The sequence below is a fragment of the Aestuariivirga sp. genome (assembly GCF_037139295.1).
Lineage (GTDB): Bacteria > Pseudomonadota > Alphaproteobacteria > Rhizobiales > Aestuariivirgaceae > Aestuariivirga.
Map to the genome: position 1 here is coordinate 1 of NZ_JBAXGR010000027.1, position 44,275 is coordinate 44,275.

At 63.9% G+C, this 44,275-nt stretch carries 45 protein-coding genes and 1 pseudogene; 22 read left to right on the top strand and 24 right to left on the bottom strand.

From position 1 onward, the window contains the following. Positions 1-460: 460 nt before the first annotated feature. The 3 genes from WCJ41_RS09235 (at position 461) to WCJ41_RS09245 (ending at position 2,122) form a co-directional block, all read left to right on the top strand. Entirely contained in the window at positions 461-958 is a 498-nt protein-coding gene (locus WCJ41_RS09235) for a CPBP family intramembrane glutamic endopeptidase (RefSeq protein ID WP_336905605.1), read from the top strand. A gap of 185 nt (positions 959-1,143) precedes the next feature. Then, complete coding sequence (locus WCJ41_RS09240; RefSeq protein ID WP_336905563.1) at positions 1,144-1,323, top strand: hypothetical protein; 180 nt, start codon at positions 1,144-1,146, stop codon at positions 1,321-1,323. Positions 1,324-1,366: 43 nt separating this feature from the next. Beyond that, positions 1,367-2,122 (top strand): hypothetical protein, encoded by a 756-nt coding sequence (locus WCJ41_RS09245; protein ID WP_336905564.1) that lies wholly within the window; start codon positions 1,367-1,369, stop codon positions 2,120-2,122. Positions 2,123-2,576: 454 nt separating this feature from the next. Here WCJ41_RS09245 and WCJ41_RS09250 read toward each other — a convergent pair whose 3' ends face one another. Both WCJ41_RS09250 and uvrB read right to left on the bottom strand, forming a co-directional pair. Further along, a complete protein-coding gene (locus tag WCJ41_RS09250) occupies positions 2,577-2,777 on the bottom strand; it encodes a hypothetical protein (protein WP_336905565.1) in 201 nt (66 codons plus the stop codon). A 110-nt stretch (positions 2,778-2,887) separates the two neighbouring features. Then, positions 2,888-5,182, bottom strand: a complete 2,295-nt coding sequence (uvrB, locus tag WCJ41_RS09255; RefSeq protein ID WP_336905566.1) for an excinuclease ABC subunit UvrB — start codon at positions 5,180-5,182, stop codon at positions 2,888-2,890. A 124-nt stretch (positions 5,183-5,306) separates the two neighbouring features. Between uvrB and WCJ41_RS09260 the strand changes: the two genes are divergently transcribed. The 5 genes from WCJ41_RS09260 to WCJ41_RS09280 all read left to right on the top strand — a co-directional run bounded on the left by WCJ41_RS09260 (position 5,307) and on the right by WCJ41_RS09280 (position 10,621). Further along, positions 5,307-6,635, top strand: a complete 1,329-nt coding sequence (locus WCJ41_RS09260) for an acetyl-CoA hydrolase/transferase C-terminal domain-containing protein (RefSeq protein WP_336905567.1) — start codon at positions 5,307-5,309, stop codon at positions 6,633-6,635. A gap of 65 nt (positions 6,636-6,700) precedes the next feature. Continuing rightward, the gene (locus WCJ41_RS09265; protein WP_336905568.1) at positions 6,701-7,588 is read left to right on the top strand and encodes a hypothetical protein; all 888 of its coding nucleotides are present in this window, start codon (positions 6,701-6,703) and stop codon (positions 7,586-7,588) included. Positions 7,589-7,603: 15 nt separating this feature from the next. Beyond that, positions 7,604-7,954 (top strand): DMT family protein, encoded by a 351-nt coding sequence (locus tag WCJ41_RS09270; RefSeq protein WP_336905569.1) that lies wholly within the window; start codon positions 7,604-7,606, stop codon positions 7,952-7,954. Further along, positions 7,951-8,799 carry a 23S rRNA (adenine(2030)-N(6))-methyltransferase RlmJ gene (gene rlmJ, locus WCJ41_RS09275; RefSeq protein WP_336905570.1) on the top strand — a complete coding sequence of 283 codons (849 nt, stop codon included), beginning with the start codon at positions 7,951-7,953 and terminating at the stop codon, positions 8,797-8,799. Before WCJ41_RS09270 ends, rlmJ begins: the two co-directional genes overlap by 4 nt. A 127-nt stretch (positions 8,800-8,926) precedes the next feature. Next, positions 8,927-10,621 (top strand): solute carrier family 23 protein, encoded by a 1,695-nt coding sequence (locus WCJ41_RS09280; protein ID WP_336905571.1) that lies wholly within the window; start codon positions 8,927-8,929, stop codon positions 10,619-10,621. A gap of 22 nt (positions 10,622-10,643) precedes the next feature. Here the strand turns inward: WCJ41_RS09280 and WCJ41_RS09285 are convergent, their stop codons facing one another. Both WCJ41_RS09285 and WCJ41_RS09290 read right to left on the bottom strand, forming a co-directional pair. Then, the gene (locus tag WCJ41_RS09285) at positions 10,644-11,216 is read right to left on the bottom strand and encodes a hypothetical protein (RefSeq protein ID WP_336905572.1); all 573 of its coding nucleotides are present in this window, start codon (positions 11,214-11,216) and stop codon (positions 10,644-10,646) included. Between the two features lie 72 nt (positions 11,217-11,288). Beyond that, complete coding sequence (locus tag WCJ41_RS09290) at positions 11,289-12,470, bottom strand: FAD-dependent monooxygenase (protein WP_336905573.1); 1,182 nt, start codon at positions 12,468-12,470, stop codon at positions 11,289-11,291. 108 nt (positions 12,471-12,578) lie between these two features. On the opposite strand from WCJ41_RS09290, the gene WCJ41_RS09295 reads away from it, so the two are divergent. The 6 genes from WCJ41_RS09295 (at position 12,579) to msrP (ending at position 18,783) form a co-directional block, all read left to right on the top strand. Then, positions 12,579-13,781, top strand: a complete 1,203-nt coding sequence (locus WCJ41_RS09295; protein ID WP_336905574.1) for a pyridoxal phosphate-dependent aminotransferase — start codon at positions 12,579-12,581, stop codon at positions 13,779-13,781. A gap of 13 nt (positions 13,782-13,794) precedes the next feature. Next, a complete protein-coding gene (locus WCJ41_RS09300; protein ID WP_336905575.1) occupies positions 13,795-14,298 on the top strand; it encodes a DUF1993 domain-containing protein in 504 nt (167 codons plus the stop codon). Between the two features lie 38 nt (positions 14,299-14,336). Continuing rightward, positions 14,337-14,795 (top strand): DUF992 domain-containing protein, encoded by a 459-nt coding sequence (locus tag WCJ41_RS09305; RefSeq protein ID WP_336905576.1) that lies wholly within the window; start codon positions 14,337-14,339, stop codon positions 14,793-14,795. A 123-nt stretch (positions 14,796-14,918) separates the two neighbouring features. Beyond that, positions 14,919-15,389 carry a DUF992 domain-containing protein gene (locus tag WCJ41_RS09310; RefSeq protein ID WP_336905577.1) on the top strand — a complete coding sequence of 157 codons (471 nt, stop codon included), beginning with the start codon at positions 14,919-14,921 and terminating at the stop codon, positions 15,387-15,389. A gap of 191 nt (positions 15,390-15,580) precedes the next feature. Beyond that, positions 15,581-17,632 carry an elongation factor G gene (locus WCJ41_RS09315; RefSeq protein ID WP_336905578.1) on the top strand — a complete coding sequence of 684 codons (2,052 nt, stop codon included), beginning with the start codon at positions 15,581-15,583 and terminating at the stop codon, positions 17,630-17,632. Between the two features lie 188 nt (positions 17,633-17,820). Continuing rightward, entirely contained in the window at positions 17,821-18,783 is a 963-nt protein-coding gene (gene msrP, locus WCJ41_RS09320; RefSeq protein ID WP_336905579.1) for a protein-methionine-sulfoxide reductase catalytic subunit MsrP, read from the top strand. A 363-nt stretch (positions 18,784-19,146) separates the two neighbouring features. Here the strand turns inward: msrP and WCJ41_RS09325 are convergent, their stop codons facing one another. Both WCJ41_RS09325 and trxB read right to left on the bottom strand, forming a co-directional pair. After that, positions 19,147-20,055, bottom strand: a complete 909-nt coding sequence (locus WCJ41_RS09325) for a LysR family transcriptional regulator (RefSeq protein WP_336905580.1) — start codon at positions 20,053-20,055, stop codon at positions 19,147-19,149. Further along, positions 20,042-21,004, bottom strand: coding sequence for a thioredoxin-disulfide reductase (trxB, locus tag WCJ41_RS09330; protein ID WP_336905581.1), 963 nt, complete (start codon positions 21,002-21,004; stop codon positions 20,042-20,044). The genes WCJ41_RS09325 and trxB overlap by 14 nt, the downstream gene beginning before the upstream one ends. 311 nt (positions 21,005-21,315) lie before the next feature. Here trxB and WCJ41_RS09335 point away from each other — a divergent pair, with 311 nt between their 5' ends. The 3 genes from WCJ41_RS09335 to WCJ41_RS09345 are packed head-to-tail and all read left to right on the top strand — an operon-like array spanning position 21,316 to position 23,549. Continuing rightward, the gene (locus tag WCJ41_RS09335) at positions 21,316-21,777 is read left to right on the top strand and encodes an Lrp/AsnC family transcriptional regulator (RefSeq protein ID WP_336905582.1); all 462 of its coding nucleotides are present in this window, start codon (positions 21,316-21,318) and stop codon (positions 21,775-21,777) included. Next, complete coding sequence (locus WCJ41_RS09340; RefSeq protein WP_336905583.1) at positions 21,774-22,964, top strand: benzoate/H(+) symporter BenE family transporter; 1,191 nt, start codon at positions 21,774-21,776, stop codon at positions 22,962-22,964. Before WCJ41_RS09335 ends, WCJ41_RS09340 begins: the two co-directional genes overlap by 4 nt. 39 nt (positions 22,965-23,003) lie before the next feature. Then, positions 23,004-23,549, top strand: coding sequence for a glutathione peroxidase (locus WCJ41_RS09345; protein WP_336905584.1), 546 nt, complete (start codon positions 23,004-23,006; stop codon positions 23,547-23,549). 125 nt (positions 23,550-23,674) lie between these two features. Here the strand turns inward: WCJ41_RS09345 and greA are convergent, their stop codons facing one another. After that, entirely contained in the window at positions 23,675-24,148 is a 474-nt protein-coding gene (gene greA / locus WCJ41_RS09350; protein ID WP_336905585.1) for a transcription elongation factor GreA, read from the bottom strand. Positions 24,149-24,396: 248 nt separating this feature from the next. Between greA and WCJ41_RS09355 the strand changes: the two genes are divergently transcribed. Continuing rightward, entirely contained in the window at positions 24,397-24,921 is a 525-nt protein-coding gene (locus WCJ41_RS09355) for a DUF1499 domain-containing protein (RefSeq protein ID WP_336905586.1), read from the top strand. Positions 24,922-24,937: 16 nt separating this feature from the next. On the opposite strand, the gene carB is transcribed toward WCJ41_RS09355, so the two are convergent. From carB to WCJ41_RS09400, 9 genes and pseudogenes are all read right to left on the bottom strand, one after another. Beyond that, positions 24,938-28,303, bottom strand: a complete 3,366-nt coding sequence (carB, locus tag WCJ41_RS09360) for a carbamoyl-phosphate synthase large subunit (protein WP_336905587.1) — start codon at positions 28,301-28,303, stop codon at positions 24,938-24,940. Between the two features lie 174 nt (positions 28,304-28,477). Then, positions 28,478-28,801, bottom strand: coding sequence for a hypothetical protein (locus WCJ41_RS09365; RefSeq protein WP_336905588.1), 324 nt, complete (start codon positions 28,799-28,801; stop codon positions 28,478-28,480). Between the two features lie 16 nt (positions 28,802-28,817). Then, positions 28,818-29,024, bottom strand: coding sequence for a hypothetical protein (locus WCJ41_RS09370; RefSeq protein WP_336905589.1), 207 nt, complete (start codon positions 29,022-29,024; stop codon positions 28,818-28,820). A gap of 147 nt (positions 29,025-29,171) precedes the next feature. Next, entirely contained in the window at positions 29,172-29,375 is a 204-nt protein-coding gene (locus WCJ41_RS09375; protein ID WP_336905590.1) for a hypothetical protein, read from the bottom strand. A 254-nt stretch (positions 29,376-29,629) separates the two neighbouring features. Then, positions 29,630-29,842 (bottom strand): hypothetical protein, encoded by a 213-nt coding sequence (locus WCJ41_RS09380; protein WP_336905591.1) that lies wholly within the window; start codon positions 29,840-29,842, stop codon positions 29,630-29,632. Positions 29,843-30,071: 229 nt separating this feature from the next. Further along, a pseudogene (gene rpsU, locus WCJ41_RS09385) lies at positions 30,072-30,287 on the bottom strand (30S ribosomal protein S21); the annotation flags it as partial. 81 nt (positions 30,288-30,368) lie between these two features. Next, a complete protein-coding gene (locus tag WCJ41_RS09390) occupies positions 30,369-31,454 on the bottom strand; it encodes a 5-(carboxyamino)imidazole ribonucleotide synthase (protein WP_336905592.1) in 1,086 nt (361 codons plus the stop codon). Beyond that, the gene (gene purE / locus WCJ41_RS09395) at positions 31,451-31,915 is read right to left on the bottom strand and encodes a 5-(carboxyamino)imidazole ribonucleotide mutase (RefSeq protein ID WP_336905606.1); all 465 of its coding nucleotides are present in this window, start codon (positions 31,913-31,915) and stop codon (positions 31,451-31,453) included. Before purE ends, WCJ41_RS09390 begins: the two co-directional genes overlap by 4 nt. Positions 31,916-31,955: 40 nt before the next feature. Then, complete coding sequence (locus WCJ41_RS09400) at positions 31,956-32,171, bottom strand: DUF465 domain-containing protein (protein ID WP_336905593.1); 216 nt, start codon at positions 32,169-32,171, stop codon at positions 31,956-31,958. A 126-nt stretch (positions 32,172-32,297) separates the two neighbouring features. On the opposite strand from WCJ41_RS09400, the gene WCJ41_RS09405 reads away from it, so the two are divergent. Beyond that, positions 32,298-32,474 (top strand): DUF465 domain-containing protein, encoded by a 177-nt coding sequence (locus WCJ41_RS09405; protein ID WP_336905594.1) that lies wholly within the window; start codon positions 32,298-32,300, stop codon positions 32,472-32,474. A 12-nt stretch (positions 32,475-32,486) separates the two neighbouring features. On the opposite strand, the gene WCJ41_RS09410 is transcribed toward WCJ41_RS09405, so the two are convergent. The 4 genes from WCJ41_RS09410 to WCJ41_RS09425 form a co-directional block, all read right to left on the bottom strand. After that, a complete protein-coding gene (locus WCJ41_RS09410) occupies positions 32,487-33,890 on the bottom strand; it encodes an amidase (RefSeq protein WP_336905595.1) in 1,404 nt (467 codons plus the stop codon). A gap of 21 nt (positions 33,891-33,911) precedes the next feature. Continuing rightward, complete coding sequence (locus WCJ41_RS09415) at positions 33,912-34,706, bottom strand: inositol monophosphatase family protein (protein WP_336905596.1); 795 nt, start codon at positions 34,704-34,706, stop codon at positions 33,912-33,914. A gap of 76 nt (positions 34,707-34,782) precedes the next feature. Continuing rightward, positions 34,783-35,436 carry an exopolysaccharide biosynthesis protein gene (locus WCJ41_RS09420; protein ID WP_336905597.1) on the bottom strand — a complete coding sequence of 218 codons (654 nt, stop codon included), beginning with the start codon at positions 35,434-35,436 and terminating at the stop codon, positions 34,783-34,785. Positions 35,437-35,583: 147 nt separating this feature from the next. Continuing rightward, on the bottom strand, positions 35,584-35,778 hold the full coding sequence (locus WCJ41_RS09425) for a heavy-metal-associated domain-containing protein (protein ID WP_336905598.1): 195 nt from the start codon (positions 35,776-35,778) through the stop codon (positions 35,584-35,586). A gap of 142 nt (positions 35,779-35,920) precedes the next feature. On the opposite strand from WCJ41_RS09425, the gene WCJ41_RS09430 reads away from it, so the two are divergent. Beyond that, positions 35,921-36,112 (top strand): DUF2934 domain-containing protein, encoded by a 192-nt coding sequence (locus WCJ41_RS09430; RefSeq protein WP_336905599.1) that lies wholly within the window; start codon positions 35,921-35,923, stop codon positions 36,110-36,112. Here the strand turns inward: WCJ41_RS09430 and WCJ41_RS09435 are convergent. The 4 genes from WCJ41_RS09435 to WCJ41_RS09450 form a co-directional block, all read right to left on the bottom strand. Next, positions 36,109-37,731, bottom strand: a complete 1,623-nt coding sequence (locus WCJ41_RS09435; RefSeq protein ID WP_336905600.1) for an FMN-binding glutamate synthase family protein — start codon at positions 37,729-37,731, stop codon at positions 36,109-36,111. The genes WCJ41_RS09430 and WCJ41_RS09435 overlap by 4 nt on opposite strands. Before the next feature lie 305 nt (positions 37,732-38,036). Beyond that, positions 38,037-39,200, bottom strand: a complete 1,164-nt coding sequence (locus WCJ41_RS09440; protein WP_336905601.1) for a linear amide C-N hydrolase — start codon at positions 39,198-39,200, stop codon at positions 38,037-38,039. Positions 39,201-39,297: 97 nt separating this feature from the next. Further along, positions 39,298-39,507: a hypothetical protein gene (locus tag WCJ41_RS09445; protein WP_336905602.1), complete on the bottom strand. Its 210-nt coding sequence runs from the start codon at positions 39,505-39,507 to the stop codon at positions 39,298-39,300. Then, complete coding sequence (locus tag WCJ41_RS09450) at positions 39,486-41,123, bottom strand: cytochrome c peroxidase (RefSeq protein ID WP_336905603.1); 1,638 nt, start codon at positions 41,121-41,123, stop codon at positions 39,486-39,488. Before WCJ41_RS09450 ends, WCJ41_RS09445 begins: the two co-directional genes overlap by 22 nt. A gap of 559 nt (positions 41,124-41,682) precedes the next feature. Here WCJ41_RS09450 and WCJ41_RS09455 point away from each other — a divergent pair. Together WCJ41_RS09455 and WCJ41_RS09460 are read left to right on the top strand one after the other, a co-directional pair. Next, on the top strand, positions 41,683-44,142 hold the full coding sequence (locus WCJ41_RS09455) for a heavy metal translocating P-type ATPase (RefSeq protein ID WP_336905604.1): 2,460 nt from the start codon (positions 41,683-41,685) through the stop codon (positions 44,140-44,142). Then, on the top strand, positions 44,139-44,275 hold a 137-nt coding region (locus WCJ41_RS09460), incomplete at its 3' end, for a MerR family DNA-binding transcriptional regulator (protein ID WP_336905607.1). The genes WCJ41_RS09455 and WCJ41_RS09460, both read left to right, overlap by 4 nt.

Consider the following 44,275-nt stretch of genomic DNA (forward strand, 5'->3'; position numbering starts at 1 on the left):
GGGCTTGTCCCGGCCATCTTTTTTGGGTGGCACAGAAAAGGATGCCCGGGTCGAGTGTTTGGACCTGGGACATGGTTGACGCCTGTTCGGAGACATGGCTGACACGTTACTGTTCCGTCAAGTCGATTGAAGCGATGAGGTGGGAGGCGAAGAAGACGCCGTAGTGGCCGTCTTTGCCGAGAGGCCGGATGGCGAGGCGCTCGCCCACTCCACAGGGGGACACATGCCGGAACACCGCACACGCCTGAAGCCCGCCGTGCTGGCGGCGCTGGGCTATATCGCCATCATGGGCGTCGCCATGTTCACCTCGGGCCCTGTCTTCGGCATTGAATATGGCACGCCGGAGATGACGCTGGTGCTGCTGCCCTTCGAGGTGGTGATGAGCCTTTATGCGCTGGTCATGGCGCGCCGCATCTTCGGGGACTGGCAGTGCGGCTTCGGGCCTGTGGACTGGCGCGGCATGTGGTGGCTGGTGCCGAGCTTCCGCGTCATCGCGGCGCTGTTCTTAGGCCTGTTCCTCACCGGCGCCATCTCGCTCTCCGCCCTGGTGCTGGCCGTCATCGTGACGACGATCCTCGTCGGCTTCTCGGAGGAGCTGGTGTTCCGCGGCATCGTGCTGAAGGGCGCACTGCCCGCGCTTGGCACGGGCCGGGCCATCCTGCTCTCCGCCGCGCTCTTCGCGAGCCTGCATTCGGTGAACGTGCTGGCCTTCCTGCCGCTGCCTAACATGCTGGCGCAGCTGGTGCTCACCTTCACCTTCGGCCTCGTCATCGCCTGCTTCGCCCTGCGGGTGAACAGCCTCGTGCCGGTCATCACCTACCACGCCCTGTGGGACATGGTGCAGTTCCTCGGCGGGCTGTGGTCCGCGGATTTCGGCCTGCTGATCCCGCTGGGGATTTTGGTCAACGTGATCGCGGGCGTGGCCCTGTGGTGGCGGGTGTTGCGGAAGCGGGGGTGAGGGGCCACCCCTGACGGGCGTCACCCCGGCGAAGGCCGGGGTCCAGCTTTGGGCGGCTGCGACGCATTTGGCTGGCACGCATTGAAATAAAATCGATTGCTCCGCTGCACGTAGATAAAATACTTTGACTTTAGCTGGAGCGCCCGACATCTGACTCTGATCAAGGTCGGAGCCTCCTGATCCCCATGAAGATGACACCCCGCATGAAAGCCGCACTACCGTGGCTGATCACCGTCGTTGCGATTTTTGGCCTGTGGCAGATGGTGAGCGACGTGAGCGTCCTCACCGGTGTCGATCTGAGGATCGCGGTTCTCCCGCTCGTGGCGCTCTACATCTACCTCAAGTTCTTCAGGAAGGCTGCGTAGGCATAGGTGTCGCCTTTGGCGAGTTGCTGTGACGAGGGTTAGCATGAAGTTAGAGGATGCTTCGATTCTGTGGTTCGCCCTAGGGCTCGCGCTCGGCGCAGTGAGTGCTTTTCAATTGGTAGCAATTGGAGGCCAGAACAATCCCAGTGAGTGGGTGGATCACTACCAAGCACTCATCGGCGCGCTAATAGCAGTTTTAGCCGCTGCAATAACTGTTTCAGCCGCTCTGTGGACGGAATCGAGAAGGCGCGAGGATAGGCTGCGTTCTACTAGGGCAATGCTCCCATTTTCCCTTAGCGAACTCACAGAGTATTCCCAATTAACAGTGATGAGGTTGCGGTCAGTATTACCGCCCGTGACTGGCAGTGATTTGAATGATCAAATTGTTACTGACCCATTTGACCCTGCAGAATTTCCTCACAACTCACTTGAGAAGATTCAAGAAGTCATCGAAGTTGCGCCGCTTCGCCTCACAAGAGGTCTTGCTGAGTTGATATCTAAGTTCCAAGTTTACCATTCACGACTCGACGACGCAAAAGTGGATGCTAAGATCCGGTTTTCTAGCTTTGTTTCAGTGGAGACTGTGAGGCGCTGTATCGTGGAGCATCTAGAATTGCAGGCGAGGGTCGCGCGCTGTTACGAATTTGCGAGATTTCTGGCGGATGATATCCGTCAGGGCCCAATAACTTATCCTGAACTAATGAGGGCCGCTCAACTCAATAAAATCTTTGATGATGATGAGCTCGAGTTACGCATTGCAGAGCATAGCAATGCTCATAAAATGAAATCCAGAATTTGATTGACCGCTCGCTACTTCCTCTTCGGCCCCCGATACGCCCGCGTCCCCGGCTTGCCTGCCGTCGAGCTCGCCCGGCGGTCGCCCGGTTTCGGCTGCGGCCATGAGGCGGTGGCGTGTTTGATCTTGGAATGGCGGGCGGTGGGGTTTTTGATGACGGCGGGTTTGAGGCGCTTGACCTCGTCGCGCAGTCTTGCGGCGGAGATCAGCCGATGAGCCGGTCATAGTCGGCGTGGGTGCCGATCCAGAACCAGATGAGGCCATCGGGCGACTCGACGGCCAGCGTGCGGTAGCTGTCTCCGATCCTCGTGGGACCAGTAGCGGCCGACTTTCTTGAGCCGGAGCGAGGGGTGGCGCGGGTCGGCTTTCAGAATTTCGAAGTTCTTGTCCGCAAGCCGCCTGACGTTTTCCGGCAACTGATCGTAGAGCCGCCAGAAATCCGGTGACGCGACATGCGTCACAGCGGGCGGGTCTTGCCTGCGTGGTGGGCGGCCAGTGCCTGGTCCGCCAGCCCGTCGAGACGCCCGGCCTCAACGTCGGCCGCAATCTGCTTGTCCCACACATCGGCGTGGAATTCGGCGAACCAGCGGGCGAGCTTGGCCACTTCGCCGGGGGTGAGGCTGGCGATGTCCTGTTCGATTTTCTCGAGCTTGGTCATGGAGGGGTGAATAGCACGGACGGTGAATGGTTTCCACCGGGTGAGGGCCGAAGCTGGATCCCGGCCTTCGCCGGGATGACGGGTGGAGGGGGTGGCGCGCGCGGAAGACGCTACTTCCTCTTCGGCCCCCGATAAGCCCGCGTTCCCGGTTTGCCCGCCTTCGAGCTTGCCTTCCTGTCGCCGGGCTTCGGCTGCGGCCATGAGGCCGTGGCGTCCTTGATGTTGGACTGGCGCACCGTGGGGTCGTCGATGACGGCGAGTTCGACGGCCATGAGGCGCTTGACCTCGTCGCGGAGCCTTGCGGCTTCCTCGAACTCCAGATTGGCGGCGGCTTCGCGCATTTTCTTTTCGAGTTCGGCGAGGACCTTCACGAGGTTGTGGCCGATGAGGGGGGCGCCGTCTTCCATCAGGCCGGCGTCGGCACGGACGTGGTCGCGCTCGTAGACGCTCTTCAGGATGTCGCCGATGTTCTTCTTGATCGACAGCGGCGTGATGTTGTTGGCGGTGTTGTAGGCCACCTGCTTTTCGCGGCGGCGGTCGGTTTCCGCGATGGCGCGTTCCATCGATCCCGTGATCTTGTCGGCATAGAGGATCACCCGGCCATCGACGTTGCGGGCGGCGCGGCCGATGGTTTGCACCAGCGAGGTTTCGGAGCGCAGGAAGCCTTCCTTGTCGGCATCCAGAATGGCGACGAGGGCGCATTCCGGAATGTCGAGGCCCTCGCGCAGCAGGTTGATGCCGATCAGCACGTCGAAGGCGCCGAGGCGCAGGTCGCGGATGATCTCGATCCGCTCCAGCGTGTCGATGTCGGAATGCATGTAGCGCACGCGGATGCCCTGTTCGTGCATGTATTCCGTCAGGTCCTCGGCCATGCGCTTGGTCAGCGTGGTGACGAGGATGCGATAGCCCTTCAGCGCCACTTCCTTGCACTCGGCCACGAGGTCGTCCACCTGGGTTTTCACCGGGCGGATGAAGACCGGCGGGTCGATGAGGCCGGTGGGGCGGATGACCTGCTCGGCGAAGACGCCGCCGGTCTGGTTCAGCTCCCACTTGCCGGGCGTGGCCGAGACGCAGACGGTCTGCGGGCGCATCGCGTCCCACTCCTCGAAGCGCAGCGGCCGGTTGTCGATGCAGGAGGGCAGGCGGAAGCCATATTCGGCGAGCGTGGCCTTGCGGTTGAAGTCGCCGCGGAACATGCCGCCGATCTGCGGGATGGTGACGTGGCTCTCGTCGATGAAGACCAGCGCATTGTCCGGCAGATATTCGAACAGGGTGGGCGGCGGCTCGCCGGGCTTGCGGCCCGTGAGGTAGCGCGAATAGTTCTCGATGCCGGCGCAGGAGCCGGTGGCCATCATCATCTCGATGTCGAACATGGTGCGCTGCTCGAGGCGCTGGGCTTCGAGCAGGCGGCCGGCATTGTTGAACTCGGCAAGGCGGAGCCTCAAGTCGTTCTTGATGCGGGAGACGGCCTGTTCCAGCGTGGGCTTGGGCGTCACGTAATGCGAGTTGGAATAGATCTTGATCTGCTCCAGCTCCGCCATCTTCTGGCCGGTCAGGGGATCGAACTCGGAGATCGACTCGATCTCGTCGCCGAACAGCGAGAGGCGCCAGGCGCGGTCCTCGAAGTGGGAGGGGAAGAGCTCGATCGTGTCGCCGCGCACCCGGAAGGTGCCGCGCACGAAGTTCCCGTCATTGCGCTTGTAGTGAAGGGCCACGAGGTCGGCCAGCAATTGCCGCTGGGGCGTGCGGTCGCCCTTCTTCAGCTGGAAGGCCATGGCGGAATAGGTCTCGACGTCGCCGATGCCATAGATGCAGGAGACGGAGGCCACCACGATCACGTCGTCACGCTCCAGCAGCGAGCGCGTGGCCGAGTGGCGCATGCGGTCGATCTGCTCGTTGATGGCGGATTCCTTCTCGATGTAGGTGTCGCTCCGGGCCACGTAAGCCTCGGGCGTGTAGTAGTCGTAGTAGGAGACGAAATACTCCACGGCGTTTTCGGGGAAGAAGCTCTGGAACTCGCCATAGAGCTGGGCGGCCAGCGTCTTGTTGGGCGCGAGGATGAGGGCCGGGCGCTGGGTGGCCTCGATCACCTTGGCCACCGTGAAGGTCTTGCCGGAGCCGGTGACGCCCAAGAGCACCTGGTCACGCTCATGGGCGTTGACGCCGTTGACCAGTTCCCTGATGGCGGTGGGCTGGTCGCCCTTCGGCTCGAACTCGGACACCGACTTGAAGGGGCGTCCGCCGTCCGACTTCGGGGGCTTGGGCGGCTTGACGGGGGTGAAGGTGGGCAGCGGCACGAATTCCGGCCGCAGGGGGCCGAGGCCCCCGGTGATGGATTCGGCGGAGTCGAAATCGAGCGGCTGCGGGGCTTCCGCGAATCCGCCTTCCTGGCGTGAATGTCCCATGATGGGGGGAATATAGGGTGGCGGGGCAGAGGGGGGAAGGGCGGCATGTCCGCCATCCCTGAGATATTTCTCACTCTTCGATTGACGCGGGTTGTGCTGAAATGCGCCGCTGGAGGCGCGATTCATGACAGCAGGCAAGACCCCGAAGACCATTACCGCGGCGGAGGCCGCCGCACTGGTGAAATCCGGCATGTGGCTCGACTATGGCGCGGTGCTGGGCCAGCCCGATGGCTTCGACGCCGCACTGGGGCCGCTGGTGACGGGCATGGAGGGGCTGAAGGTCAGGAGCTGCATCACGCTGAAGCCGCGTGCCGTGCTGGACGCCGACCCGGAGGCGCGGCACCTGATGTGGCTCAGCCTGCACTTCTCCGCCTATGACCGGCGCATGCATGATGCCGGGCGCTGCTGGTACATTCCGGTGAACCTGGGCGAGATCCCCGACTATTACCGCCGCTTCAACGATCCGGTGGACATTGCGGTGTTCCGCACCGCGCCGATGGATGCCGATGGCTATTTCAACTTCGGCCTCTCGAACCTATGGATGCGCGCCGTGGTGGAGCGCGCACGCGTGGTGATCGTCGAGGTGACGGAGACGCTGCCGCATGTGCAGGGCCCGCGCAACGGCGTGCATGTGAGCGAGGTGGACTACATCATCGACGGCGGCAGCGGCCCGCTGCCCGAGCTTCCCAACAGCGAGCCCAACGAGGTGGACCGCGCCGTGGGCCGCCGCATTGCGTCTGCCATCGAGGATGGTGCCTGCCTGCAGATCGGCATCGGCGCCATGCCGAATGCCGTGTGCAGCGAGTTGCTGGCCAGCGGCTTGAAGGACCTGGGCGTGCAGACCGAGATGCTGACCGACGGCATCATCGACCTCTACAGGTCCGGCCAGATCACCAATGCGCGCAAGCAGCTGCATCCGGGCAAGACGGTGTTCACCTTCGGGCTGGGCCGCAAGACGCTCTATGACACGGTGCACCGCAACGCCGATTTCCTCAGCCTGCCGGTGGACGAGACCAACCTGCCGTTCCACATCATGCAGAACCACAATGTGGTGTCGATCAACAACACGACGAGCATCGACCTTGCGGGGCAGGCGGCCTCCGAGTCCGACGGGCACCGGCACATCTCAGGCACGGGCGGCCAGGCGCAGTTCGTGCGCGGCGCCTATGCGTCCAGGGGCGGCAAGTCCTTCGTGTGCCTCGCGTCCACCTATGAGCGCAAGGGCCACCGCAAGAGCCGCATCGTGCTGGCGCATCCGTCCGGCACCACGGTGACCACCACGCGCGCCGACACCATGTATGTGGTGACCGAGTTCGGCACGGTGAACCTCAAGGGCATGTCCATCCCGGAGCGGGCGAAGGCGCTGATCTCGATCGCCCATCCGGACTTCCAGGAGGACCTGGCCCGCGAGGCGCGGGAGGCCAACCTGGTGCCCCGCCACGGGTTCCTGTAGCGACCTCGCTGCACTGTGGTTCCGCCAATAGCCAAGGCCCGCGGCTTCTGGCATGAGAGCGCCCCATGAAACATGCTCTTCCCGCCGTGCTGGGCCTGTCCTGCCTCGCTGCGTCCGCCGCGGCGGACGACACGCTGGTGCCCGCCACGCAGGCGCTGCCGGAGATGCGCGCCGCCTATGGCAAGCAGATCGACGTGCATTTCTCCGATGCCTTCGCCAAGGACCGGTTGGCCAAGGCCGATATCGACGGGGTGATCGTCTATGGCCTCAAGGACGGCAAGCTCTGCCTCTATGGCCAGGGCAAGGGGCTGGAGGCCGATGCGCCGGGGCTTTCGTCCTTCGCCTCGCCCGATGGCGGCGGCGACATCTGCGTGCCGCTGGCCGACGTCAGCGTGCGGGTGGCGCCGCATGAGCCGGTGGAGGGCGCTTCGCCGGTTCCCTTCCATTCGACCGACAAGACCGCCTGCAGCTGGGTGTGGCGGCAGGGCAAGGACATCGGGTTGTGGACCGAGACCTGCAAGTTCGACACCGGCATGTGGGGCGTCACCTATGACGAGAAGACCGACCGCTTCGCGCTGCGCGTGAATGATGGCGAGCCCTACACCGTGCTGCAGCAGTTCCATGAGGCTGGCGGGCCGCCAGCGCTTCTCGCCACGCTGAAGCAGCAGGGCCTGATCTTCGACAAGGACGAATGCCAGATGGCGCAGGTCAACGACCAGCCCACGCCCACGGGCTGGACCGCGTGGCAGGTGAAGCCCACCGGCAAGCTCAAGGAAGAATTCGACAAGGAAGTGCAGGTCCAGGTGCCGGAGCCGCCCTGCGGCAAGCTCGGCTACGACGCCGACTCGGTCGGCTTCTTCATGGTGAACAAGGACCACGCTGACCGTGTTCTCTACGCCAACCTCGGCCAGGACGGCACCATGATCGACCTCGCCTCCATCCGCCTCAAGTGAACGAAAGCTGAGCCAATGCCGTCCCTGATGTCGCCCTATGTGCTTCCCATCCTGATGCTCATCGCGTCGAACGTGTTCATGACCTTCGCGTGGTATGGCCACCTGCACTATACCAACAAGCCACTGTGGGCGGCGGTGATGGCCAGCTGGGGCATCGCCTTCTTCGAATACTGGCTGGCGGTGCCGGCCAATCGCATTGGCTATCAGGTCTATAATGCTGCCGAGCTCAAGACCATGCAGGAGGTCATCACCTTCGTCGTGTTCTCGATCTTCTCGGTGTTCTATCTGGGCCAGGCCATCACCGTGAACCACATCATCGGCTTTTCGCTGATCTGTGCTGGTGCCTTCTTCGTGTTCCGTGGATGAACTATCGTCACGCCTATCATGCGGGGAACCACGCCGACGTGCTGAAGCACGCTGTGCTGGCGCGCCTCATCGAGCACATGAAGAAGAAGGACAAGCCGTTCCGCGTCATCGACGCCCATGCCGGGATCGGGCTCTATGACCTTGGTGGCGTCGAGGCAGGCAAGACCGGCGAATGGGAAGGCGGCGTGACCAAGCTCGCTGAACCCTTCAGTGCGGAGATCGAGGCGCTGCTGGCGCCCTATCGCGCAGTGATCGCCGCGATCAACCCGGACGGCGCCTTGCGCTACTACCCGGGCTCGCCTGAACTCTCGCTCCGCCTGATGCGCGCCAATGACCGGCTGATCGCCAACGAGCTGCACCCGCAGGATGCCATCGCGCTGGAGCAGCAGTATCTGCACGACCCGCGCTGCGACGTCATCTCGATGGATGCCGAGACCTGCCTCAAGGCCAAGCTGCCGCCCGCCGAACGGCGCGGCGTCATCCTCGTCGACCCGCCCTACGAGGTGAAGACCGAACCGGAGAGAACGGTGCGCATGCTGGAGCAGGGCGTGCGCCGCTTCGCGCAAGGGGTGTTCGTCGTGTGGTATCCGATGAAAGCCGACGCCACCGCCGAGACGGTGCTGGCGGGTGCGAAGGACATCGGCCTTCCCGGCACGCTAAAGGTCGAGATGCGAGTGCGTGAGGCCTTCAGCGGCGGCGGGCTCGCGGGCTCAGGTCTCATCATCCTCAATTCGCCATGGAAGCTCGATGAGGAGCTGAAGCTGCTGGTGCCTGCACTGGCCGCGCGACTGGGACTGGGCAGCTGGGGACAGGCCGATGTCTCATGGCTCAATAGGCCGACTTGAGATTGCCAATCTCACCGAAACTGAATGTGACTGATGCCACATCGCGCTGGCCGGGTTTTTGCCGCCATGCTTATCTGCCCCGCAATCAAGGCCGCCGCAGAGTGGCCGGTTTCGGGGTGAATGACTGATGGCGAAGCGGCCAACATATCTGCAATTTGCGAACGACGAAACGCCGCCGCCGCTCTCGACCGCCATCCTGGCATTCCAGCATTCGGCCATCGTCCTTATCAACCTCGTCTACGTGGTGATCATCACCAAGGCGCTGAACCTCTCGGCGGCGGATCAGTTTGCTATGTTGTCGACCACGCTGCTGGTCTGCGGCCTTGCCACCCTGCTGCAGGCGCGGTTCGGATCGAAGCTGCTCATCGTCTTCCATCCCAACCCGATCTACATTCCGCTCATCATCGCGGCAGGGCTCACCGAAGGGCCCGCAGGCATCGCGGTGCTGCTGCTGTCAGCGGGTGTCGTTCAATTCGTCTTCGGTTCGCTGGTGCGGCGGCTGCGCGTGTTCTTCCCGCCGGAAGTGTGCGGCGTCGTCGTCATCATGCTCGGCGTCTCGCTGCTGCCCGGCACGCTGCGCGGCATCGTCACGCAGTCGGTGGACAAGACCTTCATGCATGTGGAGAGCGCTGGCCTCATCACGGCGCTGGTGACGCTGGCCGTGGCGTCGGCCGGTTCGGTGTGGCTCAGGGGCATGGCGCGTTTCTTCTCTCTGCTGCTGGGCTGCGTTGCCGGCATGATCGTCGCTTACGCGCTGGGAATCTGGCAGTTCGGTGAGACCAGCACGGCGCTCGATGTGCCTGCCTTCGCGCTGCCCTCGATCCACCTGCCGGGCTTCACCTTCAGCATCGGCCTCGTCTATCTCGCTGTGGTGGCGGCGCTCGTCAACGTGGTGGATGAACTCGGCGTGCTGATCGGCACCGAGCGGCTGGACGATGCCGAGTGGCGCCGCCCCGACTTCCGCAAGATGTCACTGGGCCTTCAGGCTTCGGGCCTGTTCACGGCAATCTCCGGCGCTCTTGGTGGCGCGGCCATGGGCATGTCGTCGGCCAACCTCAGCCTTGCCTATGCCACCGGTGTCACCTCGCGCGCTGTTGCCATGGCGGCGGGCGCAATTCTGATCGGCGTTGCCTTCGTGCCGCTGGCGTTGAAGAACGTGCTGTCGTTGCCGGATGCCGTGGTGGCGGGCATCCTGTTCTACGCTGCGTGTTACTTCATCGTGTCGGGTGCGGAGCTTGCATTGTCGCGCATGTTGTCGCCGCGGCGCGCGCTGGTGATCGGGCTCTCGGTTGGCGCGGGCGTGCTGCTGCAGTCGGTACCCACGCTGACCTCACGTTTCGCCGGAACCTCGATCGAGCATGTGCTGGCGCCGATGACCTTCGCCACCATCGTGGCCATCGTGCTGAACCTCTTCATGCGCATCGGCATCAAGCAGACGGAGAAGATGATCTTCGCGGGGCCAGGTGCTGGTGCGAATTCGGATGAAATCCTCAAGACCCTGGGCGAGCGCTGGGGCATGCACCGCCAGACGGCGACACGCGCCGCAGCCGCGATGAACGAGACACTGGAACTGCTCGACAACGTCGCCAAGGGCCCCATCGACTGCACCATCACCTACAACGAGCTCGCACTCGTCATGCGGTTTGCCTATGAGGGGCGCCCGCTTGTGCTGCCCGGCAAGATGCCCTCCGTCGACGACCTGACGGACAAGCCGGATGGCGTCATGCAGATGGGCGGATGGATCGTCCGCAAGCTGTCGGACTACTCCAGCGTCTCATTCTCCGGTGGCAAGCAACAGCTGAACATGGCCTTCGAGTGCTGAGGCGGAGGTCTTCTGCCCCCGTTCAGTGCGCTGCGGTGATCGCAGCGTTCAGCTCCTGGTATTCCTCGCAGGTCGTGCCGCAGCTCTTGGCGATCGCTTCCAGCTGGAGCATGGCGAGGTCGGTGCGGCCTGCCGCAAGGTAGCCTTCGCCCAGATATTCGCGCGCGAGGTTGAAGTTGGGGTCGATGGCCAGAGCCTTCGAATAATAGCTGATGCCGATCTCGAGGCGGCCCGCCTTGCGGTTGGAATAGCCGAGGTAGTTGAGGACGCGCGGGTCCTGCTGGTCCTGGATGGTGGAGAGCACCTCGATGGCCCAGTCATAACGTGCTTCCTTGGCCAGCGCGCGACCCTGCTGGTAAAGCTCCTCGTCGGGCAGGATGCCGGACTGGGCCTTCACGCACTTCTTGGTCTTCTTGTTCCACACCTGGCCCGCCTTGCAGCCCTTGGTGGTGGGCGAGGCGTTGCCGCCGCCGCTGCCTGAGCTGCTACCGCCGCTGCTGCTGCCCCCGCTGCTTCCGTCGCTGCCGCCAGCGGCGAAGGCCGGGGCTGCAAGTGCGATCAGGGCTGCAAGGGCGACTGGTACGATGCGAGACATGGTGTCCTCCCGGAATGTGGATCTGATCATGATACGCAGCCAGGCGCCCGGTCATTCCACACGATTTGGTGATCAGCCCGTGGCGTCCGGCGTCCAGCGGTAGATCCACTCGAGCCGCCCCAGCGCGAAAGAGGGGCCAGACAGGCGCAGCGTGAGGTTGCGGCCTGCCGCCACCACGCCCGAGGCATGGTAGATGCGGCTCATGCTGCGCGACTGCTCCTGGATCTTTGCCGTGCGCTCGCGGCGCTGGCGCTCATAGGCGCGGAAGGCTTCGGGCAGGTCTGGCCCGCGCGCGGTTTCGCGTGCCAGCACCACGGCATCCTCCAGCGCCATCACGGCGCCCTGGGCGAGGAAGGGCAGGGTGGCGTGGGCGGCATCGCCCAGCAGGGCCACGCGGCCCCTGGTCCACTGCGGCAGTGCCCCCAGGTCGGTTCCGGGCCAGCGTGTCCACGAGGCCGGTGCGGCCAGCAGCAGGGATAGTTCCCTATAGACGCCGGGAAGCCGCTTCGGCACCTCGCCCGAATGGGCAGGCGTCTTCCAGCCCTCGTCAGGGAGCGTGCCGTCCACTGCCACGACGACATTGAAGTTGCGCCAGTTGGAAACCGGGTAATGCACCACATGCGCGCCGGGGCAGAGCCACAGCGTCACGCAGTCGGCCTCGATCTCCGGCGGCACGCGCTGGAGCGGCATGAGGCCGCGATAGAGGATCACGCCGCGCTTGGTGGGGGCAACCTCACCCGCCACGGCGGCGCGCAGGGTGGAGCGGATGCCATCCGCCGCCACCACGCCAGCGCCCCTGGCGGTGGACCCGTCGGCGAAGCCGAGGCGGGCTGCCTCGCCCATGTCCTCAACGCCAGTGGCGCGCTTGCCCGTATTCAGTTCTATGGCAAAGTTGCGCTTGGCGGCGGTCACGAGGCCCGCCAGCAGGTCCGCCCGGTGGCAGACGCGATAGGGGGCGCCGAAGCGCTCCTCGAAGGTCTTGCCCAGCCGGATGCGCTGCAGGATGGCGCCGGACAGGCCGTCCCGCACATGGATTTCGGAGGGGATGACACAGGAGGGCTCCACCGCTTCCCAGGCGCCCAGCGCCTTCAGGGCCCGCACCCCGTTGGGCGACATCTGCAGGCCCGCGCCGATCTCCTCGAAGCCTGTTGCCTGTTCGAACAGCCGCACCGGCCGGCTCTGCCGGGCCAGACCGAGGGCTGCCGCCAGGCCACCGATGCCGCCGCCGGCGATGAGGAAGGGTTGGTCGTTCATGGGATGGGTTTCTAGCCCATTTCGGCCCTGCCGTTGATGCGGCGGATTGTGGCTTGCCCCGGGGCCTGCTTGAGCCTATTTAGCCCGAAAAATCGAAAGGTTATCGCCATGGGCTTCATCTCCGATTCGCTGAACCGCATCCAGCCGTCCGCCACCATCGCCATTTCCAACAAGGCGATGCAGCTGAAGGCCGAGGGCAAGAACGTGATCGGCCTGGCGGCAGGCGAGCCTGACTTCGATACGCCGCAGAACATCAAGGACGCGGCCATAAAGGCGATCCAGGCGGGCAAGACCAAGTACACCCCCGTCGACGGCATCCCGGAGCTCAAGAAGGCCATCGTCGACAAGTTCAAGCGCGAGAACAACCTCGACTACAAGGTCGCCCAAGTGTCGGTGGGCTCGGGCGGCAAGCAGGTGCTGTTCAACGCGCTGATGGCTACCGTCAACCCGGGCGACGAGGTGATCGTGCCCGCGCCCTACTGGGTGAGCTACCCGGACATCGTGATGCTTGCCGGCGGCACGCCTGTGTTCGTCGAGGGCAAGGTCGAGAACGGCTTCAAGCTGCAGGCCGCCGATCTCGAGAAGGCGATCACGCCCAAGACCAAGTGGCTGATCCTCAACTCGCCGTCGAACCCTTCGGGTGCTGCCTACTCGCGCGCCGAACTGAATGCCCTGACGGATGTGCTTCTGAAGCACCCGCATGTGTGGGTGCTCTCGGACGACATGTATGAGCACCTGGTCTATGACGACTTTGAGTTCACCACGCCCGCGCAGGTGGAGCCGAAGCTCTATGACCGCACGCTCACCATGAACGGCGTGTCGAAGTCCTACTGCATGACCGGCTGGCGCATCGGCTATGGCGCGGGGCCGGAACAGCTGATCAAGGCAATGAGCAAGCTGCAGTCGCAGTCGACGTCGAACCCGTCGTCGATCGCCCAGTGGGCCGCCGTCGAGGCGCTCAACGGACCGCAGGGCTTCATCGACGACAACAACAAGGTGTTCAAGGAACGTCGTGACCTCGTGGTGTCGATGCTGAACCAGGCAAAGGGCCTCTCGTGCCCGACGCCGGAGGGCGCTTTCTACGTCTATCCCTCCTGCACGGGCTGCATCGGCAAGACCGCGCCGTCGGGCAACGTCATCCGCAACGATGAAGACTTTGTGACGGAGCTCCTCGCAGCAGAAGGTGTCGCCGCCGTCCATGGCGCGGCCTTCGGCATGTCGCCCTTCTTCAGAATTTCATATGCAACGGGCACGGAAACCCTAGAAGACGCCTGCAAGCGCATCCAGCGTTTCTGCGGCAACCTGCGCTGAAGGAGCCAGACCCATGAACATCTATGACTCTTCCGTTCCCCTCTTCGTCCACTTTCTCGGCTCGCTTTCGGCGATCCTGAAGAAGGCAGAGGCCCATTGCGCGGCCAGGAAGATCGATCCGTCGATCATTCTCAACGCCCGCCTCTTCCCCGACATGTTCGCCTTCACCCGCCAGGTGCAGATCGCGTCCGATGCCGCCAAGGGCGCGGGTGCGCGCCTTGCTGGGATCGCCGTGCCGAGCTTCGCCGACGAGGAAAAGAGCTTCGAGGACCTGCAGGCCCGGATCGCCCGGACGGTGGAGTTCCTCGCCAGCCTGAAGCGCGAACAGTTCGATGGCGCGGAGACCCGGGACATCCACATCAAGGCCGGCCCTCGCGAGCTGGATTTCAAGGGCGCCGCCTACCTGGAGACCTGGGCCAAGCCCAACTTCTACTTCCACCTGACAACGGCCTATGCCATCCTCCGCCACAACGGGATCGAGTTGGGCAAGCCGGATTTCCTGGCAGGCGGTCAGTAAGCGTACCCGCAAGAACAAACCCCAATAGGACGTACCTCATGAAGAAAATTGCTGCATCAATCCTGGCCCTCGGCCTCCTCGCCCTTCCGGCCCACGCTGATGGCGGCGTCAAGCTCGGCGTGCTGGTTTGCGACGTGTCTGGTTCGATCGGCCTCATCCTCGGCGGCTCGGAAGCGGCGAGCTGCACCTTTCAGGGCCCCAACGGCGTGGAAAACTACAAGGGCCGCATCACCCAGGTCGGCCTCGACATCGGCGTGACGTCGGGCGCCGTCATGTCATGGGCGGTCTTCGCGCCGGGCCAGGTTGGCAAGGGTGCGCTGGCCGGAACCTATGTCGGCGCCACGGCAGATGCCTCCTTCGCGGTGGGCCTCGGTGCCAACGTGCTGGTCGGCGGCTCGCAGAACTCCATCGCGCTGCAGCCTGTCAGCGTGGAAGGCTCGGCGGGCGTGAACGTTGCGGCAGGCCTTGCCTCGTTCAAGCTCGAATATCTTCCGTAAATCGTGAAAAAGGCAGTTAACCTTGGCGGTTAACTGCCATTCTGCTCATCGCTACCGGATTTGTCCAATTCCTGACACAATACAGGCCTCTAGCCTAGACCTTCCAATAGGAGACGAAGACACATGAAGAAACTGGCCATTGCGGCTCTGATCACCCTGGGCCTCGCGGCCTCCCCGGCCTTCGCCAAGACGAGCGGCGTCAAGATCGGCGTCCTCAACTGCAACGTATCGGCTGGCGTCGGCATGATCATCGCCTCCTCCCGGACGCTGAAGTGCAAGTTCGACCGCGCAGTCGGCGGCACCGAACGCTATACCGGCACCATCGAGCGTCTTGGCGTTGACGTCGGCTTCACCGGCAAGGGTGTCATGTCGTGGGTCGTTTTCGCCCCCGGCCAGATCGCCAAGGGCGCCCTCAAGGGCAAGTATGCCGGCGCTTCGGCGCAGGCTTCCATCGCGGTTGGCCTCGGCGCCAACGTGCTGGTCGGCGGCGGCAACAAGTCGATCGCCCTGCAGCCGCTCTCGGTTGAGGCCCAGACCGGCCTGAACATCGCAGCCGGCGTCGCCGCGCTGAGCCTGACCCCCTCCAAGAAGTAATCCCATTCGGGACTGCTGTGAACGGGCCTGGCGGAAACGCCGGGCCCTTTTGCATTTCTGAATTCGCTTGCCGGGCGTTCTGAACGGAGTCAGTCTTGACGTTGTGGAACCGCCCCGAAGTGGTGACACTGGTATTCGAGAAGGGCGGTCCTTCGCTGCACTGAGTTTCAGCAGTCAAAGGAGCATTGTCCATGGATACCCAAACCGGCAGAAGGCCATCGGGCTCGCGGTGCATCGCACTTGTGGGCCCCTATCTCAGCGGCAAGACCACACTCCTCGAAGCCATCCTGTTCCGCACCGGCGTCATCCCGCGCCAGGGCAGGGTGTCCGACAAGTCATCGATCGGCGATGCGGCACCCGAAGCGCGCGCCCATGGCATGAGCATCGAGCTCAATGCCGCCACCACCACCTATCTGGGTGACAGCTACACCTTCCTCGATTGCCCGGGTTCGGTTGAATTCGCGCAGGAGCAGCGCGCCGCACTGTTGGGTGCCGATGTGGCAATCGTCGTCTGCGAGGCGGATGACAAGAAGGCGCCCGCCCTGCAGCTGATCCTGAAGCAGCTCGACGAGATCAACCTGCCGCGCATCCTGTTCATCAACAAGGTCGACAAGTCCGATTCCTCGCCGCGCAACGTGCTCGAATGGCTGCAGCCTGCCTCCTCGAAGCCGCTCATCCTGCGCCAGCTTCCAATCATGAAGGGCTCGATCGTCACGGGCTTCGTCGATCTCGCCCTCGAGCGTGCCTTCGTCTACCAGGAACATCTCGAGAGCAAGCTCATCGACATGCCCGCCGACATGGCGGAGCTCGAGAAGTCGCAGCGCTTCGCCATGCTGGAGCGCCTCGCCGACCATGACGACGAGCTGATGGAGCAGCTGCTCTCCGACATGGAGCCGCCGCGCGACCGCATCTTCGGAGATCTCGCCAGCGAACTGGCCGACGGCTTCATCACGCCCGTGCTGTTCGGCTCCGCCGAGCATGGCACGGGCATCGAGCGCCTGCTCAAGGCCCTTCGCCACGAGGCGCCGGGCATTGCCGAGACGGCAAAGCGGCTTGGACTCAAGCCCAACGGCGCCACGGTGCAGGTGCTCAAGACCTTCCACACGGCACATGGCGGCAAGCTGTCGCTGTCGCGCGTGCTGTCGGGCGAAGTGGCCGATGGCGCCGTGCTCCATGGCGCGCAGGGCCAGGACAGTCGGGTCGCCGGCGTCTTCACGCTGATGGGGTCAACGCCAGCCAAGGTGCAGAAGGGTGTCGCCGGAGACACGGTTGCGCTCGGCCGCGTCGAAGGCGCGCGGACGGGCGAGACACTCGCCACCACCAAGGGCAACACGCCGCAGCTGGTGAAACTCGAAACGGCGCCGGGAGTCTATGGCTTCGCCATTTCGGTGGCTGACCGCAAGGACGAGGTGAAGCTCACCAGCGCCATCGCCAAGCTGGTCGAGGAAGATCCTTCGCTGTCGCTGGAACACAATCACGACACGCACGAGATGGTACTGTGGGGCCAGGGCGAAATGCATTTGCGCGTGGCGCTGGAAAAGCTGCAGGGCAAGTTCGGCGTTCATGCCAGCGCCAAGCCCCGGCGCATCGCCTACAAGGAAACGATCAGGAAGCCCGTGCAGATCCGCGGCCGACACAAGAAGCAGTCTGGTGGGCACGGGCAATTTGGCGACGTGGTTGTGGAGATCGCACCCCTGCCGCGCGGCTTTGGCTTCCAGTTCACCGACACGATCACCGGCGGCGTGGTGCCGAAGCAGTATATCCCGGCGGTGGAGCAGGGCGTGCGCGAGTGGATGGGCCACGGGCCCCTGGGCTTCCCCGTCGTCGATTTTGCGGTGAACCTGTCGGACGGCTCGTATCACGACGTCGACTCCTCCGAAATGGCCTTCAAGACGGCGGCGCGCATCGCCATGGCGGAAGGCATGCCGCAATGTTCGCCCGTGCTGCTCGAACCCGTCGTACAGGTCGAGATCCATGTGCCCAGCGATGCGACTTCGCGCATCAACCAGATCGTCACCGGCCATCGCGGCCAGCTTCTGGGCTTCGACGGGCGCGACGGCTGGCCCGGCTGGGACACGGTGAAGGCGCACATGCCGGAGTCGGAAATGGCCTCGCTCATCATCGAACTGCGCTCGGCCACGTCAGGCGTGGGCACCTTCACCTTCACGCTCGACCACATGGCGGAACTCACCGGCCGCGCCGCCGATCAGGTGGTGGCGGGCCGCAAGGCGGAGGCGGCCTAAGCCTCATCACCAACACCTCATCATCGCCGGGCTTGAACCAGTGACCCAATTTGGGTGACTTTGCGATTATCCCGCGGGCATGATGAGGAAATTGAAAGGTCAGGTCTTCCCCTAAACGTGATCGGGGCTTGATTGGCCTGCGTTACAGGAAGGGGGATAGATTGCCCCCTCAACAGGAGACGATTCAAATGCTGATCAAGCGCACTCGGGGCTGGGAAATTCCGGAGGCGCGCGTCACCCCGGAGCATGTGTTCCTCAACCGCCGCAGCTTCATGGCGGCCAGTGCAGGTGCGCTGGCGCTTGCCACTGTTAACCCGGCGCGGGCGGAGACCGACCCTTCTGCCTCGCTCTATCCCGCCAAGCGCAACCCCGCCTATGGCGATGCGGGCCGGCCGGTGACGGATGCTGCCGACAACACGACCTACAACAATTATTATGAGTTCGGCACCTCGAAGCAGATTTCGGAGGCCGCCGCCGCGCTGCCCATCCGCCCATGGTCGATCGTCATTGATGGCGAGGTGGAGACGCCCACGACCATCGCCATCGACGACCTCTTCAAGCAAGTGACCTTCGAGGAGCGCATCTATCGCCACCGCTGCGTGGAGGCATGGTCCATGGTGGTTCCGTGGACGGGCTTCCCGCTGAAGCGGCTGGTCGAGATCGCCAAGCCCAATTCCAACGCCAAGTACCTGCGCTTCGAGACGTTCAACAAGCCGGATGTAGCCGTGGGCCAGAAGGATGGATTGTTCACCTCCTTCCCCTGGCCCTACATCGAGGGCGTCACCATGGCAGAGGCAATGAACGACCTGCCGCTGATGGTGACCGGCGCCTATGGCAAGCCGCTGCCCAATTCCATGGGCGCACCGCTGCGCCTGCACCTGCCGTGGAAGTATGGCTTCAAGTCGATCAAGGGCATCGTCAAGGTGAGCTTCGTCGCCGAGCGCCCGGTGAGCTTCTGGGAGCAGTTGGGACCGGCGGAGTATGGCTTCTGGGCCAACGTCAACCCGGAGGTGGCGCACCCGCGCTGGAGCCAGGCGACCGAAGAGGTGCTGGGCGCCGGCGAACGCGTGCCCACGTTGCTCTACAACGGCTATGGCGCGCAGGTGGCGGAACTCTACAAGGGTCTCGAGAACGAGAAGCTGTTCATGTGAAAGAAAAAGGCCAGTCGAAGGACTGGCCTTTGAAGTTACCCGTTCCCCCTCGTCTTCGAGGGTTTGGTCCCGTCCGCCCGGTCAGGGGTGAGAGGGCGAGGACCCAATCGGCCACTCCGCAAGGGGAGACAGAGGAGCGGCGAATTCCGCGCCGGACTGCGCGGCGAGGGGAAGTTTGGCCTTGAAGTGGCCAATCGGCAAGCAGCGCGCGTACATGGGAGCCATGTGACGGGGGTATGTGCCGCGCACCGCTCTCGCGCATCGTCATGGCCGGGCTTGACCCGGCCATCCCTTGTGGCGGCCGCAAAAAAGATGCCCGGGACGAGCCCGGGCATGATGAGGTAACGCGTGACGCGTGAGCCCTCAGAAGCTCCACTCTTTCGCCTTGGCAACCAGGAAGTCGCGGAACACCGTCACGCGCTTGGTGTCCTTCAACTCTTCCGGATAGACGAAGTAGGTGTCGAACTCCGGCGTCTCTACCGGCACGTCGATCTGCACCAGGCCTGAGTCCTCCGGCACGATGTAGTCGGCGAGCGAGGCAAGCCCCATGCCCGCCTGCACGGCGCGGCGAAGCCCATAGGCGTTGTTGACGCGCAGCGCCACCGGGCGCGGGTCGCCCTCGGGCCGGCCCACGAACTCGAGCCAGTTTACCGGGGTGAGATAGTTGGGCGCCTGGCCGTGGGTGAGGATCTTGTGCTTGTCGAGATCTTCCAGCGACTTCGGGATGCCGTGCTTCTTCAGGTAATCCGTCGAGGCATAGAGGTGATGATGCACCGTGAACAGCTTGCGCTGGATCAGGTCGGGCTGCGTCGGGCGGCGCAGCCGGACGGCCACATCCGCTTCGCGCATGGAAAGGTCGAGCTCGCGGTCATCGAGCAGCAGCGTTACCGCGATGTCCGGGTAGATCTCCGAGAATTCCTTGAGGCGCGGGGTCAGCCACACGGAACCCAGGCCCACCGTGGTGGTGATGCGCAGTTCGCCCGACGGCTTCTCCTTCGAGTCCATCAGGCGCGTCTGCGCGGCGGTGAGCTTGGTGAACACCTCATGCGCGGTGCGATAGAGCATCTCGCCCTGCTCGGTGAGGATGAGGCCGCGCGCATGGCGGTGGAACAGCGGCACGTTCAGCGCGTCTTCGAGTGCGCTGATCTGGCGGCTGACGGCGGACTGCGACAGCCCAAGCTCGTGACCGGCATGGGTGAAGCTGCCGGCATCCGCCACCGCATGGAAGATGCGCAGCTTGTCCCAGTCCATCACCGAGTTATTCAGCGGCATGGCGCGTCTCCGTCTGTGTATGGAGCCAACGCTCCGCTTCGAGTGCGGCCATGCAGCCCATGCCGGCGGCTGTCACCGCCTGGCGATAAACATCATCCGTCACGTCGCCTGCCGCATAGACGCCGGGAATGGCTGTCTGCGTCGAACGCGGTTCGGTGACGAGGTAGCCACCCTGCTTGAAGGGCAGCTGGCCCGCGAACAATTCGGTTGCCGGAGAATGGCCGATGGCGATGAAGATGCCGTCGACGGCCACGTCCTGCGTTTCGCCGGTCTTGACGTTCTTGATGCGGGCGTGGGTCACGCCCTTCGGATTGTCCGTACCCAGAACATCCTCCAGTGCCGAGTCCCACATCACCTTGATCTTGGGGTGATTGAACAGGCGGTTCTGAAGAATGCGCTCGGCCTTGAATTCATTGCGGCGGTGAACGACGATCACTTCGCTCGCGAAATTGGTGAGGAACAATGCCTCCTCCACGGCGGTGTTGCCGCCGCCGACCACCACGACACGCTTGTTGCGATAGAAGAAGCCGTCGCAGGTGGCACAGGCCGATACGCCGAAGCCGCGGAAGGCCTGCTCGGAGGGCAGGTCCAGCCACTTGGCCTGCGCGCCCGTGCAGATGATCAGCGCGTCGCAGGTGTATTCCTGGCCGGAGTCACCCTTGAGCCAGATCGGCTTGTCCTTGAGCCGCACCTCGGTGATGGTGTCCGAGACGATCTCGGTACCCACGTGCTCCGCCTGTGCCTGCATCTGCTCCATCAGCCATGGGCCCTGGACCACGTCCGCAAAGCCGGGATAATTCTCGACGTCGGTGGTGATGGTCAGCTGGCCTCCCGGCTGGATGCCCTGCACGAGGATCGGCTTCAGCATTGCACGTGCGGCATAGATCGCGGCGGTATAGCCGGCGGGTCCCGATCCCAGGATCAGCACTCGGGCGTGGCGGGCGGACATGGGTTCCTCCAGTTGCTATGAGAAAACAGCATAGCTTAAGTGGGGTCTATGGCAAAGCCACTACAAGCGCTTGTGAACAGCTGGCACCGTGAAATTCGCAGCGGTGGCCTGACAGCCGGAATTTGCGTTGTTCTTCCAAAGGTTGCGCCTCAACGTTATGCTGCCATGCAGCAATCGCGCTGCGGCACTGCACTTGGCAAGACCTGCAGATTTTGGAAGGTTTGGCCTGGCTGCCCCCACCCCGCACGCTCGCGGGGCGAGGGGAACCGAAGCTGGTGCATCCGCCGTCATGATGAGCTAGAGCGACCTTCATGGATCTCGATGCCACAGACTGGAAGATTCTGCGCGAATTGCAGCGCCATGGGCGGCTGACCAATGTCGAGCTGGCGAGCCGCGTCGGCCTCTCGCCGCCACCCTGCCTCAGGCGCGTGCAGGCGCTGGAAAGGGCGGGTGTGATCGCCGGCTACCGCGCGCTGCTCGATGCCGCGAAACTCGGTTTCGACGTGACGCTCTTCGTCTTGATCGGGCTGAAGAGCCAGTCCGATACCGAACTCCGCGCCTTCACGGAGCGGGTCACCGCCTGGCCGCTGGTGCGCGAGGCCTATGCGATTTCTGGCGAGGCGGACTTCCTCCTCAAGTGCGTGGCGCGCGATCTGTCGTCGCTGCAGGATTTCATCATCCGCGAGTTGACCGCCGCGCCCAATGTCGAGAACGTCAAGACCACGCTCATGCTACGCGTGGCGAAATACGAGCCCGGAGTTCCCATCACGTGACCGAAACTGCCCTGAAGCGCGACCACGCCGGCTGGTTCAGCATCATTTCCGCGACCTTGACCGCGGTGGTCATCGGGTTTGCCTCCACCATCCTCGTCATCATGGAGGCTGCGCGTGCCGTCGGCGCTTCGCCCTCGCAACAGGCCTCATGGGCGGCGGCACTGTGCTTCGGCATGGTGGCAACGACCTTCTTCCTGTCCTGGCGCTACAAGATGCCGATGATCACCGCGTGGTCGACGCCGGGTGCGGTGCTCATTGCCACCTCCGGCACTGGCGTCACCTATTCCAATGCGCTCGGTGCTTTTCTTGCCGCCGGCATTCTCATGATGGTGGCGGGCCTCATCAAGCCACTGGAAAAGGCCATCGAAAGCATCCCGGCCCCTGTTGCCGCCGCCATGCTGGCAGGCGTGCTGTTGCGCTATACGCTGGGTGTTCCCGGTGCCGCCATGGCCATGCCCTGGGCGGTGCTGCCGCTCATCGTTGTGTTCTTCGCACTTCGCCTCTCCTATCCGCTCTTTGCCGTGCCGGTGGTCGTGGTGCTGGGCGTGGTTCTCGCCGCCTTCAGTGGAGGCTTTGCAGGTGATTGCTGCAGCTTCGGCATAACGTCGCTTGAATGGACCACGCCGACCTTCGACTGGCAGACGATTCTGTCCATCGGCGTTCCACTGTTCCTCGTCACCATGGCCTCGCAGAACCTGCCGGGCTTTGCCGTGCTGCGGGCGAGTGGCTATCAGCCCCCGGTGCAATCGGCACTGCTCGTCACCGGCATCGGCTCCACGCTGATGGCGCCCTTCGGCAGCCACGCCATCAACATGGCGGCAATCACCGCCTCGATCGTGACGGGCCCGGACTGCCACCCGGACCCGAAGAAGCGGTGGCTCGTGGCATTCCCTTACTTCGTGCTCTATGGCCTGATTGGTCTCATGGCGGCGAGCTTCGTCCATGTGCTCGGCGCATTGCCGAAGGACGTAATCGTCGCCATTGCGGGCCTGGCCCTGTTCTCGCCGCTGATGGGCGGCATCATCGCCATGATGAAGGAGCCGCGCGACATCGAGAGCGCGCTGGTGACCTTCCTCGTCACCGCGAGCGGCCTCACCATTCTGGGGGTGGGTTCGGCCTTCTGGGGGCTGGTGGCGGGCCTCGTGCTGTTCGCGGCGCGGCACTTGATCCACCGCAGGCGCGTCTGAGCAACAAATCCGCCGGACGGTTGCGTGCGTTTAAACGGCATGCGACAGATCATCCTCACGCTTTTCGCCATTTTCCTTGCGAGCACCGCTGCCATGGCCGAGACGACCGCCTATGACTTCACCCTGACCGGCATCGACGGCAAGCCGATGCCGCTTTCGCAGTTCAAGGGCCACCCCATGCTGATTGTCAATACGGCATCGGAATGCGGCTACACGCCCCAGTACGAAGACCTCGAAAAGCTCTGGCTGGCCTACAAGGACAAGGGCCTCGTCATCATCGGCGTGCCGTCGAACGACTTCGGCAGCCAGGAGCCGGGCACCTCCGAGGAGATCGCCACCTTCTGCAAGGTGAACTACGGCGTCACCTTCCCGCTCGCCGACAAGACGGTGGTGAAGGGCGACAAGGCAGACCCGTTCTACAAGTGGGCAGGCGAGCAGGCGGGCGTTCTGGGGCGACCGAAGTGGAACTTCCACAAATACCTGATCAGTGCGGAGGGCCGCTTCATCGACTGGTTCTCGACGCCGACCAAGCCCATGGGGCCCAAGATCACGGCGGCGGTCGACAAGGCGCTGGCCACCAAGTAGGGTTCACTTCGCTCCCCGACACGTCATCATGCCCGGGCTCGTACCGGGCATCTTTTTTGGGTCACCAAAAAGGATCGCCGGGACAAGCCCGGCGATGATGGACCTATGTGTAATGCTTCAGCGCCTCAGCGCCATGCGACCTTGGCGATCTCATAGGACTTGCCGCCGCCAGGCGTATTGACCTCGACCGAGTCGCCCTTCCGCTTGCCGATTATGGCGCGGGCAATGGGGGAGGACACGGAGATCTTGCCCTTCTTCACGTCAGCTTCGAACTCACCCACGATCTGGTAGGCGGTCTTCTCGTCGGTTTCCTCGTCGATCAGCGTCACCTTGGCGCCGAACATGACGGTGTCGCCGGAGAGCTTCGAGATGTCGATGATCTCGGCACGCGACAGCTTGTCCTCGAGTTCCGCGACGCGGGCCTCGGTCCAGCCCTGCTGCTCCTTGGCCGCATGGTATTCGGCGTTCTCGGAGAGATCGCCGTGGGCGCGGGCTTCCTCGATGGCCTTGATGATGCGCGGGCGCTCCACGGTCTTGAGGTGCTTCACCTCAATCATCATGGCGGAGTGGCCTTCGGCGGTCATTGGCACTTTGTCCATCGGTCTCGTCCAATCTATTCCAGTTTCTGCACGCCCCCGGGATGGCCCGGAGGCAAAATTCCATCCGTGTATGGGAAAAACGACACCCGGCGATACGGGCGATCCGTATCCTGCCGGGCGAAACAGAATCATGGCGCAACTCGACCCAAAATTCAAGGGGAGCGGGTGAGGACTTGGTATGTTATTGATTTCATTGAGTTTTCCAATTCGCATGACCGCGCGTCATGAATCCACTAGAGTTTCCGGCCATGCGCAAACTCGTGAAAGCCGTCGCAGCCCTCATAGCTGCAATTATCCTCGCCGCCGCTGCGGCTTTCTTCATCCTCGGCCCCGAGCGGCTGTGGTCGCAGTTCGGACCGTCCGACCTGGGCGACGTGGACTTCGCGACGCTCGTCCGCCGCGACACGCCCAATGATGCGCTGGCCTGCCTGCCGGAATTCTGTGCCGCGAAGGCGGACATCGCGGCCCCGGTCATCGCCAGGCCCTTCGGCGACGTCTTCCTCGCCGTGCAGGACGCGGTGGTGCATGAGCCGGGCCTCGAGCAGGTCAATGCCGACTCCGGCCAGGGCACGCTGCGCTTCGTCCAGCGCAGCAAGCTGCTGGGTTTTCCCGACACCATCAGCGTCAAGGTCGTGCCCACCGCGGATGGCGGTTCGGCGGTGCTGATCTATTCCCGCTCGCAGCTGGGCGAGTCCGACATGGGCGTGAACCTGGCGCGCGTGAAGCGCTGGGCGGAGCTGATCGTGACGACGGCCAAGAAGAATGCGCCGTGAGCTCGGGTCTTGAGCCTCAGAAATAATCCTGCAGCGGTTTCACGTCGAGGCGGCCTTCCTTCTGTGCGGCGATGGCCTTGGTGACCGCAAGGATGCCCGGCAGCGTGGTGTAGTAGGGCACCTTCTGCATCAGCGCCGTCTGGCGGATGGGTTTCGAGTCCGACTGCGAGGAGCGCGTCTCGGTGGTGTTGAGCACCAGCTGGATCTCGCCGTTCTTGATGGCGTCCACCACATGCGGGCGGCCTTCCAGCAGCTTGTTGATCTTGGTGGAGGGCACACCCTTGTCCTCGAAGTAGCGCTGCGTGCCGCCGGTTGCCACCAGCTTGAAGCCCATCTCGACGAGCTTCTTCATGGCGGGCAGGATCTTCGGCTTGTCGGCGTCCTTCACCGAGATGAACACGGTGCCCGCCTGCGGCATGCGCATGCCGGCACCGAGTTGGGCCTTGGCGAAGGCCATGTCGTAGGTCATGTCGAGGCCCATGACCTCGCCGGTCGAGCGCATCTCGGGCCCCAGCAGCACGTCGACGCCGGGGAAGCGGTTGAAGGGGAACACGGCTTCCTTCACCGCCACGTGGGCAAGCTTCTTCTGCTTCAGCTTGAAGCTGGCGAGACTCTCGCCCGCCATGACGCGCGCGGCGATCTTCGCGACGGGAAGTCCGATGACCTTGGCCACGAAGGGCACGGTGCGGGACGCACGCGGGTTCACTTCAAGCACGTAGATGTCGCCGTCCTTGATGGCGAACTGCACGTTCATCAGGCCCACCACGTTCAACGCCAGCGCCATCACCTTGGCCTGCCGTTCCATCTCGGCGATGGCGGGGCCCTTCAGCGAATAGGGCGGCAGCGAGCAGGCCGAGTCACCTGAATGGATGCCCGCTTCCTCGATGTGCTCCATCACGCCGGCGATGAACACGTCCTTGCCGTCGCAGATCGCGTCGACGTCCACCTCGATGGCGTTGGAGAGATAGCTGTCGATCAGCACGGGTGACGAACCCGAGACCACAACGGCCTCGGTGATGTAGCGCTCAAGCTGCGCGTCGTCCTTGACGATCTCCATGGCACGGCCGCCCAGCACATAGGACGGGCGGATGACGACGGGGAAGCCGATCTTCTTGGCGATCTTCTTGGCTTCAGCACCGGAGTAGGCCATGCCGTTTTCCGGCTGGCGCAGCTTCAGCTTCTTCAGCAGCTTCGAGAAGCGGTCGCGGTCCTCCGCGAGGTCGATGGCATCGGGCGTCGTTCCGAGGATCGGCACGCCGGCCTTTTCAAGCGCGCCTGCAAGCTTCAGCGGCGTCTGGCCGCCGAACTGCACGATGACACCCTTCAGCGTCCCGTTCTTCTGCTCCGTGTGGATGATCTCCAGCACGTCCTCGGCGGTCAGCGGCTCGAAGTAGAGGCGGTCGGAGGTGTCGTAGTCGGTCGACACCGTCTCGGGGTTGCAGTTGACCATGATCGATTCATAGCCTGCGTCATGCAGCGCGAAGCAGGCATGGCAGCAGCAGTAGTCGAATTCGATGCCCTGGCCGATGCGGTTGGGCCCGCCGCCGAGGATGATGATCTTCTGCCGATCGGAAGGCCGTGCCTCGTCCTCGGCATCATAGGTCGAATACATGTAGGCGGTGGGTGATGCAAATTCGGCCGCACAGGTGTCGATGCGCTTGAACACCGGGCGCACGTTCAGCTTGTGGCGATGCTTGCGCACCTTGTCTTCCGACAGCCCGACGAGTTCGCCCAGCCGCTCGTCCGAGAAGCCCATGGACTTGAGCTTCTTCAGGTTCACGGCATCCTTCGGAAGCCCGCGCTCCCTGATCTTCTCTTCCGTCTGCACGACCTCTTCGATCTGGCGGAGGAACCACGGCTCGTATTTGCAGGAGTCGAACACCTGCGCGACGGTGGCGCCCATGCGGAAGGCCTGCGCGATCTTCAGCAGCCGGTCGGGCGTGGGTGTGCCGAGTGCGGCGCGAATGGCGTTCTTGTCGTCGCCTTCGCCGGCACCGGCAATCTCGACTTCGTTGAAGCCGGTGAGGCCCGTCTCGAGGCCGCGCAGCGCCTTCTGCATCGATTCCTGGAAGCTGCGTCCAATGGCCATCACCTCACCCACCGACTTCATGGCGGTGGTGAGGTTGTTGGATGCGCCGGGGAACTTCTCGAAGGCGAAGCGCGGAATCTTGGTGACCACGTAGTCGATGGTCGGCTCGAAGGCGGCGGGTGTCGCACCACCCGTGATGTCATTGGCCAGCTCGTCGAGCGTGTAGCCCACCGCAAGCTTGGCCGCGACCTTGGCGATGGGGAAGCCGGTGGCCTTCGATGCAAGGGCGGAGGAGCGTGACACGCGCGGGTTCATCTCGATGACGACGAGGCGGCCATCGGCGGGGTTCACGCCGAACTGCACGTTCGATCCGCCCGTCTCGATGCCGATCTCGCGCAGCACCGCGATCGAGGCGTTGCGCATGATCTGGTATTCCTTGTCCGTCAGCGTCAGCGCCGGCGCCACGGTGATCGAGTCACCCGTGTGAACGCCCATCGGGTCGACGTTCTCGATCGAGCAGATGATGATGCAGTTGTCCGCCGTGTCGCGGACCACTTCCATCTCATATTCCTTCCAGCCCAGCACCGACTCTTCGATCAGCACTTCCGCCGTGGGGGAAGCGTCGAGGCCCTTCTCGACGATGTCGAAGAATTCCTCGCGGTTATAGGCAATGCCGCCGCCGGTGCCGCCCAGCGTGAAGGACGGGCGGATGATGCAGGGCAGGCCCACTTCCAGCATGGCCTCGAAGGCCTCGACCATGGCGCGGTTGCGATAGTTGCGCTGGCGCTCCGGCTCCTGCGCGGCCCATTGCTTCTCGAAGGCCTCGATGTCGCCGCCTGATTCCATCAGCCGCGCCATTTCGGCGGCGTAGAAATCCTTGTCGGCGTCCTTGGCGTCGGAGGCGTTGGCCAGCATCGACTTCGGCGTGTCGAGGCCGATCTTCTTCATGGCCTCGCGGAACAGTTCGCGGTCTTCCGCCTTGTCGATGGCGTCTGCCTTGGCGCCGATCAGCTCGACGCCATACTTCTCGAGAACGCCCATCTTGTTGAGCGAGAGTGCCGTGTTCAGCGCCGTCTGGCCGCCCATGGTAGGGAGCAGCGCGTCAGGGCGCTCCTTCTCGATGATGCGGGCGACGACTTCCGGCGTGATCGGTTCGATGTAGGTGGCATCCGCCAGGTCCGGGTCCGTCATGATGGTGGCCGGATTGGAATTGACCAGGATGATGCGGTAGCCCTCGGCCTTCAGGGCCTTGCAGGCCTGGGTGCCGGAATAGTCGAACTCGCAAGCCTGGCCGATAATGATCGGTCCAGCCCCGATGATGAGGATGGATTTGATGTCGTCGCGTTTTGGCATGTGAGGGGAACCCGAATTTGGGTTTTCCTACACACTGATGAAGGAGATTCCAAGCCCAATCGGCCCGCCTGTGGACCAGTGGAATTTCCTTGGCCCCAAGCCTACCCTTCAAATCAGGGCGTCATCCCGGCCTTCGCCGGGATGACGCCCTGGAAAGTGATTGTAGGTGCCCTGTCAGAGCGCCGTCTTGGCCACCTGCAGATCGCTCCGTTCGGTGAAGCACTTCACCTGCCTGAAGGCGGTGCAGTCGCCGTCGCAGATCTTGTCCGAATCGATGGTGCGGGCCGAAGCTGACCGCTCGCGCTGGAACAGCATGGCCTGGTCATAGCCCTCGACCTTGCAGAAGGCGTCCGCCGCCGGCTTGCCGCAGGCGCCAGTGGCGAGGCAGGCGTTGATGCGCTGCCCATCCAGTTCCGGCGTGAAGTAGTTCCGCACCTCGGAGGCCTGTGCCTGGGAAAGAAGCGTCAGAAGCGCAAGTCCGGCTAGCAGCGCGCGCATGTCCCTTGTCCTCTTGTCAGATGGCGAAGCAGCGGGCGCGGCTGCAGGGCTCGACCGAGATCTGCCCGGCCGGCGGCCATGCCGCGTTCTTTGTGACGACGGTGACGTTCGCGGGGTTCGCCTCCGAGACGATGACCGGCTGCACGCCGCGGTTGGAGCTGGCGAAAGCTCCCGCGGAGAGGAACATCGCGCTCAGGATGATCGATGTGGTCAGCGTCTTCATTGCCTTGCTCCGTTCAGGAGAACGTCCGTTGGAGGGATTGGTTTCGGTGAGGAGAAATGGTGGCCCGGGGAGAGTTGACCCGGGGCCGCCAAGTTGTGGGAGGCCGTTTTGCAGGGGATGGGGGGAAGTGGCCGCCCAGGGAAATCGTCAGCTGCGAAGCAGCGTGCAGTCGTCGTTGATGCATTCCTGAACGGTGAACGGTCCCACCAGCGGGAAGGCCTGGTTCTTTTCGATCACCGTCTCGTTGGCCGAGGCGGGTTCGATCTGTGTTACTTCCTTGGGCGACACCGAAGCGAGCGCGCTTGCGGCAGTGCCCAGGGCGATCAGCAGGTAAAGGGTGGTGCGCTTCATGTCCGTCTCTCCGGTCCGTCTTGATGGTCCGTTTGTAGGCCACGCTCCGGGTGCTGACTGTAATGCGCGTCACACCCGTTAAGTTTTTCGAAACCATGTCGAGGGTGAGAAAAAAACCCCGGCGCAGTTGGCGACCGGGGTTGAGGTACAGGCAGTGTTTGCAGGGGATGGGGGGGAAGTACTGCCTGGTGATGGTCAACATGTTGGGAGCAGAATGTCATTATTCAATGCCGTTTCGGGCGGCGCCGCATGAATTATCCGTTAGGAACGTCAGAGCAGTCGTCGAGCTTGCACTCGGTGACCACCAGCGGGCCCAGCACCGGGAACGGGCTGTTCTTCTCGATGACGGTCTGGTTGAGCACGGGGACGGCTTCCGCGGCGGGGGTGCCGGCGGGCGCTTCCTGGAAGGCGGCGGCAGCAGCGAAGGTGCCCACGGCGCCGAGCAGGACAAAAGCGTATCGGATCATGTTATTTCCCCTCTCTCGATCTCGTTGATGATCGAAATCTAGGGGACGATCTGTCCAACCGTAGGACGGTCTTGTAACCAGTTTGTGGTAGGTTGTGTTTAGTTTGGGGCAATTGCGGCGGCTGCCACAATTGAAAAGGGCCGCGCTCCCGGGGGAAGCAGCCCTTTAACCGGCGAACCGGGATCGGGAATTACTGGGGGCGCGGGCCGCGGCCGGGAAGCTCGACCTTCTTCGGCATCGGCAGCAGGCCTTCGCGCTGCAGCTTCTTGCGCTGCAGCTTGCGGGCGCGGCGCACGGCCTCGGCCTTTTCGCGGGCCTTCTTCTCGGAGGGCTTCTCGTAGGCTCCGCGCAGCTTCATCTCGCGGAAAATCCCCTCACGCTGCATCTTCTTCTTGAGCGCCTTGAGGGCCTGATCGACGTTGTTATCGCGGACTACGACTTGCAAGTTCTACCTCTGCAAACAGGGTTGGGTTGTTAAGAGGGCCTCCAAGGTCCCTCAGCGTGGGCGGCGGATTAGCATAGAGTCTCAGGCCTGTCGAGGGGTGATCCTGTTGAAATGGCCCATTTTGCGGCCCGGCCGGGACTCCCGCTTGCCATAGAGGTGGACGTGCACCCGGGGTTCGGCGGCCAGTTCCTGCCAGCGGTTGGCCTCATCGCCCAGGAGGTTGGTCATAACGACGTCGGCATAGCGCTCAGGTGCCCCCAGCGGCCAGCCGCAAACCGCCCGAATGTGCTGCTCGAACTGCGAAACCGCGCAGGCATCCATGGTCCAGTGCCCGGAATTATGCACGCGGGGCGCGATCTCGTTGACGATCACGCTGTCTCCGGCCACGAACATCTCGACGCCGATCACCCCCACATAATCCAGCGCCGCGATGATGCGGCTGCCGAAGTCCATGGCCGTGCTGGCCACGGCGGGGGAGATCCGCGCCGGAACCGTCGAGGTCTTCAGGATGTGGTTCTCGTGGTGGTTTTCGGGAACGTCATAGACCCTCACTTCGCCCGACCAGCTGCGCGCCGCGATCACCGAGATTTCCTTCTCGAAGCTCACGAAGCCCTCGAGCACGGCCGGCTGGCGGCCGATCTCGGCGAAGGCGGCCGCCGGGTCCGTGCCGTCATGGATCTTGGTCTGGCCCTTGCCGTCATAGCCGAAGCGCCTCGTCTTCAGAACCGCGGGCCGCCCGATGCGGGCCAGTGCGGCCTCCAGCGAGGCGAGGTCGGAGACCTCGGCAAAGGGGGCGACGGGAATGCTCAAGCCGGTGATGAAGGTCTTTTCCGCGATCCGGTCCTGCGCCGTCTTCAGTGCCGCCACACCCGGTGCCACCGGCACCAGCGCGTCGAGGAAGCCCGCCGTGTCGCCCGGCACGTTCTCGAACTCATAGGTGACGACGTCCACTGCCTTGGCGAAGGCCTCCAGCGCCGTGAAGTCGTCATAGGCCGCCACCGTCTTCGCGGCGGAGACAGCGAAGGCAGGGCTGTCGGCCTCGGGTGCATAGATGTGGCAGTCGAGCCCAAGGCGTCCCGCCGCCAGCGCCAGCATGCGGGCCAGCTGCCCGCCGCCGAGGATGCCGACGGTGGAGCCAGGCGGCAGGGGAGATGTGATCTTCTTCATGCCTCGTCCTTCGGGCGCTCGGCCACGGCAGCCGTCTGCTCCGCCCGGAAGGCATCAAGGCGCTTGGAGAGAGCGGGGTCGTTGAGCGAGAGCACGCTCGCCGCCAGCAGCGCGGCGTTGACGGCACCAGCTTTGCCGATGGCGAGTGTTCCCACCGGGATGCCCGCCGGCATCTGCACGATGGAGAGAAGCGAGTCCTGGCCCGACAGCGCCTTGGATTCGACCGGCACGCCCAACACGGGAAGCGAGGTCATGGAGGCTGCCATGCCGGGCAGGTGGGCGGCACCGCCCGCGCCTGCGATGATCACCTTGAAGCCCTTGTCGCGCGCCGTGGTGGCGAAGTCATAGAGGCGCTTGGGTGTGCGGTGGGCGGAGACGATGCGGTCGTCGTGCGCGATGCCCAGCTTGTCGAGGGTTTCGGCGGCGTGCTTCATGGTGGCCCAGTCGGACTGGCTGCCCATGATGATGGCGACGGGGGATGTGGTCACGGGGGTCTGGTCCTCAGGCGATGATGTCGGGGATGAGTATGTTCTCGATGGACTGGATCTTGTCCTTGATGTCCAGCTTCATCTTCTTGAGACGGCGCAGCTGCAGCTGGTCGCCGGTGCCGGTCTCGGTCAGGGAATCGATCGCGGTGTCGAGGTCCCTGTGCTGCTGGATCAGGTTCTGCAGCTGGGTGCGCAACTGCACCTCCTGTATCAAGTCCAGCTTCGGCATTCCGTCCCCAACAGTTTACGAATTTGTTTTTGGTGTTTCTTCACTAAGGCCCTTTGCGAGCGTTCGACAAGCCCCCAACTCTGTGTAATGATGGTGTCAATCCATCGGCAAACAGTGGAGGATCGCATGAGCATTCAAGCGCATCTTGGCGAACTGCAGGCAAAGCATAAGGCCCTCGAGGCCGCCCTCGCAGACGCCATCAACCATCCGGCGTCATCCGACGCGGAAATTGCCGCACTCAAGCGCAAGAAACTCAAGCTCAAGGACGAAATCTCACGGATCGAGCACCAGCACGCCGCCTAAAGGCGTTCTGGATCAACAGCCTGGAGGCCTGGTCTTGTGCCAGGCGGTGGCACGTTCATAGGCGTGGGCGGCGTTCAGCACTGTCCTCTCATCGAACATGCGCCCGACCAGGTGCAGGCCGGCGGGCAGGCCCTTCTGCGTAAAGCCGCAGGGCACGCTCGCCGCAGGCTGCTGCGTCAGGTTGAAGGGATAGCTGAAGGGCGTCCAGTTCACCCATTTACCCGTGTTGTCGGGGGCGGCAGGCGCCAGCTTGCCGGCCTCGAATGCGGGGATGGGAAGCGTGGGCGTCACCAGCAGGTCGTAGTCTTCCATGAACTGCCGCATCTGGCTGCCCAGAACGCCTCGCGCCTTCACGGCGTCCTGATAGTCATCGAGGCTGATCGACATCGACTGCTCCACCACGTCGGCCAGTGCCGGGTCGAGCAGCTTCTTCTTGTCGTCGGGAAGCTTGCCGAGCAGCGCCCGCGCACCGCACCACCACAGCACCCGGAAACAGGCGGCAGGGTCTGCGAAGCCGGGGTCGACCTCCACCACTTCGGCGCCCAGTTCCTCGAGCACCTTGACGGCATTCTTCACCAGCTTGGCGATCTCGGGGTCGACGTCGACGTAGCCCAGTGTCGGGCTATATGCGATCCGCAGGTGCTTCACGCCCTTTTCCAGTTTCGCCGTGTAGTCGATGCCGTCCCACGGCAGCGCGGTCCAGTCGCGCGCATCGGGCTGGGAGATGACGTTCATCATCAGGCAGGCATCTTCCACGCTGCGGGTCATCGGCCCCACATGCGCCACCGTACCGAAGGGCGACAGCGGATAGGCCGGCACCCGCCCGAAGGACGGCTTGTGCCCGAAGATGCCGGAGAAGCCCGCCGGAATGCGGATCGAGCCACCGCCATCGGTGCCGAGCGTCAAGGGCGCATAGCCCGCGGCGGCCGCAGCGGATGAACCGCCCGACGAGCCGCCGGGAGTTTTCGTCGTGTCCCACGGGTTGCGCGTGATGCCGGTCAAGGGCGAATCTGTCACTCCCTTCCAGCCGAATTCCGGCGTCGTCGTGCTGCCGAGGAACACCGCGCCACATTCGCGCAGGCGGGCAACGCTCGGCGCGTCCTGGTCCCACGGCTGGTTCTTGTCCACCGTGCGCGAGCCGCGCAGCGTCGGCCAGCCGCGCACCAGCAGCAGGTCCTTGATGAGGGTGGGAACGCCGTCGACGGGTCCCTGCGGCTCGGCCTTCATCCAGCGCTTCTCGCTGGCCTTGGCCTGCGCGAGGGCTTCTTCCGCGTGAACGGCCACCATGGCGTTCAGTTGCTTGTCATGCCGCTCGATCTGGGCGAGGCAGGCATTGGCCACCTCGACGGGGGAGAACTTTTTCTTGGCATAGCCCTTCACGAGCTTTGCCGCTGACTTCCAGTGAAGGTCGGTCATGGTGTTCTCCGTGTCGTGGGTTTACTTCTCCCGCGCCTTGCTCAGCGCGTCCTTGAATTGCGGCAGGAGGTCGGCATTGGTGGCGAGGATGTTGCCACTCTCCATCGGGTTCTTGTCGCCGTCGGGATCGGCCACGAAGCCGCCCGCTTCCCTCACCAGCAGGATGCCCGCCGCCATGTCCCAGGCCTTGATGTTGCGGCAGACCATGGCGTCGAAGCGCCCCGCCGCCACATAGGCCAGTGAGAGCGCCGCCGAGCCGGTGCCGCGAATGCCGACGACGCGCGCCTGCAGCACCGAGATCTCGGCGCGTGACAGCGGCAGCTCCTGGCCGCCGCGGTGCGGAACTTCATAGCTCACCAGCGTGTCATGGATGTCGCGGCGCTGGGCCACGCGCATGCGCTTGTTGTTGAGGAAGGCGCCGCCGCCCCTTTCGGCGGAATACATTTCATCGGTGATCGGGTTGTAGGTGATGGCCGCCACCAGCTCGCCCTTGCGCTCCAGCGCCATGGTGATGGCGAAGAACGGCACCGAGTGCATGAAGTTCATCGTGCCGTCGATCGGGTCGATGATGAAGCGGTGCTCCGGGTCGGTGCCGGGAACCGCACCCGTCTCCTCCGTCAGGAAGGCATAGCCGGGGCGCGCCTTAGCGAGTTCCTCGCGCAGGAACTTGTCGACCTTCTGGTCGGCGGCGGTGACATAGTCGCCAGGCGCCTTCTGCGACACCTGCAGGTTGGCAAGTTCGCCATAGTCGCGCTGCAGGGTGCGGGCCGCCTTGCGTACGGCGGCGGTCATGACGGTGAGGACGGGGGAGGACACGGGCAAAACTTCCTTGCAAACCTGAACGGATGAGGCCGGATAGCAGGATATGCGGGTGAGGGGAAGCTTGTGGCCCCTATCCCCCGAACAGCGTGGTGATGAAGGCCACCACCGCCGCATAGAGGGCGGAGGATACGGCCGCGAGGATCGCCACCGAGGCGGCTGACAGAACATAGCCCAAGATCACCGCCAGACCATCGCGCTCGGCCAGGCCCAGCGCCAGACAGGCGATGGCGGCGGCGGGCGGAATATTGCCGAAAGGAATGGGCAGGAACAGGATCAGCGCCAGCGGAAAGGCCACGAGGCCGATCAGCCGCTCGGCCAGGTTGGAGCTGACGATGAAGCCCAGCCTGGGCTTCAGCACGCGCTCGAGCTTTGCCATGATGGGCGTCACCTTGCTCACGAAACTGTGCAGCATTTCCTTGGAGATGCGGCGCTTTCGCACCACCTCCGGCAGCCACAGCGACTGCCGCCCCACCAGCACCTGCCATGTAAGGATGACCAGCGGCAGCCCGAGGATCGCCGAGGTGCCGGGCGGCGTCGGGATCGCATTGGGGACCGCGAAAATGAACATCAGCGCACCGAAGGCCCGTTCGCCCAGCGAATCCGCCAGGTCGCCGATGGTGGTGTCCTCGCTTGTGTCCATCGACCGGACGATGTCCGAAAGCCGGGCCGGCTTCTGCGGGCCGTGAAGGCCGCCGTCGTAGTCCGGTGGAACGTCCTGCTGCACGTGATCTCCAAGAATTCGCCCCCGTCGAGGCAAGCGCCAGCGACTATATGGGGAATGGGTGACGATTGTCCCACATTTCGCGCCGGGGTGGGTGGCGCCACGCGCTCCCCAAACCATCATGCCCGGCGATGCTGAGTGGAGGCGGCGTCAAGCCCCGGTATTCGCATACCCCGCCTGGTCCAGCGCCTTGGCCACCGTGGCGGCCGGCATGGCGCTCTCCACCGTCACGGTCTTGCCCGCCAGGTCGGCCTTCACCTCGGCAGCGGGGTCAACCGCCTTCACCGCCCTGGTGATGGTCGCCACGCAGTGGCCGCAGGTCATGTCAGGAACGTTGAACTTCATCGTCGTGATCTCCTCTTGGCACTTGCCTGCCACATCACATGGGGCTTGCCAACGTCGGAAGGTCAAGCTCTGTTGCAAAGCCGTCGCATGAGACGGCCAACCATGTGACGGAAACCGACGATCGGTTCGAGGAGCAGGCGACATGACCGACGAGAAGGATGAGCATCCGCAGGCTGCGCGCATCCGCGAGCGCGCTTACATGATCTGGGAGCGCGATGGCCGCCCGGATGGCCATGCCCTGATGCACTGGGTCAAGGCCCGGGAGGAAGTCGAAGCCGAGGACAAGCAGGCCGCTGCGGACAACACCCCCGCCAAGGGCAACAAGGCCGGTTAGACGCCTTCCGGCACCGGCGCGAAATGGGTGCTGGATGCCAGCCTCCACGGCGCCTCGAACAGCGTGTTCTTGGCGCCGCTCAGCAGTTCGCCCGGTTGCAGGGCAGGGTAGATCTGGCTGAAGTCGTGAATGCGTCCGTCCGCACCGCGCCGCATGATGTGTTGCGGCCTGAGTTGCTTCGGCGTGTCGAGCCCTGCTGCGGCGATGATCTCGGCCAGCGACTTCACTGTGTCCTGGTGGAAGCGCGCCACGCGCTCCGCCTTGTCGGGAACGTCGAGCGCGCGCTGACGCATCGGGTCCTGGGTGGCGACACCCGTGGGGCAGGCGCCGGTGTGGCAATGCTGCGCCTGGATGCAGCCGACGGCGAACATGAAGCCGCGCGCGGCATTGCACCAGTCAGCGCCCAGCGCCATCACGCGCGCCATGTCGAAGCCGGAAATGATCTTGCCTGCACAGCCGAGCTTGATCTCGCTGCGCAGGTTGGCGCCGACGAGCGCGGCATGGGCGAAGGACAGCCCGTCGCGCAATGGCATGCCAAGGTGATCCATGAATTCGAGCGGTGCCGCCCCGGTGCCGCCCTCCTTGCCGTCGATCACGATGAAGTCCGGCCGGAGCCCCGTCTCCACCATCGCCTTGACGATGCCGAGGAACTCCCATGGGTGGCCGATGCACAGCTTGAAGCCAACCGGCTTGCCGCCGGAAAGTGCGCGCAGACGGTCGAGGAATTCAAGCAGCCCCACCGGGCTCGAGAAGGCGGAATGGCAGGCGGGCGACACGCAGTCGCGGTCCATCGGCACGCCACGGATCGCCGCGATCTCCGGCGTGATCTTGGCCTTGGGCAGCACGCCGCCATGACCGGGCTTGGCGCCCTGGCTCAGCTTCACCTCGATCATCTTGATTTGCGGGTCGCTGGCTGCCGCCGCGAATTTTTCCGGGTCGAAGCTGCCATCGGCCCCCCGGCAACCGAAGTAGCCCGAGCCGATCTCCCAGATCAGGTCGCCGCCGGCCTCGCGGTGATAGGGGCTGACGCCACCTTCGCCGGTATCATGCGCGAAGCCGCCAAGCTTGGCGCCACGGTTCAGCGCCCGGATGGCGTTGGACGACAGCGCGCCGAAGCTCATTGCCGAGATGTTGAACACCGAGGCGTCATAAGGCTTGCTGCAGGCCGGTCCGCCGATCGTCAGGCGGAAGCCCATGGTCGCCGGGGACTTCGGCGCGATCGAGTGGTGCAGCCATTCGAAATTGTCTTCGTAGACATTGTAGTGGGTGCCGAAGGGCCGCTTGTCGAGCTGGTTCTTGGCCCGCTGATAGACGATGGCGCGCTTGTCGCGCGGAAAGGGCATGCCGCTCTTGTCGTCCTCGAAGAAATACTGCCGGATCTCGGGCCTGATGTTCTCCAGCAGGAAGCGAAGGTGCCCGATGATCGGATAGTTGCGCAGCACCGCGTGCCGGGTCTGGACCAGGTCACGCATGCCGATCAGCGACAGCAGGCCAGTGACCACCAGTCCTGCCAGCGCGGGGCCGCGCCACGCCGGCAGCCACAGCGCCAGCAGGGCGAGCATGATCGCCCCGGCAATGGCCAGTGTCAGGGTCAGAAAACGCTTCTCGAAGGGCAGCATCAAGAGATCACGACGGCCTTTTGTTGCAGTTTGTGTGCAGTATATGACGGTTGGGTAAAGGCGCAACCTTGCTCGCGCCTGCCACATCACATGGGCCTTGCCAACGTGGAAAGGTCAAGGGGCGTGATGTCTTCTCCCGCTTCCTCAGCGGGAGAAGAAGGGACCCGTTTCGGAACGAAACGGGGAGATGAGGGTCGGCACGCAACGCATTCGCGTCGGCGCCCGCGTTCCCTCACCTTCCCCGACTTCGTCGGGTCCCGTTCCTCTCCCGCGATGCGGGAGAGGACCTTAAGCAACCCGCCGCATCAGTTGCCCGCCGCGTCCAGCAGCATCTGCGTGCCGTCGGGCTGGTTCGCGATCTTGGTGAAGTCCACCGAGACCGGTTTCTTCAGCACGGCCAGCTTGTCGATGTCGAAGGTCGTGAAGTTCATCGCATCGATGGTGCGCAGGTAATAGCGGTTGCGCGCCTTGTCGTTCATCCAGGTGAAGACCGTCACCTCGGAGGAGGTGTCCCACATGGCGGGGCCGTCGCCCGCGGTGCCCGCCGGGTCGGCGGAAAGGTCATAAGGCCGGTCGAAGTTGTTGAGGATGTGGGCAAGCGTCACCACCGCCTCGTCCGCATTTTTCGCCTTCTTTACATAGGTCGTGTAATAGGCAGCCTTCACGAAGCGGGCGTAGGAAATCTGGCTCGATGGCAATCCCGCCAGCGCATCTCCGCTGTCAGGTGCCGTCACCTTCAGCTTGCCGAACTGGCCGTCGTTTTTGTCCTTGTTGCTGAGGAAGGCATAGTTGTTGAGGTTGGCGAGGTGCCAGGGGAACTCGGGGCCATTGGTCACCACGCCAACCGGGTTGTCATACACGTTCATCTTGCCGCCCATGAACTCGATGACGATGCCTTCGCCCGTCTTGTCGAAATAGATGTAGTGCATGGGCATTTCCACGCCGCCCACGAAAGCGAGCTTGGGCAGCCACACCTTCATCTCGCCGCTGGCCAGCGCGGCCTTCAGTTCCGCCACGGTGGCGAAGCTGCCGAGCGCCCAGTTGGACAAGTCCGTCGCTGCAAGCTGCATCGTCTTGTCGCCGCCGAAGTCGGCGGGAGTCTGGCTGCCGTTCAGCTGGTTGGTGCTGACCGAGAGGCCCTGGTCATTCGCCGCCTCCACCATCATGCCCTGGTGCGCGCCGGGCTGCAGTGCCAGAGGCGTGGCGCCGCCCAGCACGGGGTATTTTGTGGTGAAGCTCATGCCGTCAGAACCGTCGGCGGCGAGCGACACGACCTTGGTGCCCGCCGGCATGTAGGTCATGGCCAGCGGAATGGGCTCGGAATACTCCATGGTCTTGCCGCTATAGGCCACGCCATTCGCGTCAGTGATCATCAGCGCGGTGCAGGCCGATGCCGGCCCGGCGATGGCAGCCATGAGGGCGGCGAGCGAGGTAGCGCAAACCGCACGCCAGGACGAGGCGATGTTCATGATGATCTCCAAGGGTTCCAATATGTGGGGCAGGCATGCCGGAAACTGCTGCCAACTCTCCATTCGTGTAAATGCTGCGGCGGCGCAATGATCGGGATCAATTCCGCCGGTCGGCCAGGAACACGTCCACTGTCGCGCTGAACCTCTGGTGCGACGTGAACAGGAAGGCGCGGCCGCCGGTGAAACAGGCGGCCCACGCGAAGGGAACCTGCGCGCCAATGACCGCGGCAGACGTTGGCGGGTCGATGATGTCGTCCTTCGATGTCTGGGACCGCCGGGCGGGGCCTATCTCTGCACTGCCCGGCACTGGGCGGGCATGTTATAGGCCTCTGGTCTGTTGACATCATAGCCGTCCGTCAGGGTGCACATGAACGCGACGATGTCGCGGACGTCCTGCTGGCTCAGCCGCGGCTGTCCGGTGGGGAGCGGCCGGAACGGAGCTCTCTGCTCGATGTTACCCTGAAACTGGACAGGCAGGTCATTGTACTTGGCATCTGCCGCGCCTGACTGCGTGAGGTAGATCTGTGACGGGTTGGCTTCCCGGTTGTTGTAGAAGTTGACCACCTCGAACAGTGTTCCGAACACGCCATTGTGCTCATAGGAATGCTTCAGCGCCACGTTGCGCAGTATCGGAACCCTGAACATTCCGCACAGGCCCGGATCGAGCACGGAATCGCGGCGGAAGGGCCCGCAGACACCGAGATCGTAATAGGCGTGGGGAGCCCCGGCGGCTGCTCCATTGGCAAGCCATGAGCGTCCAAGATCGGAAAGAGCCTGGAGGGCGAGGGAATCCCTGTTGTAGGGCAGGTTCCAGTTCCGCGGCACACCGATCGCGCGATATGACTGATCGCTGAAAAACTGCGGAACGCTGGCTGCCTGTTTGGCCCCGACCGAACTGTGGCAGCCCGCACATCCGCCTCTGGTGGGATCAAAGAACAATGCCTGGCCGTTCTGTTCTTGCGGCGTGAGAGAAGCCTGTCCTGCCTGGGCCCTGTCATACTTGCTGGTGAATGGCCGGAAGGACAGGTCTTCCCGCTCGAATATCGCCACTGCGTCGGCCATGCGCGCGACAATCACATCCGGGTTGCTGCTGGGCGAAATGCGCCCGTAGGCGTTCACGAAGGCCGCCAGATATGGCCGCGCCAGCATCTTGTTCATGACGCTTCTGTTGTTGGCATTGGCCATTTCATGCGGTTCGGTGAAGGGGCCGCGCGCCTGGTCTGCGAGGGTCGGTGCACGGCCGTCCCACATCAGGCCGGCATGCGGGGTGCCAAGCCTGCCGACTGTCCCCCTGGTCCCGGGCTTCAGCCACCTGAAGGGCGGCATGAAGGCCATGTAGGAGGCAGTTGGCGCCGCTCGAAAGCCAACGGCCTGGGCGGATGCTCCGCCCAGCGGTGTCTGCGTGGTGGTTGGTGCGTGGTAATTGTTGGCAGGCGCATGGCAACTCGCGCAGGACATGGTTCCGGAAGCAGACAGCGACGTGTCGAAAAAGATCGAACGACCGACGAGACCTCTTGTGGACAGGCTCTTCTGGCTCGTCACATAGATCGAGACGGCGGAGACAAGGCCAGGACTGCCCGCCACCGTGGCCGTGACCTGATCAAGTCCCGCGCAGCCTGAGGGTTGGTAGGTGACCGACGCGATGCCATGGATCGTCTCGGCAGACGACCCTAGCCTGGCCAGCCCGGCGGACGCACAGTTCGATGAAAAGGTAACCTGCAGCGGCGCACCATCGTAGATCGTGCCATCGACATTTCTCACGATCGCGTTGACCCCCGTCTGGCTGTCGGAGGCAATGGACGTGGATGTTGCACCGGCAATCAGGCTGCTCGGCGAGGCGTGCGCTGCTCCGGCGAAGGGCAACGCCGCCCCGCACAGGGCAACGAGAGCGATGACGGCGTGTCTGCGAACCTTTCTTGCCATGGCGAACTCCTGACCAATCGGTCTCTTGCATCTCCGGACAATCGAGCCTTGCGGTTCTCTTGCCCGAACTCGGATCACGTCGACGCTGCGTCACCAGGGTGGTGTGGATCGTCAGCACGCTCTTGGTATCACCTCGCGCGAGATACATCCTGAGGTTTTATTAGTGATGCTTTACAACCTTTTATAGATTTTCCGATAAGTTTCGATCCTTGGCGGAAATCAGCAGTTTCGCCGGGTCCGAAGCTATTCTCCGCCGGGATGCATGGGGTCAGGGGAGGGACTGTCTCGGGAATCGAGCGTTGGCGCGGGGGCCCCGTTGCGACTGGGCAGCTGTCGAACAAGGCCAGCCACCGGTGACCAGAGCGGGTTCTCTCGAAGCTTGGATTGAGACTTTCAGCTGGATCGCGCTGCAGGGCGTGTACACTCGCGGCTCGAACACGCCCCTTGACCTTCCCATCATTGGAAGGTCCATATGACAACTCATGCCTTCCTGTCGTCCTCTCCCGCTGAAGAAGCGGGAGAAGACGCGTTTTGCAGGGGAGGCACTGAAAGGACGACCGTGAACCAGATCACGCCACGGCCACTCCAGAGCTTCCCCGTCGAGGGCATGACCTGCGCCTCCTGCGTGCGCCGGGTGGAGAAGGCCATTGCCGCCGTGCCGGGCGTGGAAAGCGCCTCCGTCAACCTCGCCACCGAGCGGGCTGATGTGCGGCTGTCTGAACCGGCAACATCGGAAGCCGTGATCGCCGCCATCAAGGCTGCTGGCTATGACGTGGCGAGCCAGACCATCGATCTCGGCGTCGAAGGCATGACCTGTGCCTCCTGCGTGCGCCGCGTGGAGAAGGCAATCGACGGCGTGCCGGGTGTCGTCTCCGCCGCCGTCAACCTCGCCACCGAGCGCGCCACGGTGAAGCTCGTCGCCGGAACGCCGCTCTCCGCCATCGAGGCCGCCATCCGCAAGGCGGGCTATGCGCCGCGCCGCCTCGACCATGTCGACGCGGATGCGCACCAGGCGGCAAAGGATGAAGAGTACAGGAAGCTGAAGCGCGACTTCCTCATCGCCGCCGTCTTCACCCTGCCGCTTTTCGTGATGGAAATGGGCGGCCATCTCATTCCCGCCGTCGGTCACTGGCTGCACGGGCTGGATCGCTTCACGCTTTATGTCGTCTATTTCGTGCTCGCCACCATCGTGCAGTTCGGCCCCGGCCTGCGCTTCTATCAAAAGGGCGTGCCCAACCTGCTGAAGCTGGCGCCCGACATGAACTCGCTGGTGGTGCTCGGCTCCACCGCCGCCTGGGGCTATTCGGTCGTCGCCACCTTCTGGCCGTCTCTGCTGCCGGAGGGTACAGCGAATGTCTATTACGAGGCCTCCGCCGTCATCGTCACGCTCATCCTGCTGGGCCGCCTGCTGGAAGCACGCGCCAAGGGCCGCACCAGTGCGGCGGTGGCCAAGCTCGTGGGGCTTCAGGCCAAGTCGGCGCGCGTCGAGCGCAATGGCGAAATCGTCGAACTGCCGCTCGACCAGGTGATCGCCGGCGACGTGGTGCAGGTGCGCCCGGGTGACCGGCTGCCGGTCGATGGCGTGGTGGTGGCGGGCCATTCCTTCGTCGATGAATCGATGATCACCGGCGAGCCGGTTCCCGTGGTGAAGGAGCAGGGCGCAGAGGTCGTCGGCGGCACCATCAACAAGACCGGCAGCTTCACCTATCGCGCCACCAAGGTTGGCGCTGATACGCTGCTCGCCCAGATCATCCGCATGGTGGAGCAGGCGCAAGGGGCGAAGCTTCCCATCCAGGCGCTGGTCGATCGCATCACCGCCTGGTTCGTGCCCGCCGTCATGGCGGTGGCCGCACTCACCTTCCTCGTGTGGCTCGTCTTCGGGCCATCGCCCGCGCTCACATTCGGCCTCGTCAATGCGGTGGCCGTGCTCATCATCGCCTGTCCCTGCGCCATGGGGCTTGCAACACCCACCTCCATCATGGTCGGCACCGGCCGCGCCGCCGAACTCGGCATCCTGTTCCGCAAGGGAGAAGCCCTGCAGGCCTTGCGTGACGTGCAGGTGGTCGCAGTGGACAAGACCGGCACCCTTACCGAAGGCCGCCCGGAACTCACCGACTTCGAGGTCGAGGGCCTGCTGCCTGATGAAGCGCTGGCTCTCATCGCATCCGTCGAGAGCCCGTCCGAACATCCCATCGCCGCGGCCATCGTCAGTGCCGCGAAGGCCAAGGGCCTCACGGTTCCAGCCGTTGAAGGCTTCGAGGCCATCCCCGGCTTCGGTGCGCAAGGGAAGGTTTCGGGCCATGAGGTCGCCGTGGGGGCTGACCGCTACATGGTGAAACGCGGCCTCGACGTCTCGTCCTTCGCCGCCACCGCCGAGCGCCTCGGCAGCGAGGGCAAGACGCCGCTCTATGCCGCCATCGACGGCCGCCTCACCGCCATCATCGCGGTGGCCGATCCGGTGAAGCCGACCACACCTGCCGCCATCGCGTCGCTCCACGCCATGGGGCTCAAGGTCGCGATGATCACCGGTGACAACCGCCGCACCGCGGAGGCCATCGCGCGCACGCTCGGTATCGACGAGGTGGTCGCCGAGGTGTTGCCCGAAGGCAAGGTGGAGGCCGTCGCACGCCTCAGGGCCCAGGGTCGCGTCGCCTTCGTGGGCGACGGCATCAATGATGCGCCAGCCCTTGCCGCAGCCGATGTCGGCATCGCCATCGGCACCGGCACGGACATCGCCATCGAGAGTGCGGATGTCGTCCTCATGTCGGGTGACTTGCGTGGCGTGCCCACCGCCATCGGCCTCTCGCAGGCGGTGATCCGCAACATCAAGGAAAACCTGTTCTGGGCCTTCGCATATAACGTGCTGCTCATACCCGTGGCCGCCGGCGTGCTCTATCCGGTCAACGGCACGCTGCTCTCGCCCATGATCGGGGCAGGGGCGATGGCGCTGTCCAGCGTCTTCGTCGTCAGCAACGCGCTCCGTCTGAGGGGCTATCGGCGCAAGGAGGAAAGGCCATGAACATCGGTGACGCTGCAAACCTTTCCGGCGTGTCCGCAAAGATGATCCGTTACTACGAGGAAGTTGGTCTCATCCGGCCACCCGCGCGCAACCAGAATGGCTACCGCAGCTACGATAAAAGCAACATCCACGA

What these genes read in the sequence shown, in the direction of transcription:
- WCJ41_RS09235 (WP_336905605.1), top strand. Translation starts at nt 461, where the DNA reads ATGTGGTGGCTGGTGCCGAGCTTCCGCGTCATCGCGGCGCTGTTCTTA.
- WCJ41_RS09240 (WP_336905563.1), top strand. Translation starts at nt 1,144, where the DNA reads ATGAAGATGACACCCCGCATGAAAGCCGCACTACCGTGGCTGATCACC.
- WCJ41_RS09245 (WP_336905564.1), top strand. Translation starts at nt 1,367, where the DNA reads ATGAAGTTAGAGGATGCTTCGATTCTGTGGTTCGCCCTAGGGCTCGCG.
- WCJ41_RS09250 (WP_336905565.1), bottom strand. Translation starts at nt 2,777, where the DNA reads ATGACCAAGCTCGAGAAAATCGAACAGGACATCGCCAGCCTCACCCCC.
- uvrB (WP_336905566.1), bottom strand. Translation starts at nt 5,182, where the DNA reads ATGGGACATTCACGCCAGGAAGGCGGATTCGCGGAAGCCCCGCAGCCG.
- WCJ41_RS09260 (WP_336905567.1), top strand. Translation starts at nt 5,307, where the DNA reads ATGACAGCAGGCAAGACCCCGAAGACCATTACCGCGGCGGAGGCCGCC.
- WCJ41_RS09265 (WP_336905568.1), top strand. Translation starts at nt 6,701, where the DNA reads ATGAAACATGCTCTTCCCGCCGTGCTGGGCCTGTCCTGCCTCGCTGCG.
- WCJ41_RS09270 (WP_336905569.1), top strand. Translation starts at nt 7,604, where the DNA reads ATGCCGTCCCTGATGTCGCCCTATGTGCTTCCCATCCTGATGCTCATC.
- rlmJ (WP_336905570.1), top strand. Translation starts at nt 7,951, where the DNA reads ATGAACTATCGTCACGCCTATCATGCGGGGAACCACGCCGACGTGCTG.
- WCJ41_RS09280 (WP_336905571.1), top strand. Translation starts at nt 8,927, where the DNA reads ATGGCGAAGCGGCCAACATATCTGCAATTTGCGAACGACGAAACGCCG.
- WCJ41_RS09285 (WP_336905572.1), bottom strand. Translation starts at nt 11,216, where the DNA reads ATGTCTCGCATCGTACCAGTCGCCCTTGCAGCCCTGATCGCACTTGCA.
- WCJ41_RS09290 (WP_336905573.1), bottom strand. Translation starts at nt 12,470, where the DNA reads ATGAACGACCAACCCTTCCTCATCGCCGGCGGCGGCATCGGTGGCCTG.
- WCJ41_RS09295 (WP_336905574.1), top strand. Translation starts at nt 12,579, where the DNA reads ATGGGCTTCATCTCCGATTCGCTGAACCGCATCCAGCCGTCCGCCACC.
- WCJ41_RS09300 (WP_336905575.1), top strand. Translation starts at nt 13,795, where the DNA reads ATGAACATCTATGACTCTTCCGTTCCCCTCTTCGTCCACTTTCTCGGC.
- WCJ41_RS09305 (WP_336905576.1), top strand. Translation starts at nt 14,337, where the DNA reads ATGAAGAAAATTGCTGCATCAATCCTGGCCCTCGGCCTCCTCGCCCTT.
- WCJ41_RS09310 (WP_336905577.1), top strand. Translation starts at nt 14,919, where the DNA reads ATGAAGAAACTGGCCATTGCGGCTCTGATCACCCTGGGCCTCGCGGCC.
- WCJ41_RS09315 (WP_336905578.1), top strand. Translation starts at nt 15,581, where the DNA reads ATGGATACCCAAACCGGCAGAAGGCCATCGGGCTCGCGGTGCATCGCA.
- msrP (WP_336905579.1), top strand. Translation starts at nt 17,821, where the DNA reads ATGCTGATCAAGCGCACTCGGGGCTGGGAAATTCCGGAGGCGCGCGTC.
- WCJ41_RS09325 (WP_336905580.1), bottom strand. Translation starts at nt 20,055, where the DNA reads ATGCCGCTGAATAACTCGGTGATGGACTGGGACAAGCTGCGCATCTTC.
- trxB (WP_336905581.1), bottom strand. Translation starts at nt 21,004, where the DNA reads ATGTCCGCCCGCCACGCCCGAGTGCTGATCCTGGGATCGGGACCCGCC.
- WCJ41_RS09335 (WP_336905582.1), top strand. Translation starts at nt 21,316, where the DNA reads ATGGATCTCGATGCCACAGACTGGAAGATTCTGCGCGAATTGCAGCGC.
- WCJ41_RS09345 (WP_336905584.1), top strand. Translation starts at nt 23,004, where the DNA reads ATGCGACAGATCATCCTCACGCTTTTCGCCATTTTCCTTGCGAGCACC.
- greA (WP_336905585.1), bottom strand. Translation starts at nt 24,148, where the DNA reads ATGGACAAAGTGCCAATGACCGCCGAAGGCCACTCCGCCATGATGATT.
- WCJ41_RS09355 (WP_336905586.1), top strand. Translation starts at nt 24,397, where the DNA reads ATGCGCAAACTCGTGAAAGCCGTCGCAGCCCTCATAGCTGCAATTATC.
- carB (WP_336905587.1), bottom strand. Translation starts at nt 28,303, where the DNA reads ATGCCAAAACGCGACGACATCAAATCCATCCTCATCATCGGGGCTGGA.
- WCJ41_RS09365 (WP_336905588.1), bottom strand. Translation starts at nt 28,801, where the DNA reads ATGCGCGCGCTGCTAGCCGGACTTGCGCTTCTGACGCTTCTTTCCCAG.
- WCJ41_RS09370 (WP_336905589.1), bottom strand. Translation starts at nt 29,024, where the DNA reads ATGAAGACGCTGACCACATCGATCATCCTGAGCGCGATGTTCCTCTCC.
- WCJ41_RS09375 (WP_336905590.1), bottom strand. Translation starts at nt 29,375, where the DNA reads ATGAAGCGCACCACCCTTTACCTGCTGATCGCCCTGGGCACTGCCGCA.
- WCJ41_RS09380 (WP_336905591.1), bottom strand. Translation starts at nt 29,842, where the DNA reads ATGATCCGATACGCTTTTGTCCTGCTCGGCGCCGTGGGCACCTTCGCT.
- WCJ41_RS09390 (WP_336905592.1), bottom strand. Translation starts at nt 31,454, where the DNA reads ATGAAGAAGATCACATCTCCCCTGCCGCCTGGCTCCACCGTCGGCATC.
- purE (WP_336905606.1), bottom strand. Translation starts at nt 31,915, where the DNA reads ATGGGCAGCCAGTCCGACTGGGCCACCATGAAGCACGCCGCCGAAACC.
- WCJ41_RS09400 (WP_336905593.1), bottom strand. Translation starts at nt 32,171, where the DNA reads ATGCCGAAGCTGGACTTGATACAGGAGGTGCAGTTGCGCACCCAGCTG.
- WCJ41_RS09405 (WP_336905594.1), top strand. Translation starts at nt 32,298, where the DNA reads ATGAGCATTCAAGCGCATCTTGGCGAACTGCAGGCAAAGCATAAGGCC.
- WCJ41_RS09410 (WP_336905595.1), bottom strand. Translation starts at nt 33,890, where the DNA reads ATGACCGACCTTCACTGGAAGTCAGCGGCAAAGCTCGTGAAGGGCTAT.
- WCJ41_RS09425 (WP_336905598.1), bottom strand. Translation starts at nt 35,778, where the DNA reads ATGAAGTTCAACGTTCCTGACATGACCTGCGGCCACTGCGTGGCGACC.
- WCJ41_RS09430 (WP_336905599.1), top strand. Translation starts at nt 35,921, where the DNA reads ATGACCGACGAGAAGGATGAGCATCCGCAGGCTGCGCGCATCCGCGAG.
- WCJ41_RS09435 (WP_336905600.1), bottom strand. Translation starts at nt 37,731, where the DNA reads ATGCTGCCCTTCGAGAAGCGTTTTCTGACCCTGACACTGGCCATTGCC.
- WCJ41_RS09440 (WP_336905601.1), bottom strand. Translation starts at nt 39,200, where the DNA reads ATGAACATCGCCTCGTCCTGGCGTGCGGTTTGCGCTACCTCGCTCGCC.
- WCJ41_RS09450 (WP_336905603.1), bottom strand. Translation starts at nt 41,123, where the DNA reads ATGGCAAGAAAGGTTCGCAGACACGCCGTCATCGCTCTCGTTGCCCTG.